The following is a 57,671-nucleotide window of genomic DNA, read 5'->3' on the forward strand; positions in this document are numbered from 1 at the left end:
ATCTCTCGCCGAGCTCGCACTTGCTCCTGTTCGAGATCGAAGCCGGGTCCCACCCTTCCGCTTTTAGGTCGGCCAACACCGCCCTGAGCAGCAGGTTCTCTATCTGGTCCTCGTTGAGCCCGGCGAGCGGGCCGGTCGCCGGCGGGGCGTAGATCGACTTGTCGGGGCCCAAGCTGGCCTCCTTCCGTGGCGGTTTCCTCGCCCCGATTCTACAGCGCGCCCCGGTGTAGCTGTGCGGGAGGTGCCCCGTCGCCCACTTCTTGGCCGCGCCCACCGAGACCCCCGCGAACTTCGCGGCGGCGGTCGGCCCCATGCCGTCCTCCGTCGCCAGGAGGAAGAGCTCGACCTTCTCCCTGCTGTACATGCGAACCTCCAGTCCGGACCGCCCCGCGGTCCAACTTTCTGTCCGCACCCCCTTACCGAACAAAAACTCTCCATTTTCGAACTTGATGCACACCTTGAAGAGTTATCCGACTCGCTTAAGAACAAGCTGCTTCCCGACTTTGCCGCATACGGCCTCTCATTAACGCAAATGCTGGTCACCGCCATCGTCAAACCCGAAGGTGATCCGGTATACGAGAAGTTTAAGGACCTCCATTTCAAGCAATATGCCGACGTACGCGAAGCACAGATAAAACAACAGGTCAGCATTATCGAACAAGAAACTGCGGCGCAGCGCACCGTAATCTCCGCAAAAGCGCGCGCAGAAAAACGGCAAATCGAAGGCTATACCTATCAACAGGAACGCAGCTTCGATGTTGCCGAAAAGATGGCCCAAAACGAAGCGACTGGCGAATACGCAAACATGGGAATTGGTCTGGGCGTAATGGCCGGTGTCGGCGGGACCATGGGGTCAGTTATGACCGATGCACTCTCACAAGCCACCGGCACGTCCGCGACGCAGCCCATCCCTGCGGATACCAATTCGCAGCAAAGTGCTGCAAAGTTCTGTTCCGAATGTGGATATCGCTTCTCTGGAACCGAGAAGTTCTGTCCCGAGTGCGGAGCACGGAGGTCATAATGAAGAACACACAGGCATATATTGCAGCAATCCCCGTAGCCCTCTTCATAGCTATCGAAAGCGTGACAATACTTTTATTTGGACCCTCAACCACTTTTTGGATTGAGAGCGCATTCTCTTTGGTCATGCTCGCCCTGGTGGTTTCAACCTTGTTATTTGGACCCCAAAAGAATCTTAAGATATTTGGTATCTCAAAGATACTTGTTATTGGCGTATCGTTTGCAGTCCAATTGTTGCTAGGCATACTAGGGTCCGCGTTAAAAACAGAGGCGCTTCCAGCAATTCCAATTCTCAGTTTTCTGCTAGCAAGCGCTGCGACAGCCACGCTCTTCGCAACAGGCGCTTCCGAATCTCACGCATCTACCATTGAAAACCAAATTTCAAGCAAATCGCAATCCATGCAGAACCTTGAACTTCAGCTAAGACTGCTTCTAGATGAATCACCTTCAGAGTTGCGCGCATCAATGACCAGCTTCTTGGAAACTTCAAGCCTTGCCGACCCCGCCAGTTGTGAAGCAAGCGCTCAAGTTGAAGACGAAATATCGAGCGCACTTCGTGATCTATCGCAATCAATCGAATCAAACGATATCGAAGGCGCGAACTCGAAAATATTGCGCATGACTTCATTGATAAGGCAAAGAGCAGCACTGGTTAAAGCAAGCAAGGACAGCTAATGATCGATAAGGATAAATTAATCTCGCTTCTTATTTCAAAAGAAATTCCAGTAAAAACGACCCGGAGATACAAAACTATTGGCTATCGAATAAAGCTCGAGAGTGGAACAGCCGTATATGTCTACGACAGCGGCGGCTTCTTTTGTCAAGGAAATAACGCTGATCAGGTCCGAAAAGCCATCGAAGATGAAATCATTGATGAACCAAACAACAAAGTTTTCGTTGTTTACGGCCACGATAAAACCGCACGAAACCAACTCCAACGTCTTCTCGAAGAGTTAAATCTCGAGCCTATTTTTCTCGATAATCAGCCTATAGGGGGCCGAACAGTAATCGAACAACTAATGGAATACATCCCTTGCGCTAATTTCGGGATAGTACTTATGACCCCGGACGACATAGGCTATCCAAAGAATAAACAGGATCGACCGCAGCCAAGAGCTCGCCAGAACGTAGTTTTGGAGCTTGGGATGCTACTGATGAAATTCGGCAGGTCTAGGACCGCGATCCTTCTCAAAGAAGCCGACCCACCAATAGAAAAACCGTCCGATATAAACGGCATCTTATATCTCCCTTACAAGGAAGACGTTTTTGAGATAAAGCAGAAACTAATACGGGAAATGAACAGCAAGGGGTATGAAATGGAGCAATCGAAATGAAAGCGCTACAATGCGAGCTCTGCGGTAGCACAGAGATTATCAAGGATGGAGACTTTTTCGTCTGTCAAAGCTGTGGAATGAAATATACGCTTGAAACCGCAAAGAAAATGATGGTCGAAGGTGTTGTCCAAGTCGAAGGCACAGTGAAAACAGACCGCACTGAAGATGTCGATCGATATCTCGCCTTGGCCAGAACCGCTCAAAAAGCCGGTAACAACGCTGATGCTGAGAAATATGCCTCCATGGCCCTCGAGATTGATCTTAAGAACGCCGAGGCATGGTCAATAAAGGCAAAAGCGATAGACTGGCAGCTCACGTTTGACAACGATCGCTTGTCGGAATCAAATGCAGCATGCATTAATATGCTAAAGCTGCTAAATCGAGCCCCATCAGATTTTGATGAGATAAACACCGCGCTAAACATAGCGATAGGTTTCATTGAGCATTTGCGAGCTATCGCAAACTCTGAGATAGACTATTTCTGCCAGGAACTTGCAAATCTACCGAATGCGAAGAATCTAGAGTTAATTCAATCGGGGCTCATTCGTCACCTACAGTCGCGTGAACTCCAATGGAAAAATATAGAGGCCGTGTGCGAATTACAAACGGCTGCCGTAAAGAGGCTCAGCAAAGAGCAGGGGGAGAGTGCCAAGATACCCGAGAATATCGAAGATCTCCTCGGCGCCCTTACCGAAGACCTTTCCGGTCTTGCAGCGCGCAACATTTCATCAATGTATTACAATGCTGCAATCACGATCCTAAAGTCTGCGGTCAATGGCTGCTCCACATGGTCGGAACGGTGGAACAAGGTCCGTGTATTTGATTACTACGCGACAGATGATTTCGACTATGACAACGAAAAAGAAGCTTTTGATCTATGCATAGATGCGTACGATAGTTGCATAAAAGCGACTCGCTTAGCTATCGACCTCTTTGACAATAAAGTCACTAAACAAGGTACTGCCACAGACGAGATGCTCTTAAGATGCTGGGGCATATTGTGCAGTCTCGAGGAGCTATGTATCAAAGTTCGAACAAATCGCCGATACTACGGATACTACGGACACTCCAGCGAACAAATAACAAACGACGGCTTTTTCCTTAGCGATGAGGCAAAGCAGCTTCGGAGAGAACAGTTAGAAAAGGACATGGCAAAGCGTGACGAATACGACCCCGAGAAGAAGAAGGAACGTGAGCGCGCTGAAAAAGAAGCAGAGCTCCAAGCCAAATATTGGTTAGATAATCCTGTTAAAAAGTCGCAAAAACAAGCGCTCGAAGATGAATTTGACCGTTTGGGGAACGAACTTCGAGAGCTTAAGAGCAGACGTTCTTTCTTCAGTCCATTCGAATTCAAAGCGAAACGAGAATGTGACACAAAAATAGAACAGGCCCGCGCGCGCAGGCGGGAAATCAAAGACTCTTTGAAGGCCTTAGACGATGAACTCATGGCGTACGTGTCGAACGAAATTGAATCATAGCTTTCACCGCTTGCCGCAACAGTCCATTGGCGACCTCAAAGGCGCCTCAATGGGATAAGAGCGATTTCACACCATGGAGGAATGGCGGGCAAACGCTCGGAGTGTTCATTTGTCTGATAACCGATGTTCACTCTAGCCCGAGCAGATTAAGTCCCGCCACCGTCATCTTGCACACGAGCGGCCTTGCGGACACCTTTTCTAAATATCCGGCAGCGATTAGGCTCGACAATGACCTACTCGCTGTCGGCTTTGTCACATCGAGATAGCCCGACACACCATCAAGCGTAGATTCACCAAAGGCACCGAAGATATGCATCTGTGCCGCATAAAACAGAATATCTTTTGCCCTTTCGGTAAACGTATCGTCGAGTTCATCGATCGCCCGCTTGAGATCATCGAGTTGTACGCGCTTTTCGGCCAAATCGCTCAGAACGGCATCTTGCGCTTGCTCGACCAAATCAAGCATCATTGCAACAAACGGAGTAGCCTCGCTACCGTTAAGGGGCCTCTCCACCACGTCAAACGCCTTGTAATATGCGGTTTTATTCTCAGCAATCGTCCTAGAGAGCGACAACACCGTAGGCTGCGACAACGTCTCGTTCAGGCTCAACGCGAGAAGATACCTCCCCGTTCTCCCGTTACCGTCATAGAAGGGGTGAATATACTCAAAGAGAAAATGGCAGATTGAGGCTGCATAGAGGCTTGGGACATCTTCGCGATTGCCCAACTCTATCATCTTGCCAAGGAGGTCAATGATTTCGGGCTCCGAGGAAACACCCTGATGGAGAATCTTGCCCCGACTGTTCTCAATCACAACGGGACCCAAACGGAACATCTTGCCATCCGGACGGTCCTTCGGGTCAAGCACGCCCTTAGTGACGGCATCGAAAATCTCGCGAATATCCTCGGGTTTGCCGGGACGACTTGAACCATCCACCAGCTGAAGGTAGAGGCGAGCGAATTCAATAAAAGGAGTGTGCTCCTTTTCGGCGGCACCGCAAAGTTCGGCCGCAGCATCCTCCGCAGACTCCAGCGCCGCTTCAATCTGGCGCCGCGTGCTGTGCACACCCTCCATCTCGTTGCTGAAAACAACCTCCTCAAGCACCAGCGAACGAATCGAGGCCCCCAAAGCCACATAAGGCAAGCTGTTCCACAGGTTGGAAATCTTTCGCTCTTTTCTGAGGATCCGCTCGCTAGCAACGGACAGGTTCAAAGGAACACAAGCGAACAGTTCACCATGCTCAAGGTGAATTCCAGTCCGCACCGTGCCGTCGGCAGTAAGGCGCTCGCGCAGCAGCTCGTCATGGCAAGCATAACGATCGGAGCTTGGATCTGCATAAAAGAGTTTTTCGAGCGTCTTGTACGCCATCGCTTCATCGCTCCTTTGAAATCAAATAGCTTAATCGTCTTTCATTATTTCGAATATATCCGATATTTGCAATTAAGACTCAAGAAATGCATTGTCTAATTTCAGAATTTGAAGTATTGGGAATTAAGGGTTCTTTTTTACATAGCGAGCTAATTTCAAACCTCAGCAGAGCCTTATGCAAGAAGGCACGCTGTCTGCATCAACCGCAGGCAGCGCACCTCCTTCTATTCGAAAAGGAAACTGCGTCCCATAATTCCGGCTCAGAATGGGATGCGCTTTCCCTAACGAGCCTCTCGCGGAAACTGCATCCCACTCTGAGCGCCCATTCCGGGACACAGCTTCCCAACGGCCCCCGTTTCGGAAACCACATCCCGTTCCGAGCCTTCAAAGCGGGACGCGGCTTCCCCGAGAAAGTATCGACTACTTACCGTCGTCGTCTTCGGCTTCTTCGCGCGCATAGAGCTCCAGCATGCGGCGGCGGTATTCGCGCACAGCGAGCTTGGCGCGCTCTAGGCGGCGACGCTCACGCGGGGTGAGCTCGGACGGATCTATCTCGTCGCCATAGGTCTTATCGGCAAGAAGATGCGCCGCGTCCACGATGCGGGCATCGATGTGGCCGCTCGCCGCCTCGGCGGAAAGACGCTCGGCAATCGTATCGAGCGTAGGCAGGCCCTCGAATACGCGACCATGGCCATGCGAGGTCAGCAGCTCGTGCTCTCGTGCGAGCAGACTCGCCAAATCGTGATGGGCACGCAGGATATCGAGTGCCTCGGCAGGATGCTCGGCAACCTCTGCCACGGCGGCGACCGGCGCGGCATCGACCACGCGGTAGAAGAGCTGCGCGAGCAGCGGCATCAAGAACACCGTGATGGCACCGGCGGCAACCATGACCGACGCAATATCTTGCGACAGCGCGCCCGCGTTGACGGCCACGCTCGTCACGGCAACGATGATCGGCAGCGCCGTGGTGCAGTACAGGGCCACGGTAATGCGACCATACGCCGACACATCGCGCGTCGCAGGACAAATGCTCATAGAAATAAGAATGGGTACGGCACGAATAATCAACAACGCCACGATAAAGCCCACGAGCAGCCCGGGGCGCGACACCACGGCCGTCAGATCGATCTTTGCGCCCGACACGGTAAAGAACACCGGGATCAAAAAGCCGTAGGCCAGGCCGTCGAGCTTGGTCTCAAGCGTATGGTTGCCCTCGGGGATGATATAGCGCAGGACGAAGCCGGCGGCAAAAGCGCCCAACACGATATCGAGGCTAAAGATGGCCGAGAACGCCACGAGCGTGACCAAAATAAGCACCGTCAGGCGCACGAAGGTCTGCGACGTGGTATCGGCGCGCTCCTCGACAAACGCAAAGAAGCGGCTGCCGACGCGTTTGGAGCGGCTGGGGACCACGGCAAGCAGCACGCACACCACGGCGAACAGGCCCAAGATCAGCAGCGTCTCGATACCCGTGCGGGCAGACAGCAGTACCGACATGGCGAGCACGGGGCCGAGCTCGCCCCACGTACCATAGGCGAGAATCGAATCACCGACGCGCGTTCCGGCAAGCAACCGCTCGCGCAAGATGGGCATGAGCGCTCCAAGCGCCGTCGAGGTCAAGGCGAGCGTCACGGCGATACCGTCGAAATGGCTGACCGAGAACCACGGGGTAAAGCGCACGGCAAGCCAGGCGATACAAAATGTGACAACCCACGTGGCCATACCGTAGCGCCCCTCGACGCCCGTGATGTTCTTTGGGTCGATCTCAAAGCCGGCAAGCAGGAACAAAAATGCCAGACCGAGCTCTGACACAAGCGAGACCTCGGCATCCACATGGATGACGCCAAGCATATGAGGTCCCAACACCGCGCCGAACACGAGCAAAAAGACCGTTTCGGGAACGGGTTTTCCAGGAATCGCCGAAGCGATGAAGGGGCTTGCAAAGGCCACGAGTGCGATGATGGCGAGCGAAACGAATGCCATGTGATGCCTTTCTCTTGTTTGCGCTTCACTGTAGCACCCTCGCCGTCCTCTACGCGCCGCGAGCTGTCGTATCATAGTGAGGTTTACAAACATGTGGCTCAAGGCGACCGCAGGGCAGGCCCCGCAAACCGACCGCTGCCGCATACCGTACCGTACGCCCAACCGATCAGGAAGGCAGGAACCAATGGTCTCTCGTATCTACGTGGAGAAGAAACCCGGGTTCGACGTCGAGGCTCAGCAGCTCAAGGGCGAGCTGACCGAGATTCTCGGCATCAAGGGCATCGAGGCCCTGAGGATCATCAACCGCTACGACGTCGAGGGCATCGACGAGGAGCTTTTCCGCTCCTGCGTGCCGACCGTCTTTAGCGAGCCCCAGGTCGATGTGACCTACGACGAGCTCCCCGCAAGCGACGGCGCCGTCTTTGCCGTCGAATTCCTGCCTGGCCAGTTTGACCAGCGTGCCGACTCCGCCAGCGAGTGCGTGCAGCTCATCAGCCAGGGCGAGCGCCCCGCCGTGCGCTCCGCCAAGGTCTATATGATCTCGGGCGCCCTGGACGAAGCCGCCATCGAGGCCATCAAGCACTACGTGGTGAACCCCGTCGAGGCGCGCATCGCCTCGCTCGACCTGCCCGAGACGCTGTACATGGAGACCCCCGAGCCTCAGCCCGTCGAAGTGCTCGACGGCTTCCGCGAGCTCGATGAGGCCGGCCTTGCCGCCTTTATTTCCGAGCGCGGTCTTGCCATGGACGAGGCGGACATCGCCTTCTGCCAGCAGTACTTCCGCGATGAGAATCGCGACCCCACCATCACCGAGATCCGCGTGATCGACACGTACTGGTCCGACCATTGCCGCCACACCACCTTCGGCACCGTCCTGGATGACGTGACGATCGACGACGCCGTGGTGCAGCAGGCCTTCGACCGCTACATGGAGATGCGCCACGAGCTCGGTCGCGACGCCAAGCCCGTCTGCCTCATGGACATGGGCACCATCGGCGCCAAGTACCTTAAGAAGACCGGCGTCATGACTGATGTCGATGAGTCCGAGGAGATCAACGCCTGCACCGTCAAGGTGAAGGTCGATGTCGATGGCGAGGACCAGGACTGGCTGTTCCTCTTTAAGAACGAGACCCACAACCACCCGACCGAGATCGAGCCCTTCGGCGGTGCCGCCACCTGCGTGGGCGGCGCTATCCGCGACCCGCTCTCGGGCCGCAGCTATGTCTATCAGGCCATGCGCGTCACCGGCGCCGGCGACCCCACGGTCCCCGTCTCCGAGACGCTCGAGGGCAAGCTTCCGCAGCGCAAGCTCGTGACCACCGCCGCCGCCGGCTACTCCAGCTACGGCAACCAGATCGGCCTTGCCACCGGTCAGGTCAACGAGCTCTATCACCCCGGCTACGTGGCCAAGCGCATGGAGGTCGGCGCCGTCGTGGGCGCTACCCCGGCAAACCACGTGCGTCGCGAGTGCCCCGCCCCCACCGACAAGATCATCCTTTTGGGTGGCCGCACCGGCCGTGACGGCATCGGCGGCGCCACTGGCTCCTCCAAGACCCAGAACACCGAGTCCATCGAGACCTCGGGTGCCGAGGTCCAGAAGGGCAACGCCCCGGTCGAGCGCAAGCTGCAGCGTCTGTTCCGCCGCGGCGACGCCTGCCGCCTGATCAAGCGCTGCAACGACTTTGGCGCCGGCGGCGTCTCGGTCGCCGTGGGCGAGCTTGCCGACGGCCTGTATGTCGACCTGGACACCGTGACCAAGAAGTACGACGGCCTGGACGGCACCGAGCTCGCCATTTCCGAGTCCCAGGAGCGCATGGCCTGCGCCGTCGCCGACGGTGACGTCGAGGAGTTCATGGGCTACGCCGCCGAGGAGAACCTCGAGGCGACCGTTATCGCCGAGGTTACCGCCGAGCCGCGCATGCGCATGGCCTGGAACGGTGTCGCCATCGTCGACCTGTCCCGTGAGTTCCTCAACTCCAACGGCGCGCCCAAGCACCAGGTCGCCCACGTCTGTGCCCGCAGCGTGTGGCAGCCCAGCTGGGCCGGCGCCACGCTTGCCGAGCGCATGACCTCGCTTGTCACTGACCTCAACGTCGCCTCCAACAAGGGCCTTTCCGAGCGCTTCGACTCCACCATCGGTGCCGCGACCGTGCTCATGCCCTTTGGCGGCAAGACGCAGCTCACTCCGAGCTCTGCCATGGTCGCCAAGTTCCCCGTGGACGGCGAGACCACCACGGCAAGCGCCATGGCATGGGGCTTCAACCCCTACCTGATGGAGGCCGACCAGTTTGCCGGCGCCTACCTATCCGTGGTCGAGTCCATCGCCAAGCTCGTGGCCGCCGGCTTTGAGCACAAGCGCGCCTACCTCTCCTTCCAGGAGTACTTCGAGCGCCTGCGTACCGAGGCCGAGCGTTGGGGCAAGCCCATGGCAGCCGTCCTGGGCGCCCTTATGGCCCAGGTCGACCTGGGTGCCGGCGCCATCGGCGGCAAGGACTCCATGAGCGGCTCTTTTGAGGACGAAGCCGGCGAGCTCAACGTTCCTCCGACCCTGATCAGCTTCGCTGTCGCCGTGGGCAAGGCGGCCCGCGCCGTCTCGCCCGAGTTCAAGGGCCTCACGCACCGCGTCGTCCGCATCACCCCCGCCACCTATGGCGAGGACTACCGCCCCGACGCCCAGCAGCTGCTCGCCGCGTTTGACGCCGTCGAGGCGCTCACCGCCACCGGTGACGCCCTGGCCGTCTCTACGCCCGGCTACGGCTGCGGCGCCGAGAGCCTCTTTAAGATGTGTGTCGGCAACCAGATCGGCATCGAACTTGCCGAGGACGTGGACGTGGAGAGCCTCTTCACCCCGCTCTACGGCAGCTTTATCGTCGAGCTCGCCGAGGACGCCGAGCTGCCCGAGGTCGCCGACGGCGTTGTCGTGGAGCCCCTGGGTACCACCGTCGAGGGCTATGTCATCGACACCGGCTCCGAGGTCATCGAGCTCTCCGAGCTCCAGGAGGCCTGGGAGAGCGGCATCGAGGGCGTCTTCGCCTACCGCAGCGCCGGCGAGACCCCCGAGGTCGAGACCATCGACTTCCGCGCCAAGGACATCCACGTGTACGGCGGCGCCAAAATCGCCCGCCCGCGCGTGGTTATCCCCGTGTTCCCCGGCAACAACTGCGAGTACGATAGCGCCCGTGCCTTCCGCGCAGCCGGTGCCGAGGCCGACACCTTCGTGATCAACAACCTCACGCCCGAGGCCGTCGCCGAGAGCACCCACGAGCTTGCCCGCCGCATCCGTGCAAGCCAGATTGTCATGATCCCCGGCGGCTTCTCGGGCGGTGACGAGCCCGACGGCTCCGCCAAGTTCATCACGGCGTTCTTCCGCGCTCCCGAGGTCACCGAGGCAGTCCGCGACCTGCTCAAGGCCCGTGACGGCCTGATGCTGGGCATCTGCAACGGCTTCCAGGCCCTGATCAAGCTCGGCCTGGTGCCCTACGGTGACATCGTCGACGCCACGCCGGATGCACCCACGCTGACGTTCAACACCATCGGTCGCCATCAGAGCCGCCTGGTGCGCACCCGCATCTCGTCCAACCTGTCCCCGTGGCTGTCGCAGTGCAGCCTCGACGACCCCTACACCGTCGCCATCAGCCACGGCGAGGGCCGCTTTGTCGCCAACGACGAGGTGCTCGCCCAGCTGATCGCCAACGGCCAGGTCGCCACGCAGTACGTGGGCGAGGACGGCAAGCCGAGCATGGACCTTTCCGTCAACCCCAACGGCTCCGCACTCGCCATCGAGGGCATCACGAGCCCCGACGGCCGCGTCTTGGGCAAGATGGGTCATGCCGAGCGCCGCGGCGACAACCTGTACCGCAACGTGCCCGAGCATGTCCCCGGCGATAAGTTCATGCCGATCTTTGAGAGCGGCGTGGCCTACTTCGCTTAAAGCTATCCCATCGGGTACAATCCCCTCGGGTAACAACACCCGCCACCGGCACGCCCGGTGGCGGGTTCTTTTTTGCTTCGCGCATACAGGAAGGACATCATGGAAAGCCGCAAGCCGTATCTCGCCACCCTGCCCGGGCTCATCCTGGGCTGCCTCGTCTGCTGCGCGCTCTGGGGGTCGGCTTTTCCCTGCATCAAGATCGGCTACGGCCTCTTTGGCATTCCCGCGCACGACAGCGCCTCGCAGCTGCTCTTCGCGGGTCTGCGCTTCACCCTTGCCGGCATGCTGGTCATTGTCGGCATGAGCGTGGCCCAGCGCCGCCCGCTCGTTCCGCAAGCGCGCGATATCAAGTCTATCCTCACGTTGTCGCTCTTCCAGACTATCGGGCAGTACTTCTTTTTCTACCTGGGACTCTCGCGCGCCAGCGCCATGTCGAGCTCCATCATCGAGGCCAGCGCCAACTTCTTGGCCATCCTCTTTGCCGCCCTGGCGTTTCACACCGAAAAGCTCGATGCGGCCAAGGTGCTCGGCTGCGTACTGGGCTTTGCCGGCGTCGCGCTCGTCAACCTTTCGGGCGCGGACGGTACCTTTGGCTTTACGCTCGACGGCGAGGGCTTTATCCTGGCCTCCACCGTCGCGGGTGCCCTTTCGACCTGCCTGATCGGCATCTTCTCGCGCGAGCACGACGGCGTCTTGCTTGCCGGGTGGCAGTTCTTGGTCGGCGGCCTGGTCCTCACCGCCATCGGCTTTTTGATGGGCGGCACGCTCTCCCCCACAGCGATTGCCCCCGCCATCGCGCTCATCATCTACATGGCGCTTATCTCCGCGGTCGCGTACTCGCTGTGGTCGCGCCTGCTTGCCGTCAACCCCGTAAGCCGCGTTTCGGTCTTTGGCTTTATGAACCCAGTCTTTGGCGTGCTGCTGAGCGCGCTGCTGCTCGGCGAGGGCGCTGGCACGAGCCCCGTTACCGTCATCGTTGCCCTGCTGTTGGTCTGCGGCGGCATCATCATCGTCAACAAACCCAAAAAGGCCTAGCGAGCTCACTTTTTTGAGAGGTTGTTCGCACACTTTAGCTTATTGGAGTACATCGGTGAGCTGAGGGCCGCCACGCACGCAAGCGTGCGCCCCTTTTTCTAGCGTATCTGAACGCCGGCTTTCTTTTTCTCGGCCTTGACGCGGTAGAGCTCCGCATCGGCAGCGCGAAGTAAGTCTTGCCAGGTATCAACACTATCGCCGACCCGCGCGTAACCAATGGACATCCGCAATGCATACGGCACCTCGGCACGAGCGAGCTCGTCGTTAATCGCCGAACACAGGTCCATGATGTCCTGCTCCGCCGCTGCCTTTTGAAGCACCACGAACTCATCGCCGCCATAACGTGCGATAAAGCCACCAGACGCTGAGCAGACCTCTTTGAGCGTAGCAGATACGACCTGGAGGGCATGGTCGCCCTCCACATGTCCATAGCGATCGTTAATCTGCTTAAAGCCGTCAGCGTCCATCATGAGCAGATACACATCTTCGGCCTGATCCATATTCGAGAAGAGCGACAGCATATAGGTCTCAAAGCGGTTGCGATTGTTGAGACCGGTCAACGGGTCGGTCGAGATCATCTGCTCCTGGCAAACAATGTAGAGCTGCAACATACTTAACATGATGCCGACACTAAGGCAAGGACCCGAATAAAAGACCTGAAAGACACCAGCTACCAGGGCCGGAATGGCGAAAAATGCCAAGGTTTGATAGATGGCCTTCTTTTGTAGGCTCTCGACCTTGCAAGATTGTATAAACGCATGCAGGGACGTATATATAACGTAGCAGTAGCTGACGATGGGCTGGATCATATAGACAAAACCACGACGATACGCGCCCTGCGCATCGATATAGAACAGGGCATGCGTCCAGTAGCTCGAAAACGCCAGTACGACTACCAGCGCCGCAGGCAGCGTTACAAGCGCCACTCTAGAGCGCGCGGTCAAAAGGCGAGAACCCTGCACCGTCTCGGAATAGATAAACCAAATAAGGCACGCGGCGGCAAAGAGCGAAAACGAAACCGCGTTGGAAATCCAGTTGGCAGCAATGCCCAGCGTGCCGCCCACACCGTCCGAAAGCGTCCAGATTATATCGAATAACATGTACGCGGCAGAGGTGTAGCCGAGCGTACTAAACAATAACTGCTGGGTACTCGAGAACAAGGAGTGGCGACTTCGCGCGGCAAGCCCGATAAGAACAATCATGCATAGCAGGAATATCTCGATCTTGAGTGCCTTAACCACTAGACGCCATCCCTTCAATATCCAAGTGGTCAGAATCGCCCGATTCGTGCCTGGGCAATAAACACCCCTACTCCGCAGGGGTATAGGGAATAATAGCAGAGCGCCCGAACGTCACTGCAAGACAGCTCTCGTTCGGGCGCCCATACGGCGCGAATTGCACACGCCGGCTTGATTGACTCGCGTCGACGATTACTCGCCGTCGATGTCGGTCGCGACGGCCTCCTCAATAGCCTCGACGCCTTCGACCGACAGATCCTCTTCGCCGTGGCAGAACTTCTTATCGACCCAGCCGGTCAGAATCGGGGCCATGATGGCCGTGATGATGACGGCGGTGGCGATCTGCGCATACGCGGTGGGCGCAAGCTCGGCATAGCGCGGCGCGACCTCAGCAAGAGCAACCGGCGTGGTCATAGCCGTGCCGGCGATGGTGGAGCAAGCAACGGCGGCCTTGCCGTTGCCGCCGCACAAGCGCTCGAAGGCAAAGGTGATGGGGCCAACGATAAAGAGGGTGATGAGGCCCAACAGAATGCCGGAAATACCGCCGGTGATAAAGCTCGACAGGCTCATGGACGCACCGAGCTGAAATCCGATGACGGCAATCGCGGGATTGGCACCGGGAACCAGCAGGTTCTTGATAAACGGGAACAGGTTGCCCAGAACCATGCCAATAACGAGTGGCAAGATGGAGCCGATAATGGTGCCAATGGGAATGTTGGCGAGGCCGGAAACACCGAGGATGATCATCGTGACGGCGGGGCCAGCCGTAAAGAACAGGATACCGACGGCGCCCTGCTCGGACTCATCGCCGAACTCGCCCATGATGCCCGTATAGAGCGCCATGTTGCAAAACGTGATGCCGCCGATGATAGACACGGAGCTCAGACCCAGGAAGTTGTCGTTAAAGAAATATGCCACGCCCAGGCCGAGAGCCGCTGCGACGACCAGCTTGGGGATCAGCACGACGATACCGGTCTTGATGGCACCCGGCGTGGACTTAAAGCTGATGCCGGCGCCCACAAACAGCAGGATCGCGGCGACAATGGTATTGGAGCCACCGCGGCAGGCAGCCGTAAAGAATCCGCCGATCTCAAAAACCTGCGGGCAGAAGGTGTTGAGCAAAAGACCGACGATCATCGGATAAATCATGATGTCGCCCGGGATGCGCGGGACCTTGAATTTCTTTTGCTCGTTGGTGGTTGCTTCCTGTGCCATGAAACCCCCATTTCCGCTGACGGGATACAAAAGCCCACGTCACGCTTTGCTACAGTAAAGTTTGACCATGGTACCAGAAGAAATAGACCAGCTCGGTGAAAAACTCGACAAGTTGGGATGGAACGAGATTCGGCGCCCGCGACGCCACCCCTATATAAGGCTCAAGACGATATAGAGTACGATGCCCGAGACGCAGCACCACAGCATCGATTTTGTCTTGACCGCCACGACCACGACGCCGGCGGCCGCAATCCAGGGAACCAAGGCAGGCCAGAGCCCCGCGTCGAACGCGCCGGGACTCACCAAGTCGTTGGCGACCAGCGCGGCAAAGGCAGCGGGCGGGATATAGCCCAGGGCCTCGGTAATACGGGGCGACAGGGTCCGCCCGCGCAAGGCGAACGCCGGCGCGATGCGAAAGAACGCGATAGCAGCCCACGACGACAGCCACAGAACCAAGAACTCGTTAACGGGCATCGCGGGCACCTCTTCCGTCAAATACAGCATCGCACGCCAGCGCAATGGCAATGCCGACCACGACGCTTGCCGGCACGGTAATATTCATGAGGCCCAAGAACTTGCATACGGCGACGGACACCGCGCCCGAAACCGCCGCGACAACGTTGCCGCGCGACAACCGCTGCGAAAAGAGTAGACAGATAAAGAGCGACGTGCAGACGAAACTCGCAATAGCGGTGGGAACATCGACAACGGCGCCGACGATGGCGCCCGTCGTACACGATACGCCCCATGTTGCGATAAGGATCACGTTGAGCACAAAGGACTCGCGCGGGCCCCAATCCTCCCCTTCAACCAACTTGGCAAGCGAGATGCCATATGCCTCCTCGGTAAGTGTCGCGGCAACAGCCAGCGTCTGACGCTTCGAGGCGCCCGCCAGATGGGGTGCGATCGATGCCGAGTAAAGCGCAAAGCGCGAGGAGATGGCGGCGACGCTCGCGACGATCGATGCTGCAGGCACGCCCGCCAGCCACAGGTTGCAGATCATAAACTGGCCGCTGCCCGTCACAAACGTGCTGCTCAGAGCAAAGACCATCCAGGGCTCCATTCCCGTCTGCCCCATGATCATTCCGCACGGCGCGCCTATTGCAACATAGGTAAGCATCACTGGCCAGACGATTTTAAAGATCCTAAGGACCATGCCACTCCCATTCTGGTAAGTCGTCTGCAGCGCGCCTTGCAACGCAGCAGAAATATCAACCGGTGGCAATAAAGTTCACCTACAATTGCCACCGGATCGAAAGACACAACTTTTTAGGAAGTCATTATGACAGTTATCGATCGAGACCGGGCGCGCGCGGCCTTCAAAAGCTACACCGATGCCTACGACGCCACCAACCCACGCATCGCGCTCAAAATCGAGCATACGTACCACGTGGCCGAGGCATGCGATGCCGTAGCGCGCGAGCAGGGCTGGTCGTCAGAAGATATTGACCTGGCATGGCTTTGCGGCCTGCTACACGATATGGGCCGCTTTGAGCAGTTGCGGCGCTGGGACACCTTTAAGGACGCCGAGAGCATGAGCCATGCAGCGCTGGGCATCGAGGTCCTCTTTGGCGAGAATCCCGCCGATGCACCCGCCGTAACGAGCATCCGCGACTTTATCGATGACCCGGCAGAGGACGAACTGATCCGCGCGAGCATCGCCCACCACAGTGATTTTCGCCTGCCCACGGAACTCGACACCCGTACACGGAGCTTCTGCGAGATCGTGCGCGATGGCGACAAGATTGACATTATGCGCACCATCGCCGACAGCACCGTCGACACCATCCTCAAGGTGGATGAGGACACGTTTCTCGCCAGCCACTTCTCGACACCGGCGCTTACCGCCTTTGACGAGCATCGCTGCGTCGCGCGTGACGAGCGCAACGAGCCGGCGGACTACCTGGTGGGGCTCATCTGCTTTATGTTTGAGCTCGTCCATCCGGCAAGCCGTGCACTGGCGCGCGAGCAAGGCGATATCTATCGCCTGCTCGACGCGCCCTTTGGCATTACGCGACCCTTTACCGACCCCGCCGCGCAGGCAACCTGGAGCCGCCTTAAGGACGAGCTGCGCCGCTGGCTGGCAAGCGCTTAGCACTCGAGCTGAGCCAGCAGTTCCTCAACGATCTCAACGGCATCGCCGACGACCTTGTACTGGGCGGCACCGAAGATGGGGGCATCCGGGTCCTCATTGATGGCAACAATGCACTCCGCCCCACCGATGCCGGCGAGATGCTGGATAGCACCCGAGACACCGATGCTCACGAGGAGCTTGGGCGAGACCGATACACCCGTCTGGCCAATTTGGTGGCGATACTCCAACCAGCCTGCCTCCACAATGGGACGCGTGCAACCAAGCTCGGCACCCAGGGCATCGGCGAGCTTTCGCATCAGGGGCAGATTCTTCTTGGAGCCGATGCCGCGGCCCACCACGACCAGACGCTCGGCATCGGCAATTGAGGCCTGCTGTCCCCACTCCTCGGCGGGAATCGAGATCTCGACGCGGGCCTTAACGTCATCCGCAAGCACTACCTGGGTAATCGTGCCGGAGCGGCTATAGTCAAACTCGGGCGCCTTAAAGATGCCGGGGCGCACCGTTGCCATCTGAGGACGGTGGTTGGGGCAGATAATGGTGGCCATCAGGTTGCCGCCAAACGCCGGGCGCGTCTGCTGCAGCAGACCCGTCTCCGTATCCACCGAAAGCACCGTGCAATCAGCCGTAAGGCCCGTCTGCAGGCGCACGGCAACGCCGGGTGCCAGTTCGCGGCCAAACGCGGTCGCGCCGTACAGAATGGCCTCGGGCTTGCGCTCGGCCACCAAATCGTAGATCAGGCGAGCATAGACCTCCGCGTCGTTCTGACGCAGGCGCTCGTCACGACAGACCAGAACTTCGTCCGCGCCGGCACAAACCAGGTGTTCGAGGTCCTCGAGCGAGCCCTCGGGGCTCATGCCGACCAGTGCCACCAGGCGACAGCCGCGGGCATCAGCAAGCTCGCGTCCCTTGCCCATGAGCTCGAAGGCCACGGATGCCACGGCATCGTGCTTGTCAGTTTGCACGAAGACCCAAATGTCTCGATATGCGTCAAGGTCTACCGCGCCGGCGGCCTCGTCGCGCTCGATCGAGATGGCGTTGACGGGGCAGGCGTCGACGCACCCGCCGCACAGGATACAGCCGTCGGTTACGCGGGCACAGCGATTGGGGCGCTCGCCCTCCACCACAATGCCGCCCGAGGCGCAGGCGCGAACGCAGCGACCGCAGCCGATACAGGCTTCGCTATCGATAATCAGCCCGCTCATCTATGCCATCCCCTCAATAATCTTGGCAAGTTTTACCGCCTGCCCGGACGCCGTTCCCTCGACGGCCTCGCACGTTTGGTCACGGTCGGGCACAAACGAGCGCACGACCTGCGTCGGTGATCCGGCAAGGCCGCAACGCGAGGGGTCGGCGTTTACGTCGGCAGCGCTGGCCACGCGCACGTCTGCATCCTCGGCCGCGCGAATACCGGCAATACTCGGCATGCGCAGCTGGCCAATCTCCTTGGCAGTCGTCATCGCACACGGCATCTCCAGGTACACCGTCTCCTCGCCGGCATCGCAGCCGTGAACGAGCGCCAGCGAGCCACACGTCGTAAATCCCGCGCTCTGCACACAGCTCACGTCGGTCACGCAGGGGACCCCAAAGGCGCCGGCCAGCTCGGGGCCGATCTGGGCCGTATCGCCGTCCACTGCCATCTTGCCGCAGATGAGCAGGTCAAAATCCTCATCGAGTGCCTCGATGCCGCATTTGAGGGCATAGGTGGTGGCTAGGGTATCGGCGCCCGCAAAGGCTCGGTCGGTCAGCAGCAGCGCGTCGTCGGCACCGCGGGCGATGCAGTCGCGCAGCAGCGATTCGGTCGCGGGGATGCCCATCGACACCACCGTCACACGCACGTCCATGCCAAAGCCGATAAAGTCGTCCTTCAGCGCTAGCGCACATTCGAGGGCACTTGCATCGAAGGGATTAATGACCGCCTGCTTGCCATCACGCACGATAGTATTGGTCTTGGGGTCCATCTTGACCTCGGTGCTTCCGGGCACCGCCTTGACGCACACCACCATATGGAAATCACTCATCTTCACGCGCCCCCTTTCTGAACGAGTTCATCCAAGAGCTTCTCCGTAAACAGGTTGCCGCGACCCAGCTGGCCGGCAGGATCGAGCTGGAGTTTGAGACGCGCCGACTCGACCATGGCCTCGTGGCCGTACATCGTCTCCAAGAAGCCCGCCTTGATCTTGCCGACGCCGTGTTCGGCAGAAACGGCACCGCCCATGGCCGTGACCTCGGAAGCCCACTGGGCAAAGAGTTCTCCACCACGACGGTAGTCTTGCGCATCGCGCGGCAGGATGTTCACATGCAGATGGTTGTTCCCGATGTGTCCCCAGGCAGCAGACTCAAGCCCGCTTTCGGCCAGCGTGCGGCGATAGAGGGCCATGACATCGGCAAGGCATGCATTGGGCACCGACATGTCCGAGCCCAACTTGGTGATAGTGGGATCCGTGCGGCGGCGCTCGTCGATAAGCATGTTGACGCTCTCAGGCACCGCGTGGCGGAAGAACCGCTGGCACTCGCGATCGACTTCGGTGCGGGCGACCCATGTCGCATCGTCGCGGCCGCCCGCAAGCTCCAGCACCCATCCCAGGTGGTACAGCTCCTCGGTCGCCTGCGCCTCGTCGTCGCAGTCGAGCTCCACGTAGACACAGACCTTTGCCTCGTCGTCGAGCGCCGGCAGCGAGGCAAACGCCGTCGACTGCTCGCGCTGGCGACGTAGAATATCCAGGGCGCCAGCATCGAAGTACTCGATGGCAGCCGCATGGGACAGGACAGGGCGCACGGAATCGGTAAAGGACACCGCCTTGTCCTCGCTATCGAAAAAGCAACTCACACCCCATACGACCGAAGGTGCCGCCTGCAGGGCGATCTCGAGCTCGGTAATGACGCCGAGCGTGCCGCACGCGCCGATAAAGAGGTCGATGGCGTCCATATCGTCCGCAACGAAATAGCCTGAGGCATTTTTTGTCTCGGGCATGGTATAGCCGGGAAGATCGAGCTCGAGCGTACGGCCCGCTGCCGTCACGAGCGACAGGTGGCGGTCCTGGGCAAAAGCCTCGCCGCGCTGAAGCTCAAGCAAATCGCCATCAGCCAGCGCGACGTGGAGTCCCGTGATATGCGGGCGCATGGGACCGTAAGCGTAGCTGCGGGCGCCTGAGGCGTTGCATGCCGCCATGCCGCCCAGACAGGCAGATGCCTCGGTGGGATCGGTGGGAAAGAACTGCTCGGGGGACTCTTGGAACTCCTCGTAGGCCTCAAGCGATGCCTGGTCCCAACCAGCGGTCGGCAGTACCTTCTTGCTCAGCTGCTTACGCAGCTCCGAGAGCACAACGCCCGGCTCCACGCGCAGCAGAAATTGGCCTTGTTCATCGCGGCGAAGGCCCAAGTAGCGATTCATACGGGAAGTATTGAGGATATGCCCACCGTGGGGCACGGCACCGGCGGCAAGGCCGGTTCGGGCGCCCTGAACCGTTACCGGGACACGCTCGGCATGGAGCGTTTCCAAAATGGCACGGACCTCGTCTTCCGTTGTCGGAAACGAGATGCTCGATGCTTCGCCCGATGCGCGAGATTCGTCGCGGCCATACTCTTCGAACTCGTCGGTGAAGGGTTTGATGGTTGCAGACACGCGAACTCCCCCTTTATCTAACTACAGTGTTTGCAGGGAGATGTTACCGCATCGTTTCGTCGACGTGTTCGAAACCGTCTCCATAATTGGCGATTTTTACGTTTGCGCAATTCGGCGAGCGGCTGGATTTCCTCGGCAGACGATGCTTTTGACAAATATCGCCCCGCCGTCGCCGACCGCTCGATTGTCGCTCGAAAAAAGTTGAAGTAATTATTTCCATCTTTTACCTGCGGAGATGTCAATCCGTCAAGCATTTGGTCAGAAATTGGTCAAGTAGCGGCTGATACGGTCGGCGTCGACAGCCAAAACCGATAGAAGTTTTGGCCCCAGAAGCAGGGAGGTTCCCATGGCATATTACTGGCCCCAGTACGGCGTCGCCATCGAGGTCGACGACGATCCCTATCTCCTGCCTTTCGACGAAGAGGCGTTCCCCGAAACGGCGGTCTACCACGTCACCACCGATGTTATCTGCGACCCCGAGTCGTTCTCGGCGCTCGCCCACCACATCGCGCGTATCCACGACATCGAGCTCCCTCACGACTTTGACGAGCTCATCTACTCGCGCCGCCTGATGCTTCACATGCTCTTTGGAGCGGACCCGTCCACGTTCGCACGTGTCTACACCACCAAGGACGCCGCATGAGTGCGAAGAAGCCGCCCCGCCTCGCAGGACTGGGGCGTCGCAAGAAACTCGTCGTTGTCTGTCTGGCTATCGTCTGCGCCCTTGTCGCCGTAGGACTATACGCCTGGCAGTCGCAGCCCGTGCCCGAAGCGGGCGCCTCAGTCACGACGGCAGAGGGTAAATCGCGACAAGAAATCCAAGATGAGCTCGATGCCATCGTCCGCGACAACATGATGACGATTTCGGTCGCGCCGGTCGCTCAGCTACAGGAGGACGGCAAGCTGCGCGTCAACGTGCAAAACGTCCAAGACAATAAATTTCCCCAGCGATTCCGCGTCATCCAAAACGACGAGACCATGTACGAATCCGGTGTGGTCGAGACCGGCAAGACAATCGAGACGTGCCCCGCCGGCGACATCAAAGAAGGCGAGGCATACATCGAGATCCAGGCACTCGATGCCAAGACCCTCGACAGCCACGGCAATCCGACACGTGTCAAGGTACGGGTTGAGCAAGCCGAGAACTAGCTTTTTCGACCGACGCGGCACCGCACGCAATTCACCAGCATTCGTCCAATCATCGCGGGGACGGCCCGCGGCGAATAGAAAGGAACGACCATGGACATCACCAGGAACATGAACGGAGCCAGAGCGCTCGTCGTGGGCGCAGGGCTCGCGCTCTCGCTCGCAATGGGCGCCGCCCCGACGCCAGCTCTGGCAGCCGGGCGCGTTGGAACCACAAAAGTAATGGTCAGGACCGAGATCGACAACGTAGAGTTCAAAGTTCCGACGGTTATTCCCTTCGTCGCCAAGGCCGACGGCACGCTTCAGGGCCCCTCAGAAGACGCGACCACCATCGACAATCATTCGGCCTACGGCATCCATGTCACCAACATGAAGATCGACGCCATGAACACCTGGACCATTGCCGCCGACGCCAAGGCCGGAACCGCGCAGAATTCCATCGACTTTAAGGTCGGCCCCAACGGCGCACTCCAGAACGCCAGCGCCGCAATGCAGGAGACGGGCCTCGATCTTTCCAAGAATGCAGCCTTCGACATGGGCTACCAGGGCATTGCCGGCGGCACGGACAAAATTAAGCTCAAGACAAGCGGAAACGTCGCCCGCGTCACGCGCGACATCTTCCGCGTAACCGGCGAAGGCGATCAAGTTGCAACGATCACCTGGACGGTCGAGCCCGGTGCGCACACGGCATAAGGCCGTCGCCCTGGCCACCGCCGTCAGTATCCTAGCGTTTGGGCCAGCCATGGCCTTTGCCCAGCAAGAACAGGCGCAGGCCGCCACGCAGGTGACGGTCGACCTCTCGGAGCTCGACCGCGGCAACTGCAAGGAACCGTTGGCACAGACAGACGACAGACGATGGCTCTTGGCAGCAGGCGCCACGACAGCAGGCGCGGGAACCGCCGGCCTCGGTCTGCACATCAAACGCAGCCAGAAACGAAACACGGACAGGCCGCACTAAATTAGCTAAGGAGACCCCATGGCATCGAAGAACCTTTTGCCCGTCGTCGCACTCTGCGGCGCGCTCGCAACCGGAACGCCTGTCGCCGCTTGGGCGACTCCCGTCATGGCAGACTCCTTACCAGCAGCCCTAAGCTCCGCACCAAATCCGTCGAGCGCCATTGCGTGCAAGCGTTTTTCGTTCGCACAGGCCGCAATCTCAACCTCGGGATGCCTTCGTCGTAATACGGACGGCTCGATAGTCGTGGATATCAATCGTTCGAACAAGGCAAACGGCTCCCAGGCGGGGTGCGCCGTCTGCACGTGGCGCTCGATTGTGCTCGATGCAGATGGCGATCCGTGCGATTTGGGGTTGCGCATCGATATCGCTTCGGTCGATGACTCGGCGAACGGAGCGAAGGTCGCCTTCGACGGTGCGTTTTTCGAGAAAGGAGGCGGTATATGTCTGGGCTGCGCCGCCGCGAATGCAGACGATGTGCAGCCCACCCTCTCATTCACGGCATCGCTGCGGCTGACCAAGGCGGGCACCGATGCCATCGCGGCGGGAGAAGCATCCCTGCTGTTCTACGCCGCCAGCACCGAAGACACAGACATTCATTTCGAGAAGCCAGCCGGATCGCTCAGCCTTACGCGCGGGACGGAGGCAGGCCCTATTGCGATCGATACCCACACGCTAGGCAGGCAACGCATTCTTGCCGACCCGGCGCTTCTCGAGATGGAGTGGAACGGATCCGGAGCCGTCGGGATTGTCCCCTCCGCGCTTGACGCCAAGACGCTCCCCTCAAACGACGAACCCATCAACGCAACCATACAAGAAGAGAGCACGGACAAAGAAGCAGGTGCGGGCGACACGCCGTCGCCGACAAACAGCGTCCCAGCTTCTTTCGAAGCACCGAATGAGCCCGCTACCGGTCCAAACGATCCCGAGCTCGCGGACAGTCTGGGGCTTGCTGATCCTCAGGAGATCGATGAAGGTAACTGCTGCGTGCTTGCCGCCCTCGACCACACAGAGGTCATCGATGCTGCAAACATCGAAGTTGCCGCCGCCAATCAGCCCGTCCGCAAGTCGGCCATCATCGCATTTCCCGAATCCATCGAAGTCGTCTTTTTGCCATCGGGCGAGGTCGTGGCCCCAACACTGCTCACCTTGTTGGGCGCCAAGAATACTCGAAACGAAATTAAAAAGGTCACGGTTGTCGACCCTGCAACCACCGCTAAACTGCGTCTATACGCCGTTGCCCCAGACGGAGGCAAGACCTTGGAATTCGATGGCGACACACTTCTAGCCTGGCGACGTCTGGACATTATGCAAGACGTCTCGTATCAGATCGAACTCGAAGGGTTTGATCGTGCCCGCGATGCCAATATCATCGCCGCGGCTATTGAATCCCCGCAGCGGCTTATGACACTGCGCTTTGACTACTACCCCTATGTCCCGACAACCACCTGAGGCTTAAATGCTGCGCATCATTCCTAATACCACTTATATAACGTATTAGATGAGTCGCGATGTGCCTCGCATTTCGTTCTGCTACGATTGCCACGTTGGCATCAATACAGGAGGGCTCATGCCGGGCTTGGGAACAATCATCAACGTTGCGCTTTTAGTTGCGGGCGGTCTTTTGGGATTAGCGGGCGGCCGCTTCATTACACCGCGCATCCAAGACACGCTCATGAAAGCATCGGGGCTGTGCGTCCTGTTTATCGGCCTGGGCGGCACCATGCAAAAGATGCTCATCATCGATGGAAAGGCGCTAGCGACCACCGGTACCACCATGCTCATCGTCTCATTTGCGCTCGGCTCGCTCATCGGCGAGGCCGTCAACTTGGAAGCCGCCATCGAGAACCTTGGCGAATGGCTCAAGCGCAAGACTGGCAGTGAGGGCGATAACGAGTTCACCAACGCTTTTGTCTCGACTTCACTCACCGTGTGCATTGGCGCCATGGCCATTGTGGGATCGATCCAGGACGGTCTGCTCGGCGACTGGTCAACGCTTGCCCTCAAGGGCGCACTGGACTGCATCATCGTCTGCACCATGACGGCCTCGCTTGGCCGCGGCTGCATCTTCTCGGCCCTGCCCGTCGCCGTGTTCCAGGGGACGATCACGTTGTTTGCCGGCGCGCTCTCCCCCATCATGACCACAGCTGCCCTCAACAGCCTTTCGCTCGTAGGTTCCATGCTCATCTTCTGTGTCGGCGTCAACCTCATCCGTCCTCAGACCTTCCGCACGGCCAATATGCTTCCCTCCGTCGTCATCGCCGTCATCTACGCCCTCCTGTTCTAAATCTATCAACGCAGCGGCATCTCGAACATCTGTTTGATGCTGTGCTATGATATGAGGTCACCGTAGCTGTGTTCGAGAGGAGGAGCGGTGGCCGACCAGGACATCAAGATGCTCATCGAGCGCATCATGGCCGAGGCCCGGACCCATCAGTCCGCCCGCTTCTCAAGCGAAACCTACGCAGACGAGCCGATTCTCAAAACCGGCCGACAGATGCAGAATTTCCTCCCCGACCAGTACCGTAAAATGCGCGAGATATCGCGCTGGCAGGATGACCCCAAGGGCGGTGCGGGCCGCTGGCTTTCGGAAGCCGAGCTTTTTTACCGCCAGGGCCTGCTGATGGCCGACTTTGAGGACGACTGTCCCTACAACGGCACCTTTAAGTCGTACTTTCCCACCTACAACGCCATGAGCGACCGGCAGCTGCGCGGCTACTTTACCTGGCGTGCCCAAGTGCGCCGCGGAACCGTCGAGGAAACGTCTACGTCCTTTGCCTTTCTGTATCTCTATGAGCTGATCTGCGGCATTGGCGTAGATGATCCACTCGATGGTTTTAACAAGATCAGGGCTTTTTGGGATGTCTATCGCGCCTTCGAGCCCGGCATCGACCGGTTTGCGCGCGTGTGGCTGCAAGATTACGCCGTGTTCCACGGGCTCGACCCCAAGCTGCTTCGCGACTCTAAAACCGTCATGTTCGATAACGCCCTTATCGAACTGCGGCGCGCGGCACGAGACCTTGTACCGGCACCGTCCGGCCAGACCCCTAAGCGTCGCAAAACCTCCGAGCCCACGCTCCCCCTTCCGCCCGATGAGGTGCGCGAGGAGCGACTCATGGCCGCCATCAACGCCCTCTCCACGTACAACCTAAGTAGCTCGCGGCTCGACCGCAGCCACCACCGCGATCTGCGCCACGTGGCGTGCGCCGTGTATGTCCGCATGGCGCGCTACTATGACACGCACCGAAAGACCGGCATCGTGGCAAGTTTATTTGGGGAGGAGACGGCAATGCCCTACACCATGTTTGCCTCGGCCGTATTCTTTGCGCCCGAGCGCCACGAGGACTGCGAATACCGTCTGGACCCCATCCATATCTACCGTTGCCAAAACGGCTTTTGGGAATGCATGCGTATCCACGGTAGTAGGCAAAAGAGCAGCAAGCTCGGTGAAATGATGCGCGCCTGCGACCAACGCCTGCGCCTGGCGCTGGACCCTGCCCATCCCCTTAAGGAAGAAAAGGTCCCCAAATATCTGGCCAAGATTATCGATGACGAGATTGTGGCATGGCTTTCGTGGGACGCCGCACACCAGCCCGTCAAGATCGATATCGATCTGAGTCAGCTGGGGCATATTCGGAGCGCCGCCGCACAAACGCGCGAGGCGCTTTTGATCGACGAGGAACGCGAGGACGGCTCGTCCGCAGAAGCCGAGGCAGCGGACTCAGGGCAACCGGAAGCCGAGCCCGTAGCCGACGCGATGGTCGAGGCGGTCGCGGCGGCTGCAGGGCAGGACGAGTCCGACGAGCCGACCATATCCACCGAACAGTTTGGTGTCGTGGCACCGCTTCTCGCGCCGACGCCCACGTTCGCAGCTGCTACGCCCGCTGACGCCACAAACGAACTCGCGCCCGCCGCAAACGCCTATCTCCGCGCTCTGCTCGAGCACAACGCAGTACAGGCGGAATCGGCGGTAGTGCAATCGGAGCAGAGCGAGGACATGCTCGTCGATACCATCAACGAGGCGCTCTTTGACCTGGTGGGCGACACCGTAATTGAATTTAGCGCAGCAGGGCCGCAGATTATCGAGGACTACGAAGCAGACGTGAGAGGATACCTAGACCATGAGTGATACCGCATCCGCAGCACCTCGCGTGCCCAAGCGCGTCGCTGCCGTCATTCTCAACTCGCTCAAGGGCGGCGTGGTCCCGCGCATCGGCCTTCCTTACATCACCGTAGGGCGCGAGGTCGAGATCCGCGCCCTGCTCACCGATCTGAGTCTCATCGCCGACGGTGGCGCGAGCTTCCGCTTTCTGGTCGGTCGTTACGGCGCCGGCAAGAGCTTTTTGCTCCAGACTATCCGCACGCACGCCATGGGCGAGGGGTTCGTCGTCGCTGATGCCGACCTGTCGCCCGAGCGCCGCCTGCAGGGCGGTCAGGGACAGGGCCTTGCCACCTACCGCGAGCTCATCCGCAATATATCGACCAAGACGCGCCCCGAGGGCGGTGCGCTCAACCTTATTCTGGATCGCTGGGTCGCCTCGTGTGCCGACGTCGACGAGTCGGTCGTCAATGCCCAACTGGCCCCGCTCGAGGAGATGGTCCACGGCTTCGACTTCACCCGCATGCTCCGCCGCTATCGCATGGCCGCATCCGGGGGCGACGAAGAGACCATGAGCCGCGTGACCAAATGGATTCGCGGCGAATACCGCACCAAGAGCGAGGCACGCGCCGAGCTGGGCTCCTCGACCATCATCAGCGATGACGACTGGTACGACTACGTTAAGCTCATTGCGCGCTTTTTGGTTTGCAGTGGCTACAAGGGCATGCTGGTGCTCATCGACGAGCTCGTGAATCTGTATAAGATTCCCAACGCCATCACGCGCCAATACAACTACGAGAAGATCCTGACTATGTACAACGACACGCTCCAGGGCAAGGCGCAGTACCTGGGCATGATCATGGGCGGCACGCCAACCTCCATCGAAGACCGCCGCCGCGGCGTGTTCTCCTACGAGGCCCTGCGCAGCCGACTCGCTCAGGGCCGCTTTGCGCGCGAAGACCTTAAGGACATGCTCGCGCCCATCATCCGCCTGCAGCCACTCACCTACGAGGAGCTACTGGTGCTCATCGAAAAACTCATGCAGATCCATGCCGGCTACTTTGGCTGGACGCCCACGCTTGCCGAAAACGACTTGGTGGACTTTCTCAAGATTGAGTTCGGCCGCGTGGGAACCGATACGCACTTGACGCCGCGTGAGGTTATCCGTGACTTTATCGAGCTGCTCGATATCCTGTGTCAGAACCCCGATGCAAATGTGGCCGAGCTGCTGCAAAGCGTCGGCGGCGACGCGCTGGCGCCGGCAGCCGCAACAGGCGACACCGGCACCGCAGGCGGCGACCGTAACTTCGCCGAGTTCACCATCTAACCTACCAAAAAGGGACAGGTTTATTTTGGCAGGTTTTATCTGGGCAAACGTTGAAGCAGTAATGCAGCAAGCCGTTGCCAGCCGCGTTGAGAGATTCGTTGTTGAAAGGAGGCCCCGTGAACGCCTTTGACCGCTACGCCCCGTTTATCCAAGACTTCATCTACTCCCACGATTGGGAGAGCCTACGCTCTATCCAGGTTGCAGCAGCTGATGCCATCTTTAACACGCAAGATAATGTGCTCCTGACGGCATCCACGGCTTCCGGCAAAACCGAGGCAGCCTTCTTTCCCATCCTGACCGAGTTTTGGGAGAACCCGCCCGCAAGCGTGGGCGCCCTCTACATTGGCCCCCTCAAGGCGCTCATCAACGACCAATTCGTCCGCCTCAACGACCTGTGCGAAGAAGCCGATATCCCCGTCTGGCACTGGCATGGCGATGTCTCGCAATCACACAAGGCCAAACTCATCAAAAAACCGAGCGGCATCCTACAGATTACGCCCGAGTCGCTCGAGGCGCTCCTGATCCATAAGCACATGGCGATCCCGCGCATGTTTTGCGACCTGCGCTATGTGGTTATCGACGAAGTCCATTCGCTCATGCGCGGCGACCGCGGCGGGCAGACGCTCTGTCTTATCGAGCGCCTCTCGCGCATGGCAGGCGTGCAGCCCCGCCGCATTGGCCTTTCGGCCACCATCGGCGACCCCGAGCGCACGGGCGCCTTTCTCTCGCAGGGAACGGGGCGCGACTGCGTTATCCCCCGCTTTGAGGAACCGCACCGCGTGTGGCGCATCTCCATGGAGCACTTCTACAACTCGGGCCCCCAGGCTCAGCAACGAGGATTCGTAGGCACAGGTCCACAAGAAGCCGAGGTGCTTGCTTGCGAGCGTATTGAGACGGCGGCGCCCGCGGCGCTGCCCGCATCCGGACAAGACATGTGCCACAGCGGACAGCTTACACAGGAAGAACACCGTCAACGTCGTGAGCAGGCGCGGGGCAAGGCCGCTCCCAAAGACCGTCGCACTTCCTCGGCCCCCGAGGGCGAAGTCGACATCCCACGAGCGACCGAGCAGGCGCTTCTCAACCCCACCGACACGGCGCCCGACAACGCCGACCCCGGCATGGGCTATATCTTTGAGCATACGCGCGGCCGCAAATGCCTGGTCTTTGCCAACTCGCGCGAGGAGGCAGAGGCCGTGTGCTCCATGCTGCGCAGCTACTGCGAGAGCCGGCACGAGCCCGACCGTTTTCTCATCCATCACGGCAATCTTTCGGCATCGCTACGCGAGACGGCCGAGGAGCTCATGCGCGACGAGGAGCAGACGCAGACAACCGTCACCACCTCTACGTTGGAGCTCGGTATCGATATCGGCCGCCTGGAGCGCGCCTTCCAGATTGACGCGCCGTTTACCGTTAGCTCCTTTTTGCAGCGCATGGGGCGCACGGGCCGTCGCGATCTTCCGCCCGAGATGTGGTTTGTCATGCGCGAGGAAGAGCCCGAGCCGCGCACGATGATGCCCGAAACCATTCCCTGGAAGCTCCTGCAGGGTATCGCGCTCGTACAACTCTATCGCGAGGAAAAGTGGGTCGAGCCACCCAAGCTCGATCGTCTCCCCTACAGCCTGCTCTATCACCAGACTATGTCGACCCTCACCAGCACCGGCGAGCTCACGCCGGCCGAACTTGCCCAGCGCGTGCTCACGCTCAGCTATTTCCACCGTGTCTCGGCAGACGATTACCGCGTGCTGCTACGTCACCTCATTAAGATCGACCATATCCAGGTCACCGAAGGTGGCGGGCTCATCGTGGGTCTCGCGGGCGAGCGCATCATCAACAACTTTAAGTTCTACGCCGTGTTCCAGGAAAACGAGGAGTTTACCGTCCGGAGCGAATCGGCCGAGCTGGGCACGATCGTTAATCCGCCCCCGCCCGGTGAGCGCATCGCCATCGCCGGACACTGTTGGATTGTCGAGGAAGTGGACTGGAAGCGCCACACTGTCTTTGCCACGCAGGTCAAGGGCCGGGTGCCGGCCTACTTTGGCGACTGCCCCGGCGACATTAACACGCATGTGCTCGAGCGCATGCGCAAGGCGCTCAACGAGCACGCGACATATCCGTACCTTATGGGTAACGCACGGGCCCGCTTGGCGCAGGCTCGTCATACCGCCGAGATTTCGGGGGCGGGAACCAAGCCGCTCATTAACCTGGGCGGCGATACCTGGGTGCTCTTCCCCTGGCTGGGCAGCTACGCCTTTTTGGCGCTCGAGCGCATGCTCAAGATTAAATGTGCCGCGGAGCTGGGCCTTCGCGGGCTCGATCCGTCACGCCCGTACTTTATGCAGTTTAAGATGAAGGCCGACGAGGAGACGTTCTTTGAGGTGCTCGCCGCCGAGGCCGAAAAGGACTTCGATCCCATCGAGCTCGTCTATCCTGGCGAGGTGCCTTACTTTGACCGCTACGACGAGTTTGTTCCCGAAGAGCTCGTGCGCAAGGGCTTTGCCGAAGGCGTGCTCGACATCGAGGGTATGAAGCAGCGCGTTCTCGGCTGGCGCGACCACGCCTAAGACCAGTCTTTTTTGGGACGGGGAGACTTACTTGTCGTGAAGGACGGTGCCGAGGAAGTCGGTGTCGAAGGGCACGGCTTCGGCAAAGGCGTAGTCGCCGTCGCTGGCGATGAGCAGGTAGTTCTCCTCGCCGCCGAACTCCGTATCGCCACAAGGCGCCACCCAAGCGCGGTTGAACACCTCAAGTGCCGTGGCAACGCAATCGCGCAGGAACGTCACATCGCTCCCCTCGTTTGCGCTCACGATATTGGCAACGTAGATGCCGCCGGCATTCAGGCTGCCCCGCACCAGGCGCAGCGCCTCAACGGTCGCCAGCTCGCGCACAGGCTCGGCACCGCCAAAGCAGTCGCTCACAACGACGTCGTAGCGACGATGGCCCACGCTCGTCACACCCAGATACGAGCGAGCCTCGGCGGTAATCACCCGCAGGCGATCGCCCACCGTGTGCTCCAGTTCATCCAGATAGAACCAACGGCGCGCCAAGCGCGTTATCTCTCCGTCATACTCGATGACGTCCATACGCAAGCCCTCATGCGACAACAGTGCAAACTTGGGATAGGAAAACCCACCGCCGCCGAGCATAAGCATGCGGTCGATGCCGTGACCATAAGCGTCGCGCATTGCATCCTCGGCCTCAAACACATCGTCAAATGCACGATAGTACGCAAAGGCCGGCTCCGCCCAACGATCGCCAACATAGCTCGCGCTTTGGTAGACGCCGCCCTGCACGAGCACACGGACCTCGTCACCGCCCTCATTGTGCATGCGCTTCACCCGCGCCAGCCCGTTGCGGGTCCTCGCGACCTGCAAACAGGCAGCGCGAACAGCGACGGCGGCCGCACCAAGCGCCGCGGCTCCCAGGGCAACGCCGGCAATGACGCCGGCAGAAACACTTGGCTTGTTCATCTAGAGCTCCTTCTGCAGATAGAGTCCATGGTCATAAAACCCAAGATGGCGATAGTACTCGCGCGTACCAATCGCGCTGATCACGTTGATGTGCGTATAACCGGCATCCCGAGCTATCTGGCACGCACGCTCCACGAGCAAACGTCCCAATCCATGGTGCTGCGCCGCCTGACCCTGGTCGCCCACGCGCGCCGCCATACCGTACACGTGCACCTCGCGAATCATCGCCTCGTCCGGCGTCGTCGGCAGCTCGTCCACATGCGCGGCAACAAAAGCGCGATCGGGCAGCGACAACCGCAAAAAGCCCGCGATCTTGCCCCGCGGCGTCACCCATTGCAAAAAGTGCTCGTAAGTCACCGGCGTCTCGTACGCCACTTCCTCATCAAGGGTCAACTCGTCCAGGTCGGCACCCGCCGTGCTGATCTCGCGATAGCGAATCTCACGCACCGTCGCACCGTCACCCCGAGCAGCCAGGCGGTTCTCGACGAGCTGACGTAGGTTGGGCTTCTTGTTGCCCACCATGATGTCGTCGGAGCTAAAGTCGCGAATCATACGGCTGATGCGGCAGAACGCCGGCGTCACCACGATGTCGTCGGCCAGCACATCGAGCAGCTCTTCCTCGGTATAGGGGCGCCACTCGCCACGCTCATAGCAGCCCACCAGACGCGAGCCCTCGATGAGCGCACACGGGTAAACCTTGACCTCGTCGGGCATAAAGGCCCCTTCGGTCATAAAGCGCTCGTAGTCGCGCTTGTCCCCCTCGGGCGTGGCGCCCAGCAAGTTGAGCATAAAATGCGCGTGGATCTTAAAGCCAAACAGGCGCGCAAGCGAAAACGCCCGCTCGATCTGCGCCACCGAAATGCGACGCTCGTTGATATCGAGCAAATGCTGGTCGAGGCTCTGGATACCCATCTGAATCTTGGTGCAGCCCAGACGGCGGATAAGCGTGAGGGCCTGCGGCGTTACGGCATCGGGGCGCGTCTCGATAACGAGTCCCACCACGCGATGCTTCGCCGTCTCGTTGATGCGCTGCTGACGCTCGAGCTCCTCCATCGTTGCCGTCTGCCACTCGGTGACCTCGCCCCACGGCGTACCGGGGCCGTACAGACGACGCACCGCGCGGTTATAGCCGCCCACGGCAACATCCACACGCTCCTGCTCGTCGGCAACGCCGGCAGCGAGCTTGGCCTCGTCTGTCGCAATGCCGGCAGCCCGATAGCGCTCGCGGCGCTCTGTTACCACCGGCGGCAGGGCATCGGCGGGAGCGTCATCGAGCAGGCGCCCCGCCTCGGCACGGCTGATGCCCGGACGCGCCAACATGGGGTTTGCCGCCACGCCCGCCACCGCATCATCATTGAGCGCACGGAAGAGCTCCGACATAAACCATGCCTGATACCCTTGCGAATAGTCGCTCCAGGTACCGCCGAGCACGATGAGCTCGATCTTGTCGGTCGCATGCCCCATCTGCGAAAGCGCCGTCAAACGGGCGCTCACCTGCAGATACGGATCGAAGCAGTTTTGCTCCGCACGGGCGCACGCCGGCTCGGCGTGCAGGTAGCTTTTGGGCATGCGCAGATCGTTGGGGCAAAACAGGCAATCGCCCGAGCATGGCCAGGGCTTGGTGATGACGGTAATGGTCGCCACGCCCGAGGCCGTTCGGCGCGGCTTCATACGCAGCACCTGCAGCAGTTGGCGTTCCAGATCGGCATCGACATTCCATCCAGCCCAACGAGCCGGCTCCTCGCGCTTCACCCGCTGGTAAAACGGCAGCAGGCGGCGCTTGGCCAAATCGCGTTTGTCGGCGCCCTCACGGCGCGCCTCGGCATGTATCAGCTTGACGAGTGCCTTGTCGTCCACGGTCTCGCCGCGACGCAGAGCCTCGAGTATGTTCAAAATAATCTGTTCCATGCCCCCATTGTAAAGGCAAAGGCGCCGGAGCCAGTCACGGCCCCGGCGCCTCCATCAAAGAGCATGCCTATATGCACCGATCTCCGAAAACCGCATGTCACACCGATTCGAACGACATGTCGCCCGAACCGACCTTAAAACGATACGTTGCAGACTTGTCACCGTTGTCGAATTCAGCATTCAATATGGTCTCGCCATCGTAGCCAAGCGGAAGGAAATCGCTCTCAAAGTCACCGCTGCCCACGGTGAGGCTCGCCTTAAAGCCCGTAGAGTTCGGAACCGATATCTCCACATCGCCCGAGCCCACGCTTACGTCCATCGACTTCGCGGGGGCCTGGTAGAGCTCGAACGCCACATCGCCCGAACCGACCTCGGCATCCAAGGTGTCGGTTACGGTGCCCGCAAACTCGATGTCTCCCGAGTCCAAAGTCAAGTTGAGGTCATGACACGCAATGTCCGTGACCGTCAGATCGCCCGATCCTACATTCGCTGTAATGCCCACCATGTTATCGGCAACTTCGCGCGGCAGTTCGACGGTAACCGTGCGGTCAATGGCGCGCTCGTCATCGCAATCGAACTGGCGAATCTTGAGCGCAGAACCCTTAACCTCGGCCAGATTCTGAGTGGCAGCATCGTAGGTAGCTACCCCCTTTGCAACACGACCGCTCTCGATGACACGCACCTGCCCGCCGGAAACGCACTTGATCTCAACCTCACCCGATGTCACATCCAGGTCAAGGGACTGGAATGAGTCGGCATCAAACGTTTCGCTCGAAAGCTGCCGAGACTGAGCGGAATAGTTACCGCCATCCAAAGAATCGTCCCCGTCAACCACATCGTCCATACCGGACAAACCGGATGCAATATCGCCGAGATCCCACGGGCCATCAAAATGAAACAATATCCGCGAAGTGCCAAAGATAAGCCCGATGATGAGCACGAACGCTCCGATACCGACGCCCAGGCGGACCTTGGACTCATGCGAGAGCTTCATCATTCATCACCTTCTTTGGCGCTCGGCTCAGCGGCGGTCGAGGAAGCCACGTCAGTATCAACCGCAGCGGAAACATCCTGAGCCTTAGCCGCCTCCGGCGCCGGACCAACCTGAATATCCCCGCGTGCCCAATCGCCATCGAGCGCACGCGCCACCCAGTGATAGATGGGGATTGTAAAGAAGATCAGCGCGGCAAAGGAGCCACCAAACAGGAACATCAGCAAAAAGAACAGCAGCCAGCACACGGCCCAATACGGAAACGACTGGAACGGACCTTTCACCGGAGTCGAGCCAGCTGCGCCGCCACTCGTCACCTGCGCCGTAGCGGCATTGGCGGCCTGCGCGCTCCAGCTTGCCGCTTGCGCCGCCTTGGCGGCGGCATCACTCGCCTGTGTTGCCGCCTCGGTAGCACGTGCCGCTGCCTCATGGGTACGGGCGCGCTCCGCTGCCTCGGCCTCGCGCTGACGGGCGCGGTCCTCGTTCTCAAACTCGATATCGTCCTCGATCTCATCGCTCGGATTAAGGAGCTCATCCAAACTCACGCCATAGAGTTTTGCGAGCGAGATCAGGTTCTCGGTATCGGGCGAGCTCTCCGCACGCTCCCATTTACTGACCGCCTGGCGCGACAGCCCCAGCTTTCGCGCCAGCCCTTCTTGGCTAAAACCCTTGCTGCGACGAAGGTCGGCGAGCCGCTGCGCAGTTTCTACATTCATGGTTCCTCCTATGCGATGCCAGCCGTGCCGCCGGACCGTTTTTGTTCTTAAGGCGCCTTGCACAGTTAAAAATCTATCCGCCACCGCCAAAAGCATGCCACCTATTCTAGTGAGATTTTTGACAACCGGCGGTTGCGGGCATATATGAGCTGCGGAAATGTGTCCAAACAAAGCAATGACCCGCAGCTCGGTTGTCCCCGTTGCGGCGTTAACGGTAGTATGGTCGTACTGTTTATTCCGCACCGCCAACGGAGGGAGTTCCGCGCCGTGAACCGCGATTTCGCCTCATCGCTCATTCAGCTCAACAATACGTTCTATCGCGAGCACTCCGCCTCCTTCTCCGATACGCGCCAGGCACCGTGGCCCGGCTGGGTACGCACCATGGACATAGCGCTCGAGCAGCTCGACGTCGCCACGATCGAGCATCCCGTCCGCGTCTTCGATCTTGCCTGCGGCAACATGCGATTCGAGAACTTTGCCGCCGGCGGCGCACTTTCCGCCAAGGGCGTCGACGGCGCAAACCCCTCGGCAGACGCCAGTTGCCCGTTTGAGTTCTATGGTGTTGACTCGTGTCAGGATTTGGCTATCGATGCGCACGGTCACGCCCTGCGCATTCCCAACCTGCACTTCCAGGAACTCGACGTACTCGATGCCCTCATGAAGCTCAACCCCGCCGAGACACCCGACGTGCTTTTCGACGCCCCGCTCGCCGACATCTCGGTCTGCTTTGGCTTTATGCACCACGTGCCGTCGTGCGAGTACCGCGTACGCGTGCTCGACGCCCTGGTGCGCCAGACGCGCCCAGGCGGCATCATCGCCATCAGCTTTTGGGAGTTTATGAACGACGAGCGCATGGCGCGCAAGGCCGTTCGCGCCGAAGCCCGCGCCGAGCTCACCCCGCCGTTTGAAAGTTACGATTCCGCGCAGTTTGAAGCCGGCGACCACCTCATTGGCTGGCAAAACGACCGCCACGCCTACCGCTATTGCCATCACTTTGACGATCAGCAGATCACCGACCTGGTGCGCGGCGTGCGCACATTCTACAAGAGCGGCGAGGTCCCCGTGCGCGAGCTTGAGCGCTTCCATGCCGACGGTCGCAGCGGCGAGCTCAACCGTTACGTGATTCTCAAGCGCCTGTAGGCATCGGCGACTTGCCGCCGAGCCGCACCGCAACTTTCGGGCAAGCTATGCCCCACCCTTTTCAACCCATTGATGGAACGTGCTGCCATGCGTTCCATACTCATGATCAAGGAGCCTCATGGGAGCCGTCCACGTTCGCACGCCTAAGAACTTTGTGCTCGAGGAGCGCCTGGAGCGCTACGCCGATGCGATTGAGACGAACCCCGAGGCCTATGCCGGAGATTGGCGCGAGGCTTGCGCGCCAGTTGGCAGCAAGCCCTTCGAACACCTTCACCTGGATCTTGGCTGTGGCAAGGGAACGTACCTTGTAGAGCGCGCGGCCCACGAGCCAAACACCCTCTTTATCGGTATGGACCAGGAGCCCATCTGCATCGCCTATGCCGCACAGAAAATCTGCGAGCAGGAGCTGTCCAACGCACTCGTCCTGCCCCGAGGCGCCGCATCGCTGCCGCAGCTGTTTGCCGCAGGCGAGCTCGATGCCATTACCATTAACTTTCCCACGCCGCAGCCCAAGGCCAAGTACGCCAAAAAACGACTCGTCCATGTCGACCATCTGATGCTCTACCGCCCGCTCTTTTCAGCCGGCGCCACCGTCACACTGCGAACCGACAGTAAGCCATTGCGCGACTACGCCCTGGGGCAGTTTGCCGCGGCCGGCTACGACACGCTTTGGGTAAGCGACGACGTCCGCCGCGACCATCCCGAGCATCCCGAGACCGAGTACGAATGCCGCACGCGCGAGATGGGTGCCGTCGTCTATGGCATTTGCGCCACACCCGGCGCGCAGCCCAGCAATGAACAGCTCGCGGCGGGCCGCGCGCAGGAGCAAAGCCTTGCCTGCTACCTGCCCGAAAACCTCGATGAGCTCACCTATGTACCTCTGGGCATGGAAGAGGCCGTCGAGAACTTTAGAAACCGCGCCCGCAAAGGCAAGAAGCGCCTGCCGCAAGAGTCCTAGGGGCTTCTGATGGTCGCGGCGTCGGCAAACAAGCGCAAATTGGCGCCAGCGAACGGCCCTCAAACCTAAGTGAGTAGACTTTTTTGCAATAGCCAGGCACAGCCCGCATAGCGAAACATAAAACCGCAGGTAGAACCCTTGCGCAAAAGTCATGTGCTCGCAATATCGCAAAAAGTCTACTCACTTGGCTAGCGACTACACTAAACGGCTGGGCAGAACGCCCATTTCCTGCATTTTCTTGCCTGCGAACGCATCGATGCGACGCTACGCCATAATAGTTGGCGGACAATCGCGAGAGAAAGCAAACACATGGCACAGACCACGACAGATATCGCCGCCAGCACCGTCCCCGGTGCCGGAGCCGCCAGTTCATTCTCGGGCGGCACGGGAACCGAAGCCGAATTCGGCTCACTCGGTGCGCTCTCCCCCACCTGGTGGGAGCCCGAGGACGGCAGCGAGCCCGAACCGTGGCTCACGCCCGACCAGGCCTTCGAGCGCTTCTTTGAATGGACGAGCGATCGCGGTATTGAGCTGTGGGACCACCAGGAAGAGGCCCTCATGGATCTAGCCGCCGGCGATCACGTCATTCTGGGCACGCCGACCGGATCGGGCAAGTCGCTTGTCGCGCTGGGCATGCTCTTTATGGGCATGGCACAGGGCAAACGCTGCTATTACACGGCCCCCATCAAGGCTCTGGTCAGCGAGAAGTTTTTCGACCTTGTGCAGGTGCTCGGCCGCGATAACGTCGGTATGATCACCGGCGACACGCATATCAACACCAAGGCGCCCGTCATCTGCTGTACGGCAGAAATCCTCGCCAACGACGCACTACGCGAGGGCGAAGATGCCGATGTTGGCTGCGTCGCCATGGACGAGTTCCACTACTTTGCCGACCCCGATCGCGGTTGGGCCTGGCAGGTGCCGCTGCTCACCCTGCCTCACACGCAATTCATGCTCATGAGCGCCACGCTCGGCGATGTCACTGCCATCGCCGCCTCACTCGAGGAGCACACCGGCGCTGCTTGCGACTTGGTCGTCGACGCCCCGCGTCCTGTTCCGCTGAGTTACGACTATGTGACGACCTCCCTCGAGGGCACGGTCGAGCTCGCCATGCGCCGCGACGAGGCCCCACTCTATATCGTGCACTTTAGCCAGGATGCCGCACTTGCGACGGCACAGTCGCTCGCCAATTTTGGCATTGCCAACAAGGAGCAGCGCGAGGCCATCAAGGAGGCGGCCAAGGGCACGAGCTTCTCGACGGCCTTCGGCAAAATCCTCAAGCGCTTGCTCGGATGCGGCGTCGGCGTGCACCATGCTGGCATGTTGCCGCGCTACCGCCTGCTGGTCGAGCGCTTGGCGCAGCAGGGCCTGCTACCCGTCATCTGCGGCACCGATACGCTCGGCGTCGGTATCAACGTGCCCATCCACACCGTGGTGCTCACCGCGCTCACCAAGTTCGATGGCTATAAGATGCGTCGTCTGCGCGCCCGCGAGTTCCATCAGATTGCCGGTCGTGCCGGCCGCTCGGGCTTCGATACCGAGGGCATGGTCATCGCCGAGGCACCCGAGCACGAGATCGAGAATGCCAAGCTTATGGCCAAGGCGGGCGACGACCCCAAAAAGCTCCGCAAGATTAAAAAAAAGAAGGCCCCCGAGGGCTTTGTCACCTGGAACAAGCAGACGTTCGAGCGCCTGATCGAGACGCAGCCCGAGACACTCAAGCCGCGCCTGCGCATCACGCACTCCATGGTGATTAGCGTGGTCGAGCAGGGTGGCGATGCCCGAGCCCGCGTACACGACCTCATCGAGACGAGCCTGCAGACCCCCGAGGAAAAGGCTAAGCTCGAGGTTCGTGCCGACGAGATCTTCGCCACGCTCATCGATTCCGGCGTCGTCGTGCGCACCGAGGTGCCGCCCGCACCCGACGCTCCGGCTGACGCCGCGCCGGACATCGACTACGCACTGACGGTCGACCTGCCCGAGGACTTTGCGCTCGACCAGCCGCTCTCGCCGTTTTTGCTTGCCGCGTTGGAGCTGCTCGATCCCGAGAGCGAGACCTATACCATGGACCTGATCTCGATGGTCGAGGCAACGCTCGAGGATCCCAAGCAGGTGCTGCGCGCTCAGGAGCGCGCAGCGCGCGACCGCGCGATGGCCGAAATGAAGGCTGACGGCGTCGAATATGAGGAACGCCTGGAGCGCATCCAGGATGTCACCTACGAAAAACCGCTCGAGGACTTGCTCGACGCCGCCTTCGACAAGTACTGCCAGGAAGTGCCCTGGGCAAACGACTACCAGCTCTCTCCCAAAAGCGTCCTGCGCGATATGCTGGAAAGCGCGAGCGATTTTAAGGGTTACATTCAAAAGCTCGGCATCGCCCGTTCCGAGGGCATTTTGCTGCGTTACCTGGCAGAGGCCTACCGTTCGCTCGACCGCACCGTGCCCATCGAGAAGCGCGACGAGCGTCTGCGCGACATTATCTCGTGGCTCGGCTTTGTGGTGCGCTCGGTGGACTCGAGCCTGGTGGACGAGTGGGAGAACGCCGGCAACCCGGCAGCCCTCGATGCTGCGCCGCCGCAGGGCATCGACGAGGTCGTGGCGGACCGCCGCGGCTGCACGCTGTTGGTGCGCAACGCGCTCTTCCGCCGCGTGACCCTTGCCGCCCGCGAGCACGTTCGCGACCTGGGCGAGCTCGACGACGACTGGGGCATGAGCGAGATCCGCTGGCAAAAAGCACTCGACGCTTACCACGAGCAGCACGAGGAAATCCTCACCGACGGAGATGCCCGCAGCGCCGCGATGTTTTCCATCGACGAGTCCGACGAGAAGACCGCGCACGTATGGCACGTGCACCAGATCTTTGCTGACGAGGATGGCGACCACGATTTTGGCATCATGGGCGATGTCGATCTGGACGCCACGCAAGACGGCGGCGAGGTAATCTTCAAGAACTACCGTGTCGGCTTTATCGAGGACCTGCTCGAGGACTAGCCGGGCGCAATGGGACGAAACAAAGCGGGGTCGCTGGCAACATCGCCAGCGGCCCCGCTTTTTGCGCGATACGCTATCCCCTACTCGGCATCCTCGACCTCATACGAATCCGCCTCGGCTGGCTCATCGTTCGTCTCTGTCGCGGCCCCGCGCGCCTCGTCAAACGCTGCTTTCATGGTCTTGTTGCCCCACGTGAGCTTGCGAATGGTAAGATCGTCGGCTTTCTTGTTGGCAAGGCGCAGATTGTTCTCGGAGGACAGCAACGCCTCCTTGGTTTTCTGCAGATGGCTAATCGTCTTGTCGATCTCATCGATTGCCGTTTGGAACTTGCGGCTCGCGATCTCGTAGTTGCGGCCGAAATCGTTCTTGAACTTCTCCATCTTGGCTTCGAAGTTCGTGACATCGATATTCTGCTGCTTGTACTCCGCCAGCTCCTGCTTATAGCGAAGCGAACCCATGGCGGCATTGCGTAGCAGCGTAATGATGGGAATGAAGAACTGCGGGCGGATCACATACATCTTCTCGTAGCGATAGCTCACGTCCACGATTCCCGCGTTGTAAAGCTCGCTCTCGGGCTCGAGCAGCGTGCAGAGCACCGCGTACTCACAGCCTTTCTGGCGACGATCGTGATCGAGTTTCTTAAAGAAGTCCTCGTTTTTATGCTTGGTCGCGGTCTCGTCGTTCTCGTTTTTCATCTCGAACATAATCGAAATGACCTCGTTGCCGCTCGCGTCGCGCTCACGGAAAATGAAGTCTCCCTTGGTGCCCTCGGATGCATCGTTATCTTTCTCGAAGTACGCATTGGGAAACGCCGTCATGCGCAGACGGTTAAACTCGGTCTCGCAGTGCTGCTCGAGCGACTCGCCCACCATCTTGGTGGACAGGCGAACCTTCATGTCCTTAAGGCGCTCAATCTCTTCATCCTTGTAGCGAATCAGGTCATCGCTCGCGCGCTTGGCCTGCGCAAGCTCGAGCTCGTGTGCCGCCTTGGCTTGCTCCTCGCGAGAATCGCGCACCGCCAGCTCGCTCGTCAGTTTGGCACGTGCCTCATCGCGCTCTCGCTCCGCCGCGGCGACCGCCTCTGACAGGTTCATTTTTGCCATCAGTTCCTGCTCGCGCAGCTGGGCACGCAGGCCCTCGGCCTCTTGCTCGGACTGAGCCTTTGCGGCGGAAAACTTCTCTTGCACCTTCGCGCGATAGTCAGTAAGCGCGCGCTCGGCCTCGCTGCGAGCGGCATCGAGCTCACGCTGCGACTCTGCCGCGGCAGCGGCAAGCGCCATCTCCTGGGCCTTGTCCGCCGCGGCGATCCTGGCCTGCAGCTCGGCAATCTGAGCGTCGCGCGCGGACAGGTCGTTTTGAGCAGCATTGCGTGCCGCCGCCTCGGCAAGCCTGGCTTCATCATCTTTGCGCTCCAACTGCGCACGTAAATTGTCGATCTCGCGCTGAAGCTCGGCATTCTCCTTTTGAGCATCGGAACGAGCCTCAACCGCCGCGCGCTGACTTGCACTCTCGCGCTCTGCGGCAGCGCCTTCGAGCTTGGCGCGCAGCTCGGCAAGCTCAGCGTCGCGCTTGGCAACCTCTTGTGCCAGCTGCTGAGCTGCAGCGTTCTTCTGCTCGACAAGCTGAGCGTCGCGCTGAGACTCTGCCTTTTGCAAAGCAGCCGTCGAGCGCGAGCGCTCAAGCTCCAGTGCCTGCTCGCCCTCGCGCTGGACCGCCTTCACGCGCTCATCCAGGTCGCGCGAGAACTCGGCATCGCGCACCTGCTTGACGATATCCGCATAGCCGGACGCATCGACCTTAAAAACTTCGCCACAATGCGGGCACTTGATCTCGTTCATAGCAGCTCCTCGATGGACGCAAATTTCAACCGCCTACACTCTACCGCGCCGCACGGACAAAAAAGGCGCCGCTGCCATAATGGCAACGGCGCCAGAACCACCACAAAGGCGACTGTCCCCTTTGTGGTGACTTGGGTCCTTACAGGTCGCGGTAGTCGATCAGGCGAAGATCGGATTGAGACTCGAGCCAAGCGCGAAGCTCGGGGTCGATCAGTGCATCGACTTCCTTGGTACGATCGGTCGTGAGCGAGCTGTTCTCCAGGATAAAACGATCGAGATAACCCGGATGGCACACAAAGACGACCGTCTCGCCGTCCACCATCCCGCGAACCGTCTGCATGATTGCCTCTTTGGGCTCGTAGCCCGGCTCCATCGAGCGCATCACCATGCGCAGATCAGTATCTCCGCAATGCACCACAGCCGCGGGGTCGAAGCTCGCCTTTTGCTCCTTAAGGCCCAGCTCCTGAGCAACCGCCGAGATCGCTCGGTTAAGGTTTTTGCTCATGACGGCATGGGCCTCAAAGTAATCGGGCTCGCGGCCCACGATCTCGACAAAGCGGTCATGCTGCGCGCGGATCTCGATGCAGGCCTCGTCGAAGTCTATCAACTCCTCGCCGCGCTTAAAATGATCGCGGAAGGTACGGCTGCTATGGAACTCATCATTCTCGTTGAGCATGCTCGGAATGAGCGCCGGGTCGGCACACGGCTTGCCCAGGCACACGTTGGTATGCTGACCCACCGCAATGCCGGCATCCGCCACGAGCGACCAGCCACGCTCGGCCTCGGGCATATTGGGCATAAGTCCCGCCGAGCGCACCAGGCCCTCATTGATACTGCGGGCAATCCCCAGGTTAACGGCATACGAATAACCGATATCATCGGCACGAATGAGCAATTGCTTCATATTGACCCCCATCTACGGAAAGGGACACTTGAAGCGCAGCCAAGTGCCCCAGATAATTGTCCTACCGAACGGATGCTTTAGGCTTTGGCGGCAGCAGCGTCTTCGTCGAGCTGCTCCTTGGTAAAGCCAAAGAAGTAGGCGATGGCAGCGGCGGCAACAAATGCAGTGCCCGATGCAACGCAGCCCCATACGAGATTAGCAGTTCCGCCTGCAACATAACCTGTAATACCAAGGATATTAGTTGCGCCCAAAACATACGTGGTCACATTAGTGAGAGCCGCGATCAGGCCGCCGATAGCGCCGCCCGCGACCATGGCACCCAGGCAGCGAGTATACTTAAAGCCGCAGCCATACAGCGCGGGCTCCGTCACGCCACCGACAATGCCGGAGAGCGAGAAACCAAGCATAGCGCCCTTTTCGTCGACCTCCTTAAGGCGCAGGAAGGCACCGAAGGCCATGCCCCACGTGGCGAACTGAGCGATAGCACCCGCGACCATAACGCAGGAGTCAGACCCTGAGGTGAGCACCTGCACAATGCCGAGGGCAATCAGAACCTGGTGCATACCGGTCATAACCAGGAACTCCCAAAGCGCGGCAATGGCGACGAGGGAGAGGATTGTGACGATGCCGCCAGCGTTTCCGAGGCCGAACATAAAGTTGCCGACCAGGTCGCCCAGAATGGAACCAATCGGAGCTAGGGCGCACAGGGAAACGGGGGTCATCACAGCCATGGTGCACACGGGCACAAACACCGTGGAGAGCATGTCGGGGATGATCTTCTTCATGAACTTCTCGACGACCATCAGCACCGGCATAGACAGCAGCATGGGGAGCACGGTCGCAGAATAGTTGTTCAGCTGAGCCGGGAGCACGCCGTAAACCATCGTGGTCGTAGCACCAGAATCCGCAGCGGCGTTGACCAACGTCATGAACTCGGGGGCAATGAGCACGCCGCCGAGCATCATGCCGAGCGGCTGGCTGCAGCCGAGCTGCTTTGCGGCAGCCCAACCCAGATAGACAGGGAGGAAATAATAGCCGGCGTTGTAAATCCAGTTGTAGAAGAAGTTGTAGATGTCAGAATCGGCAGACCAGATACCGAGCATGCCGTCGCCGCAAAGTACGGCAAGTGTGCGGAACATGGCGGCGCCCATGATAATGGGGATCGTCATGCACATTGTCTTGGACAGGTAGTTAAGGGCCTTCTTGCCCGCAGTCTTGACCGTCAGTGGCTCCTTGGTGCCGTCATCGAGGTTCTCGTCAATGGAGCCTTCGCCCTTGACGCCCAGCGCAATGGCGGCGTCATAGACCTTCGGCACGTTCTGGCCAATGATGACCTGATACTGGCCGCCAGACCACTGTGCGCCCAGCACACCCTTGATCTTCTTAACTTCATTATCATTGGGAATGGACTGATCTTTGAGGTTCAGACGCAAGCGGGTCATGCAGTGCGTCGCGTTCGTCACATTGGAGGCGCCGCCGACGGCAGCGAGCACGTCCTCGGCAATCTTCTTGTTATCGACAGCCATGTCGAATCCCTTCTCTTCCAACTAAAGGCCGTGGGACTTCACGGCACCAAGACGCACGATTCCGCTCGCGCCTGCGCAGCGCGCGATACCAGTTGGCAAGAGATTGATTTGCATGTGATTCCCGGGTGGATCGACATGAAAAAAGCCCCGCGCACAACCGACAGAGACCCAATTATGGTCTTGGCAGAATCGGTAGTGCCTCTCGGAGCTGCGCCGTGAGTAACACCCAACACACGGCGAGTATATGCGGCAGATGCGTTCGTTGCGGCTCAGATTACCGACGAACGGTAGCAAACGACCCGCGAACGGTCGCCATGACGGAAAGGAAATACCAGAGAGCCTATTTATCCGAGTGGACAGAAGCCACGCGATTCACATGCATGATCAGATAGACGAGCTCCTCTTGGGCCAATGGCTCGCCAAAGGTCTCTTGAATCAGATCGTCGACACGGTGAGCGCAACGCGATGCCGCCGGATACTGCTCCACGAGCACGTCGTAAAGACCGGAGTTCTCGGTATCGATCGGCTCTTTCTTTGCCACGCGGTCGAGCAGATAGCGCACATGAGTGGCAAAGCGGGCAAAGGCGAACGACGAGCGATCGACCGTCACACCCAACTCTTCTTGAATAATCGCGACCGTCATATCGAGCAGTCGCTCCTCGTGCTGCTCGGCAAGCACGCGCCGCTCGCTCGGCTTAACCGATGCGTTGACAATCGACATGGCAATGCCCGCGGCCTCGCTTCGGGGCATACGCACACGGAAGCTTTTCTGGATGCCGCGAACAGCCAGCTCGCCCAAGCGGTATTCGATGGGATGCAGCTGCTCCAGATCGCGCTCGAGCGGCAACGACACCACCATGTGTTCGCGGGCGCGCTTAATGGCAAACTGGATATGGTCCGCCAGTGTAATGGGGAGGTTAGGGCTCAATTCGTACGAAAGCTGTCCGGTTGCGATATCAGCCAGCTGAGCAGAAAACTCCAGCACCTCGGGGTCGACCTCATCAATAAACGCCAGGTACTTTGAATCAATGCCGTAAAAGGTACGCGTGATGACATCCAGGTCGACCTCATGCGGCATATCGCCAAAGCCGATACCGCGACCCAGCGCGATAAGCTGACACCCCGCGCCGTCTTCGCAGATGGCAGCGTTATGGTTAATGCGCTGGATAGCCCTCATGGATTCATCGCTCCTACTGAAACGCGCCGCACAGACCATCCGCGCGGCGCGTTCATTCTACCTGCACTTACAGCTACAGTCCAAAGAAGCCTAGGATTTGGTCACGGCTTACGGGCTTGTAGTTGTTGGCATCGAGGCCAACGTCGTAGCGCAGAACCGGGCGCTCGCGATCGCGGTTGCGCGCGTTGGTGCGGTCTCCCCTGCTGTGGATATGCCCGTGCAACATGATGGCGCCACGCGCCTTGCCGTTCCAGCTGAGCATGGGGTAATGGCTCATTACCAGGCGATGGCCCTTCGCGTAACCGGGGGCGACCTCCAGATAATCGCGCACCTCATCCCAAATGTGCGGCGCGTCTGGATCTTCCCAGTCGCCGTCATGGTTACCGCGGATGAGCGTTACGTTCTGACATTCGATGCGCTCGCGCAGGCGCACCGCCTCCGCCAGGGGCAAACGATAGGTAAAGTCTCCCAAGATATAGAGGCGGTCGTCCACAGCCACGCACTCATTGATGGCATCGATGACCTTGCGGTTCATCTCCTCGACCGAATCAAACGGTCGATCCATGTCGTGCAAGATATTCGTATCGCCCAGGTGCAGGTCGGCGGTAAACCACATCATCGTCTCTGTCCTCATTTCGCAACGCGTATAAGACCTGTTTAGTATACAGACGCGGCGATGAGACAGTCACCCAAAGAGCCCGCCGAACAGACCTCGGCGACGCTTGTCCTGCTTTTTCGAAGCGTCATCCCGCGTCTTCTTGCCCTGCCGCTTCTTACGGTCCTGCTCCAACTCATCGTCATCGAGTAGCATATCCCACTCAAACGGATCGTCTGTCAGATCGAACAGGTCATCGTCATCAAACACGTGCGCCTCCATTACCGATTAGCGAGCATCCACAACGTAGTTGAGAAGTCTACGGGCCCGTGCGGACACAAATTCATCCTGTCTGCGTCTTTCAATCGTTTGCCGCAACGCTTGCGCAACGGAACGCCTGCAGATAAGATGGGAACACGGATGGCACCCGTGGCAGCGGGTCTTGCCAACTCCGATACACGTTTTCATCGTGAGAAATGGCCGTCTTCGCTTACGCGGGGGCGGCCACTTTGTTTATCCCTATGTCATCTGATTCTAATGCACAAACATGCGCACGAACTTGCGCTTCCAGCTTGCGTAAGGGGCATAGCGGAACGGCACGTCCAGCCACGTTGCCTTGTTCACGATGCTCTTCTTGTGGCTAAACGTATCGAAGCTCTCGCGTCCATGGTACTGTCCCATACCGCTCGCCCCCATGCCGCCAAAGCCCATATGGCTCGTGGCCAAATGCATAATGGTGTCATTAACACAGCCACCACCAAAGGGCACGTAACGCACAAAGCGCTGCTGAACCTCACGGTCTTGGCTAAAGATATACAGGGCCAGCGGCGTCGGACGATCCGTAATAAACGTCTCGGCCTCGTCTAGGCTCTCAAACGACAGCACCGGCAAGATGGGGCCGAAAATCTCCTCCTGCATTACGGCGTCCTCAGGCGCCACGCCGTCCAAAATCGTCGGTTCAATCTTGAGCGACGACTCGCGCGCGGTACCTCCCAGCACAACCTTGTCGGGGTCGATCAGCCCGCGTACGCGCGCGAAATGCTTGGCGTTGACAATATGACCGTAATTCTCATTGTCGAGCGGATGCTCGCCAAACATGCGGCGGGCCTCCTCCTTGATGAGGTCCAGCAGCTCGTCGTGCACGCGCGCATCGACCAGCAGGTAGTCGGGCGCCACGCAGGTCTGCCCCACGTTGAGCCATTTACCAAAGGCGATACGGCGTGCCGCGACCTTCAAGTTAGCCGTCGCATCCACGATGCAGGGACTCTTTCCGCCCAGCTCAAGCGTCACGGGTGTGAGGTTTTTACTTGCACGCTCCATGACGAGCTTGCCGACCGGAACGCTACCGGTAAAGAAGATCTTGTCCCAGCACTCATCGAGCAACGCTTCGTTTTCGGCACGCCCGCCTTCGACGACCGTCACCAAGCGCGGATCAAATGCCTCTTCACAGATTTGCTTGAGCACCGCGCTCGATGCCGGAGCATAGGCGCTCGGCTTGATGACCACGGTATTGCCCGCGGCAAGGGCGCCGGCGAGTGGCTCGAGCGTCAGTAAAAACGGGTAGTTCCACGGAGCCATGATGAGTGTGACGCCATAGGGCACGGACTGCGTCTTGCACACACTCACGGCGTTGGCGAGGTCACACGGACGCAGGCGCGAGCGACTCCATCGAGCCACATGCGCAATCTGATAACGAATCTCGGAAAGCGAGGTGCCGATCTCGCACATATACGCCTCGTCATGCGACTTTCCCAAATCGGTCTTGAGCGCATGGGCAATATCGGCCTCGTGGGCCCGCACCGCATCGCGTAAACTCACGAGCGCACGACGTCGAGCATCGACATCAAACGTGGCGTGCGTCTTAAAATAGGCGCGCTGATCGGCAACGATGCGCGCGATTTCCTCGGTGTTCATGGGCCCTCCTAGTTCTCGTCTTCAAACATACCACCCGCAACGACCTCGTACATATGCTCGAGCTCCAAACGGTCCATTAAAAGCGGAACGGGGTACAGGGGATTGGCCTCGGCATCGGCATGCGCCGCCATCTCAGGAATGTCGGAGCGGCGAATGCCCGTCACATATTTGGGTATGCCCAAGGCGGCGTTCATGCGGTCGACCCAATCGATAAAGGCCTCAGCAGCCACGTTGTCCAGCGCATTAGCCGGCGCAATGCCGGCCATGCGGGCGAGATCGGCGAGCTTGGGAGCAGCAGCTTCGCCATAGGCGCGAAGCATGTGCGGCAGGATGATGGCGTTGGCCAAGCCGTGGGGAATCCCGTAACGCCCGCCCAGGCTGTGCGCGATGGCATGGACGTATCCAACATAAGAGCGCGTAAAGGCAACGCCCGCTTTATACGCCGCCGAAAGCATATTGCGGCGCGCACGCATGTTGCCACCGCACTCATAGGCCTCGAGCAAATTGTCGTGGATGAGCTGCACCGCCTGGCGCGCCATCTTGCGCGTATAGGGCGTGGTGCTGCGCCCGATAAAGGCCTCGACGGCATGTGTCAGGGCGTCCATGCCCGTTTGCCCCGTAATGGAGGCGGGCAGGCCGCGCGTAAACTCGGGGTCGTGCACCGCAAAGCGCGGGATCAGCACAAAGTCGTTAATGGGATACTTGTAGTGCGTCTCGTCGTCGGTAATTACCGCTGCAAGCGTGACCTCGCTTCCCGTGCCCGCCGTGGTGGGAACGGCGATGAGCAGCGGCAGGCGACGATGGATACGCAACAGGCCGCGCATCTTGTTGATGGGCTTCTTTGGCTGCGCGATGCGCGCGCCCACGCCCTTGGCGCAGTCCATGGCCGAACCGCCGCCAAAGCCGATAATGGCCTGGCAGGCGCTCTCTCGATACAGAGATGCCGCTTCCTCCACGTTTGAGACCGTGGGGTTCGCACATGTTTCGGCATAGACCGCAGCGCTAATTCCCTTGGACGCGAGCGCTGTCTCGAGCGGTGCCGTGAGCCCCAGACGGGCAATGCCGGGATCTGTCACGATAAGAACATGGTGTATTGAACGCTTTTGAAGCACTGCGGGCACTTCCTCAGCGTGCTCTAAAATGCGTGGCTCGGTATAGGGCAGCACCGGCAATGCGATGCGAAAAACCGTTTGATACGTTCGGCACCAGGCGCGGCGGGCTAGATGCATAAAGGAAGCTCCTTCATTTGTTGATTGGTCAACATTTGCTCGACCGATTGTACTCATCGGAGGTCGCACGAGGTCTAGCAATCGTTAATCAATCAACATCTACACATGCTTAAATTGTTTTATTAAAAATCATTCCTAATAGGCTTCACATTCGGTCTCATTTATGGATAATAGAACTCGTCAAGACGCACGTCCGGAGAGGGCCCTTACGGGACCGGACGAGCGCACCATCGCCATCGATCGAAAGGATCGAATCATGAAGTTTGTTTGCCCCGTTTGCGGTTATGTGGAAGAGTTCGACGGCGACCAGCTGCCCGAGGATTTCAAGTGCCCCCAGTGCGGCGTTCCCGGCTCTCGCTTCCTGAAGCAGGAGGAGGGCCAGCTCGAGTGGGCTGCCGAGCACGTCGTGGGCGTCGCCAAGATGGAGGGCGTCTCCGAGGACATCGTTGCCGATCTGCGCGCCAACTTTGAGGGCGAGTGCTCCGAGGTCGGTATGTACCTGGCCATGGCTCGCGTTGCTCATCGCGAGGGTTATCCCGAGATCGGCCTGTACTGGGAGAAGGCTGCCCACGAGGAGGCCGAGCATGCCGCCAAGTTCGCCGAGCTCCTGGGCGAGGTCGTGACCGATTCCACCAAGAAGAACCTCGAGATGCGCGTTGAGGCCGAGAATGGCGCCACCGCCGGCAAGACCGATCTTGCCAAGCGCGCCAAGGCCGCTGGCCTCGATGCCATCCACGACACCGTGCACGAGATGGCTCGCGACGAGGCCCGCCACGGCAAGGCTTTCGCTGGCCTGCTCAAGCGCTACTTTGGCTAAGCCAACTGCCTGAGACATAACCTCTAGCTCGAAGAAGGCCCGGACCGTATTGGTTCGGGCCTTTTTGTGTCTCGAGGACTCGTTAACGCCCTGAAATAGAGCTATCTTCGGCATCGGTCTCTCGTCAAAAACTAAGTGAGTAGACTTTTCGAAACTTGCCGAGCAGACCATCCGTATTGCTTTATAAAGTCGCAGGTAAATGACTTGTTTCAAAACGGCCTGGTCGCCAAAGTGCCAAAAGCCTACTCACTTAGAACCGCAGCCGTCCACGATCGAGCTGTTTTGCGTCTAACGGGCATCTTTCCGTCGATTACTCCCAATTTTGTCCAGTCAACGAATAGTTCAGACCGGAGTAATGTCTCAGCCCTTTGCTCATCTGAGCTTTTATCACGATATTCAGCATCGAGCATCCTGCATATGGCCTTAACGATCGCGCGGAATCTATCCTCATCGGATATCTGTCTGTGTGTCAGGAGAAGTACATCGTAGCCCATGGCCTGAAGGGCCGTCATGCGGTCAGCGTCACGCAAGCCATCCCCTGCGCGTCCGTGCGAGGCCTTTCCCTGACATTCAATGGCCACCTGTCGCCTGCCGTCCGGCGAAGAAAGAAGTAGGTCGATATATACACGGGACTTTCCCACAATCGCTCGAGCACTTGTGCTTAGCATCACTTCAACATTAAGCTCTATGCCGCAAAAACCTTCGCCTCCCAGGGATCGCGGCAGTGCAAGTAGCAAATACGCCTCGACCTCAAAAGGCGACGCGGCGCCCAATGGAACGAGTTGCGATACCGCTATAAATCTATTGCCGTAACGCATCCCGCAAACATCTGAACAAAAACGGTCAAGGTCTCCGCCCAAAACCAAAGCGTCTCGACGCCATAAATTTGAGGCGGTGCCGTCCTCGGACGGGCAGCGCACCCAACCGAACGTTGTCGAAATCGCGCCCGAATCAATTGCACGCGAAAGCTCCGCCTCAAGTGCCGCCGGCAGGGCACACACCGCAAACAAGCCACACATCTCCGCCAATACCAAAAGAAGCTGAAGATCCGTCAGATGCCGCAACATGATGAATGCCGTCAGTAGAGGAGACGTAATCAAAACCCCATGCTCCGTTCCCAGCACGGATTCCCTGGGAAGCTCACCAAGAAACAGCCGCTGCCTAATGCTGGCAGGACAAGTCCGTTTGTTTCTCGACCGAACCAATGTATACAACGGAAAACCGAGCGCGACCGCAGCCGTCGGGTTGCGGGCGAGATCATATCGCTGCCGGTCTTCTTCCGGTCGTGGAAGCGGCGGACACAAAGCGCGGACTTGAGGAGGCAAACGCCAGTACCTAAAAGCTGATATGTCACAAAGTAGATCCTTCATAGGCACAGGAAAACACGAATTTCAACCCAGTCAGTCACGCATTGGCGCGAACGCACCAAAAATGGCGCCGAACGGACTGCCAAGTTTTCAACAGCCCTCCCCAACTGGCCAAAAGCTTGCCGAGAGCTGGACGAAGCCCTGTTGAAAACCCCATTTTTTCTCATGCAGGAGCTTTGCGCGGCAAGTGAGTAGACTTTTTTGAACATCCCGAGCAGGCCGGTCATCCTGCTTTTCAAAACCGCAGGTAGATAGCTTGTTACAAAACTGCCTGGTCGCCAAAGTGCTAAAAGTCTACTCACTTAGGTTGCAGAGTGCCCCCCCCATTAGCTGCAATTCCAAGGTAGTTAGTACTTTTGGACTCAGATCGTCATACTGAACAAGAATTTGAGTTGAGTTTTCAGGGACAGATGCGCCATCGGCACACCAAAAACAGTCACCGATATCGATAAAAGGGATGCTCGAGCGCGTGAGGGCCCGTGCAAAAGAGCTTCCGCCCGCGTCACACTCCACGGCCACGACGCAGTAAAGGCCGGCGTCCGCGTACTCGATCGAGACTTCCCCTGCCGGAAACGTTTTCCGTACAAGCGCCGCCAGGCCATCACGCGCCCCACGAGCACGAACGCGCACGCGGTTCACATGTCGCTCGTAATCACCCGATTCCAGCAAACGCGCCAAGGCAACCTGATCAACAGAACTTACCGACGAGGCGTAGAAACCAAGGTTGCGTTTAAACCTCTCCATTAGTTCATCGGGCAGCACCATGTACGCCAAACGCAACGCCGATGAAAGGCTCTTCGAAAACGTGTTGGTGTAGATAACCGACTGGGCGGCATCGATCGACGCGAGCGCGGGAATCGGCTTGCCGGCAAGGCGAAACTCACAATCAAAGTCGTCTTCGATGAGATACCGACCTGGCCGCTCGGCGGCCCAGCTCAGCAACGCATAGCGACGTGCAATGCTCGTCACAAGACCGGTCGGATACTGATGAGACGGCATCAGGTGAAGGACATCGGTCCCGGTTTTCTGCAGCGCGCTCAAGTCCACGCCCTCAGCATCCAACGGGATATGCCGCACTTCGCAACCCATGGCCTGATAGATGCGCGTCAAGCGCAAATAGCCTGGATCCTCGACGGCATACACCTTGTCCGCGCCAAGCAACTGAACCAACATGGTATCGAGCAGCTGGGCGCCCGCACCGATAACGATGTTGTCGGGGTCGACATTCATGCCCCTTGTCCCGCGCAGATGGTGCGCAATCGCACGTCGCAGTCGAGCGGTGCCCTGCGCCGGTGCGGGCGAAAAGATTTCACGTTCGTCTTCGGACGTCAGCGTCGCCCGTAGCGCACTTTGCCAAAGCCGCGCCGCCTCCAAAGCGGAAGGAGAAAGTGCGTCGAATCGCTCTGCCTGCCCCATGGCATCATGCGCGCTGGGACCAACAGGGACAGCATCTCGGTCGATATCCCCCGCAGCAAAAGCCAAAACCGGCGCATCCGGAAGCTCGCACGCGTAGTAGCCACGACGCGGCATCGAGCAAATATAGCCCTCGGCAAGCAACTGGCTATATGCATTCTCGATGGTAATGACACTGATACCCAAATGACTCGCAAAGGCGCGCTTAGACGGCAGATGCTCCCCCGCCGCAATACGGCCAGCAACAATATCATCGCGAATTTGCTGGTAAACATACTCATAAAGCGATGCTTCGCCGCGATTTTCCAAATTGTAGTCAAGCATGGGTCTATCACCTGACCTTATCGAATCATTCAATCTGGCATTAGTCTGACCTTGTTATTATCTCGAAAACTGAGTATTTCGCCATACCCAGCTCCCCGATAGGATGTTCCGTCAAGCAATGTACATGCCAACCAAGGGAGCAACCATGGCAGAACAGACCAGCAAGGCCGATCGCGTCAAACTCAATCGCGAACTCGCGCAGATGCTCAAGGGCGGCGTCATCATGGACGTCACCACGCCCGAGCAAGCACGCATCGCCGAGGAGGCGGGCGCCTGCGCCGTCATGGCGCTCGAGCGTATCCCGGCCGACATCCGCGCCGCAGGCGGCGTCTCGCGCATGAGTGATCCCAAGATGATCAAGGGCATCCAGGAGGCCGTCTCCATCCCCGTTATGGCCAAGTGTCGCATCGGTCACATTGTCGAGGCGCAGGTCCTGCAGGCCATCGAGATCGATTACATCGATGAGTCCGAGGTCCTCTCCCCCGCCGATGATGTCTATCACATCGACAAGACCCAGTTTGACGTGCCGTTTGTCTGCGGCGCCCGCGATCTGGGCGAGGCGTTGCGCCGTGTTGCTGAGGGCGCCACGATGATTCGTACCAAGGGCGAGCCGGGCACGGGCGACGTCGTTCAGGCCGTGCGTCACATGCGCAAGATCCAAAAGCAGATCCGCGACGTTGTTGCTCTGCGCGACGACGAGCTCTTTGAGGCAGCCAAGCAGCTGCAGGTTCCGGTCGAGCTGGTGCGCGAGGTCCATGCCACGGGCAAGCTCCCCGTCGTAAACTTTGCCGCCGGCGGAGTCGCGACCCCCGCCGACGCCGCGCTGATGATGCAGCTGGGCGCCGAGGGCGTCTTTGTCGGCTCGGGCATCTTTAAGAGCGGCGACCCCGCCAAGCGCGCCGCCGCCATCGTCAAGGCCGTGGCAAACTTCACCGACGCCAAGCTCATCGCCGAGCTTTCGGAGGACCTGGGCGAGGCCATGGTGGGCATCAACGCCGACGAAATCGAGATCATCATGGAGGAGCGCGGGCGCTAGTCCAGCAGAAAGGATCGCACATGAGCGATTATGCAGACCAAACGGTCGCCGTGCTGGCGGTCCAGGGCGCTTTTGCCGAGCACGAGGCAAGACTGTCCGAGCTGGGCGCACGCTGTATTGAGCTGAGGCAGGCGGCTGATTTGAAGCAGAACTTTGACCGTCTGGTACTTCCCGGCGGCGAGTCTACCGTTCAAGGGAAACTGCTTGATGAGTTGGGCATGCTCGAGGAGCTTCGTACCCGTATCGCTGAAGGCATGCCCGTCCTGGGCACCTGCGCCGGCCTGATTCTGCTGGCTCACGACCTTGCCGCTCATGACGATAAGGGCACGTCGCGTTTGGCAACCATGGATGTACTCGTCGAGCGCAATGCCTACGGCAGGCAACTCGGCAGCTTTCGAGCCAAGGGGCAGGTAGCCGGCATCGACGGTGAAGTGCCGCTGACGTTTATCCGCGCGCCCCGCATCGTCGAAGTGCACGGCGACACTGAGGCCCTAGCCGAAGTCGACGGTCGCATCGTCGCCGCCCGCCAGGGCAACCAGCTCGGCGTAACCTTCCACCCCGAACTCGACGAAGACACCCGCCTCCACGAACTGTTCCTGCAAATGTAGGCAGAGTAGAAACGAGCGTGGATTTCCGGACACAGAACAAATGAGAGTGGATAATCTCCCACTTTGAGCTTGAATGCAGGCTCAAACCGGGAGATTATCCACTCTCATGCCATGTAGTCGTTGGGGACGTTCTTAAACGACTAGTCAAACAAGAACGTCCCCAACGACTACATCGCGATAGACGGCCACGTTTGCCCAGATAATACCGACCAAAATAAACCTGTCCCTTTTTGGCAGGTTTGAATCAAGGCAACGCCGATGTTTTGGCACCGACAGCGAAAACCCGCCAGAGCGAGCAAGGTGCCTTGAAACGAGGCGGCATTGACCTTCTGGTCATGCCGCCGAAGTTGAAAGGCAGATTGCCGCTCTCGCGGGTTTGCAGCGTCAACTAGTTACGCGGTTCGTAGAACCGCGTAACCCCTAGAAACGGTTGCCGCGGAAGCCGCCACCGTTGCGGCCGCCACGGTCGCCACCGCGACCGCCGCGGTCGTTACCACGGTTGCCGCCGAAGCCACCACGGTTGCCACCGCGATCGCCATAGCCACCACGGTTGCCACCAAAGCCGCCGCGACCGCCACGGTCGCCGCCACGGTCACCAAAGCCGCCACGGCCACCGCGATCGCCACCGCGACCGCCGCGGTCACCGCCACGGCCACCGCGATCGCCAAAGCCGCCGCGACCGCCACGGTCGCCGCCACGGCCACCGCGCTCGTCACGGCCGCCGCGAGGACCGCGGTCCTCGTCCAGGCCCATGGCGACGAGCGGAGCGATGACCTTATCGAGAGCGGCCATCAGCTCGGTGGCCTCCTCGTAAGAAAGCTCGGGCAGGAGCTTCTCCTTCTTGTTGGCAAGCTCGACCAGGCCCTCAGCGGCATCCTCGGCAGCGAAGACAACGATCTTGCGCATATCGCCCTCGGCGTCGTCGATGCGGCCGACCAGATCGGCAGCCTCGGCCTCGGCCATCAGACCATCGAGCTCACGAAGGCGCATGCCCAGCAGGTCGGACATTTCCTTCTGCTCCATCTTGGGCTTGAGGTCAAGGAGCTTAATGGCGCGCTCGATGTTCGCCATGCGCTCGGCCTTGGCCTCCTCCTCCTTGGAAATAGCAAAGCGACGGCTACGCAGCAGGCGAGCGGCCTTCTGCATCTTGTCCATCAGCTCTTCGTCATCGTAATCAGCGGCGGCCTCGACAACCTCGGCCTCCTCCTCGGCGGAAACCTCGTCAGCAGCCTCAACCTCAGCAGCTTCGGTCTCCACGGTCTCGACTGCCTCAACCTCGGCAGCCATGGTCTCGTTCTCGGTCTCGTTCATGATCTCTTCGTTCTCAGACATGAGACTCCTTCTTGGCCCTCTCGGGCATCATCGCCCCATTCGCGGGGCCCGTCGCGCACTCTTTGCGCTTTATACATTCATGCCTCTCGGCAAAACGTCCATTAGTTTATGGTGTCGCCATCCAATCTAGCTGCAGAATCTATGTGCACACATTAATGCGACATGTGCGACTCGCGGCGAGCGTACACCAGCGACACCGCGAACCCGACAACGGCAATCACGGCCGCCACGCGCACGGCGGCTGCAAATCCTATCGCCTGGGCAACGTCCGACGCAACGCCCGCGGCGCCAGCAGCCACCGCAGAACTCGAGAGCAGACCGATAAACAGCGACGGGCCAAACGATGCGGCAATCATGTTCCACGTGTTAAGCAATGCCGTTCCGTGAGGATGTTCAGCGGCAGGCAGCGTCTCCAAGCCGGCCGTTTGCGAGGGGCTCAGCACCAAACCGACTCCGGCATACACCACAACGGTCAGCGCCACGACGACGCCGATGTTCATGCTTGCCGCCGTCATCGAGATGGCAGTCTGCCCCACGGCAATCAGGGCAAAGCCGACCGGCAGCAGGGGCCATGCGCCACGGGCGTCCATCACACGTCCGCCCACAATCGAGGTCACGGCGTTGCAGGCAATCGCCGGCAAAATGAGCAAGCCCGCAACAAGTGCGGTCATGCCGTATGCGCCCTCAAAATAGAGCGGCAACAAAACACTCATCGAGAACGTTGTCATCATCGACACCACCACAAGCAGGCACGCAGGCCAAAAACGAACGCTCGCCACGGGACGCACGTTAAGCACCGGATGCTCGAGCTTGAGCTGACGGGCCGCAAACAAGCCGAGCAGCACAAGGGCGGCGAAGAGTGTCACGATGCCGGAAATCAGATTGGTCGAGAACTCGCCTACGGAATACACAAATGCCGTAATGCTGGCAGCGAGCAAAACAACCGACAGAATATCAAGCGTGGTGTTCGAGCGCTCTCCGACATTCTGAACAAGCTTTACGCCCGCCGCAGCGACCGCAATGCCGCCCACCAACGGCACTACGAACACCGCTCTCCAGCCAAACAACGTGCACATAAGACCGCTGATCACAGGTCCAAACGCCGGCCCTAGCGTAATGCAGGCACCGCCCAGACTCAGGTACAGACCGAGCTTCTCACGCGGGGCGCAAGACAGCACCACGTTCATCATGAGCGGAAACAAGATGCCCGATCCCGCAGCCTGCAAAATACGACTTGGCAGCAAAACAGTAAACGACGGGGCGACCAGGCACAGGACTTCTCCGGCGACCGTGCATCCGCATGCGAAAAACAGCAGCTTGCGCGTCGAGAAACGACCGGAAAGAAAGGCCATGACGGCCGTAAAGATCGACGTCACGATCATGTAGCCCGAAACAAGCCACTGCGCCGTGGTGGCACTCACCGAAAAGGCCGCCATAATGTCGTGCAACGCCACGTTAATGATGTTCTCGTTAAAGGCGGCAACAAAGGCTGCGATATACATTACGGCGAGAAACGCCGAAGTGGCCGATGGCGTTGTCTGAACTTGTTGCTGAGATTTGCTTCCCATGCATT

Annotated in this window: 48 protein-coding genes; 22 read left to right on the forward strand and 26 right to left on the reverse strand. The window is 59.5% G+C overall.

What is annotated here, in order from left to right; all coding sequences use genetic code 11:
• A partial coding sequence (locus ACRX4W_RS04625) for a hypothetical protein (protein ID WP_432299409.1) occupies nt 1–364 on the reverse strand: 364 nt, incomplete at its 3' end.
• Between the two features lie 168 nt (nt 365–532).
• Between ACRX4W_RS04625 and ACRX4W_RS04630 the strand changes: the two genes are divergently transcribed.
• The 4 genes from ACRX4W_RS04630 (at nt 533) to ACRX4W_RS04645 (ending at nt 3,832) form a co-directional block, all read left to right on the forward strand.
• On the forward strand, nt 533–1,021 hold the full coding sequence (locus tag ACRX4W_RS04630) for a hypothetical protein (RefSeq protein ID WP_432299411.1): 489 nt from the start codon (nt 533–535) through the stop codon (nt 1,019–1,021).
• Nucleotides 1,021–1,695, forward strand: coding sequence for a hypothetical protein (locus tag ACRX4W_RS04635; protein ID WP_117840154.1), 675 nt, complete (start codon nt 1,021–1,023; stop codon nt 1,693–1,695). The genes ACRX4W_RS04630 and ACRX4W_RS04635 overlap by 1 nt, the downstream gene beginning before the upstream one ends.
• Entirely contained in the window at nt 1,695–2,354 is a 660-nt protein-coding gene (locus ACRX4W_RS04640; protein ID WP_117774097.1) for a TIR domain-containing protein, read from the forward strand. Before ACRX4W_RS04635 ends, ACRX4W_RS04640 begins: the two co-directional genes overlap by 1 nt.
• A 77-nt stretch (nt 2,355–2,431) precedes the next feature.
• A complete protein-coding gene (locus tag ACRX4W_RS04645) occupies nt 2,432–3,832 on the forward strand; it encodes a hypothetical protein (RefSeq protein ID WP_432299413.1) in 1,401 nt (466 codons plus the stop codon).
• A gap of 127 nt (nt 3,833–3,959) precedes the next feature.
• On the opposite strand, the gene ACRX4W_RS04650 is transcribed toward ACRX4W_RS04645, so the two are convergent.
• Both ACRX4W_RS04650 and ACRX4W_RS04655 read right to left on the reverse strand, forming a co-directional pair.
• Nucleotides 3,960–5,201, reverse strand: coding sequence for a Fic family protein (locus tag ACRX4W_RS04650; RefSeq protein WP_117774095.1), 1,242 nt, complete (start codon nt 5,199–5,201; stop codon nt 3,960–3,962).
• A gap of 420 nt (nt 5,202–5,621) precedes the next feature.
• A complete protein-coding gene (locus ACRX4W_RS04655) occupies nt 5,622–7,184 on the reverse strand; it encodes a cation:proton antiporter domain-containing protein (protein WP_117840157.1) in 1,563 nt (520 codons plus the stop codon).
• Between the two features lie 184 nt (nt 7,185–7,368).
• Between ACRX4W_RS04655 and ACRX4W_RS04660 the strand changes: the two genes are divergently transcribed.
• On the forward strand, nt 7,369–11,115 hold the full coding sequence (locus ACRX4W_RS04660; protein WP_117840158.1) for a phosphoribosylformylglycinamidine synthase: 3,747 nt from the start codon (nt 7,369–7,371) through the stop codon (nt 11,113–11,115).
• 99 nt (nt 11,116–11,214) lie between these two features.
• On the forward strand, nt 11,215–12,150 hold the full coding sequence (locus tag ACRX4W_RS04665; protein WP_117840159.1) for a DMT family transporter: 936 nt from the start codon (nt 11,215–11,217) through the stop codon (nt 12,148–12,150).
• Nucleotides 12,151–12,248: 98 nt separating this feature from the next.
• Here ACRX4W_RS04665 and ACRX4W_RS04670 read toward each other — a convergent pair whose 3' ends face one another.
• The 4 genes from ACRX4W_RS04670 to ACRX4W_RS04685 form a co-directional block, all read right to left on the reverse strand.
• On the reverse strand, nt 12,249–13,391 hold the full coding sequence (locus ACRX4W_RS04670) for a GGDEF domain-containing protein (RefSeq protein WP_117774092.1): 1,143 nt from the start codon (nt 13,389–13,391) through the stop codon (nt 12,249–12,251).
• Between the two features lie 189 nt (nt 13,392–13,580).
• On the reverse strand, nt 13,581–14,603 hold the full coding sequence (locus ACRX4W_RS04675; RefSeq protein WP_117840160.1) for a 2-keto-3-deoxygluconate permease: 1,023 nt from the start codon (nt 14,601–14,603) through the stop codon (nt 13,581–13,583).
• 150 nt (nt 14,604–14,753) lie between these two features.
• On the reverse strand, nt 14,754–15,077 hold the full coding sequence (locus ACRX4W_RS04680; RefSeq protein WP_035137063.1) for an AzlD domain-containing protein: 324 nt from the start codon (nt 15,075–15,077) through the stop codon (nt 14,754–14,756).
• On the reverse strand, nt 15,067–15,759 hold the full coding sequence (locus ACRX4W_RS04685; protein WP_117840161.1) for an AzlC family ABC transporter permease: 693 nt from the start codon (nt 15,757–15,759) through the stop codon (nt 15,067–15,069). The genes ACRX4W_RS04680 and ACRX4W_RS04685 overlap by 11 nt, the downstream gene beginning before the upstream one ends.
• A gap of 126 nt (nt 15,760–15,885) precedes the next feature.
• On the opposite strand from ACRX4W_RS04685, the gene ACRX4W_RS04690 reads away from it, so the two are divergent.
• A complete protein-coding gene (locus tag ACRX4W_RS04690; RefSeq protein ID WP_117840162.1) occupies nt 15,886–16,698 on the forward strand; it encodes an HD domain-containing protein in 813 nt (270 codons plus the stop codon).
• Here the strand turns inward: ACRX4W_RS04690 and ACRX4W_RS04695 are convergent.
• From ACRX4W_RS04695 to ACRX4W_RS04705, 3 genes are read right to left on the reverse strand one after another with little or no spacing between them, the layout of a single operon-like run.
• Nucleotides 16,695–17,900 carry an electron transfer flavoprotein subunit alpha gene (locus tag ACRX4W_RS04695; protein WP_117840163.1) on the reverse strand — a complete coding sequence of 402 codons (1,206 nt, stop codon included), beginning with the start codon at nt 17,898–17,900 and terminating at the stop codon, nt 16,695–16,697. The two genes, ACRX4W_RS04690 and ACRX4W_RS04695, sit on opposite strands and share 4 nt — an antisense overlap.
• Complete coding sequence (locus tag ACRX4W_RS04700; protein WP_117840164.1) at nt 17,901–18,716, reverse strand: electron transfer flavoprotein subunit beta/FixA family protein; 816 nt, start codon at nt 18,714–18,716, stop codon at nt 17,901–17,903.
• A gap of 2 nt (nt 18,717–18,718) precedes the next feature.
• Entirely contained in the window at nt 18,719–20,320 is a 1,602-nt protein-coding gene (locus tag ACRX4W_RS04705; RefSeq protein WP_117840165.1) for an FAD-binding oxidoreductase, read from the reverse strand.
• 346 nt (nt 20,321–20,666) lie between these two features.
• Here ACRX4W_RS04705 and ACRX4W_RS04710 point away from each other — a divergent pair, with 346 nt between their 5' ends.
• The 9 genes from ACRX4W_RS04710 (at nt 20,667) to ACRX4W_RS04750 (ending at nt 30,408) form a co-directional block, all read left to right on the forward strand.
• A complete protein-coding gene (locus ACRX4W_RS04710) occupies nt 20,667–20,963 on the forward strand; it encodes a hypothetical protein (RefSeq protein WP_117563502.1) in 297 nt (98 codons plus the stop codon).
• Nucleotides 20,960–21,469: a cell division protein FtsQ/DivIB gene (locus tag ACRX4W_RS04715; RefSeq protein WP_117647479.1), complete on the forward strand. Its 510-nt coding sequence runs from the start codon at nt 20,960–20,962 to the stop codon at nt 21,467–21,469. Before ACRX4W_RS04710 ends, ACRX4W_RS04715 begins: the two co-directional genes overlap by 4 nt.
• Nucleotides 21,470–21,559: 90 nt before the next feature.
• The gene (locus ACRX4W_RS04720; RefSeq protein WP_117563504.1) at nt 21,560–22,159 is read left to right on the forward strand and encodes a hypothetical protein; all 600 of its coding nucleotides are present in this window, start codon (nt 21,560–21,562) and stop codon (nt 22,157–22,159) included.
• Nucleotides 22,160–22,208: 49 nt separating this feature from the next.
• Nucleotides 22,209–22,424 carry a hypothetical protein gene (locus tag ACRX4W_RS04725; protein ID WP_147325407.1) on the forward strand — a complete coding sequence of 72 codons (216 nt, stop codon included), beginning with the start codon at nt 22,209–22,211 and terminating at the stop codon, nt 22,422–22,424.
• 18 nt (nt 22,425–22,442) lie between these two features.
• Nucleotides 22,443–23,873 (forward strand): hypothetical protein, encoded by a 1,431-nt coding sequence (locus tag ACRX4W_RS04730; RefSeq protein ID WP_117563506.1) that lies wholly within the window; start codon nt 22,443–22,445, stop codon nt 23,871–23,873.
• Between the two features lie 118 nt (nt 23,874–23,991).
• Nucleotides 23,992–24,708 (forward strand): DUF554 domain-containing protein, encoded by a 717-nt coding sequence (locus tag ACRX4W_RS04735; RefSeq protein WP_197032801.1) that lies wholly within the window; start codon nt 23,992–23,994, stop codon nt 24,706–24,708.
• Between the two features lie 87 nt (nt 24,709–24,795).
• Complete coding sequence (locus tag ACRX4W_RS04740; RefSeq protein WP_432299421.1) at nt 24,796–26,550, forward strand: TerB N-terminal domain-containing protein; 1,755 nt, start codon at nt 24,796–24,798, stop codon at nt 26,548–26,550.
• Entirely contained in the window at nt 26,543–27,847 is a 1,305-nt protein-coding gene (locus ACRX4W_RS04745) for an ATP-binding protein (RefSeq protein ID WP_117582895.1), read from the forward strand. Before ACRX4W_RS04740 ends, ACRX4W_RS04745 begins: the two co-directional genes overlap by 8 nt.
• 116 nt (nt 27,848–27,963) lie before the next feature.
• Nucleotides 27,964–30,408 carry a DEAD/DEAH box helicase gene (locus ACRX4W_RS04750; RefSeq protein ID WP_117563508.1) on the forward strand — a complete coding sequence of 815 codons (2,445 nt, stop codon included), beginning with the start codon at nt 27,964–27,966 and terminating at the stop codon, nt 30,406–30,408.
• Nucleotides 30,409–30,435: 27 nt separating this feature from the next.
• On the opposite strand, the gene ACRX4W_RS04755 is transcribed toward ACRX4W_RS04750, so the two are convergent.
• From ACRX4W_RS04755 to ACRX4W_RS04770, 4 genes are all read right to left on the reverse strand, one after another.
• A complete protein-coding gene (locus tag ACRX4W_RS04755; protein ID WP_432299423.1) occupies nt 30,436–31,314 on the reverse strand; it encodes a spermidine synthase in 879 nt (292 codons plus the stop codon).
• Nucleotides 31,315–33,222, reverse strand: coding sequence for an elongator complex protein 3 (locus ACRX4W_RS04760; RefSeq protein ID WP_117840168.1), 1,908 nt, complete (start codon nt 33,220–33,222; stop codon nt 31,315–31,317).
• A gap of 97 nt (nt 33,223–33,319) precedes the next feature.
• Nucleotides 33,320–34,216, reverse strand: a complete 897-nt coding sequence (locus ACRX4W_RS04765) for a DUF4097 family beta strand repeat-containing protein (RefSeq protein ID WP_158549067.1) — start codon at nt 34,214–34,216, stop codon at nt 33,320–33,322.
• On the reverse strand, nt 34,216–34,929 hold the full coding sequence (locus ACRX4W_RS04770; RefSeq protein WP_117640543.1) for a helix-turn-helix domain-containing protein: 714 nt from the start codon (nt 34,927–34,929) through the stop codon (nt 34,216–34,218). The genes ACRX4W_RS04765 and ACRX4W_RS04770 overlap by 1 nt, the downstream gene beginning before the upstream one ends.
• Before the next feature lie 267 nt (nt 34,930–35,196).
• Between ACRX4W_RS04770 and ACRX4W_RS04775 the strand changes: the two genes are divergently transcribed.
• From ACRX4W_RS04775 to ACRX4W_RS04785, 3 genes are all read left to right on the forward strand, one after another.
• The gene (locus tag ACRX4W_RS04775; RefSeq protein ID WP_117563514.1) at nt 35,197–36,069 is read left to right on the forward strand and encodes a class I SAM-dependent methyltransferase; all 873 of its coding nucleotides are present in this window, start codon (nt 35,197–35,199) and stop codon (nt 36,067–36,069) included.
• 118 nt (nt 36,070–36,187) lie between these two features.
• A complete protein-coding gene (trmB, locus tag ACRX4W_RS04780) occupies nt 36,188–37,027 on the forward strand; it encodes a tRNA (guanine(46)-N(7))-methyltransferase TrmB (RefSeq protein ID WP_117647468.1) in 840 nt (279 codons plus the stop codon).
• Between the two features lie 309 nt (nt 37,028–37,336).
• A complete protein-coding gene (locus ACRX4W_RS04785) occupies nt 37,337–40,018 on the forward strand; it encodes a DEAD/DEAH box helicase (protein WP_117647466.1) in 2,682 nt (893 codons plus the stop codon).
• Between the two features lie 80 nt (nt 40,019–40,098).
• Here ACRX4W_RS04785 and ACRX4W_RS04790 read toward each other — a convergent pair whose 3' ends face one another.
• The 8 genes from ACRX4W_RS04790 to ACRX4W_RS04825 all read right to left on the reverse strand — a co-directional run bounded on the left by ACRX4W_RS04790 (nt 40,099) and on the right by ACRX4W_RS04825 (nt 49,201).
• Nucleotides 40,099–41,856, reverse strand: coding sequence for a DUF2130 domain-containing protein (locus tag ACRX4W_RS04790; protein WP_117563516.1), 1,758 nt, complete (start codon nt 41,854–41,856; stop codon nt 40,099–40,101).
• Between the two features lie 139 nt (nt 41,857–41,995).
• Entirely contained in the window at nt 41,996–42,760 is a 765-nt protein-coding gene (locus tag ACRX4W_RS04795; RefSeq protein WP_117563517.1) for a ChbG/HpnK family deacetylase, read from the reverse strand.
• 77 nt (nt 42,761–42,837) lie between these two features.
• Nucleotides 42,838–44,286 (reverse strand): PTS transporter subunit EIIC, encoded by a 1,449-nt coding sequence (locus ACRX4W_RS04800; protein WP_117563518.1) that lies wholly within the window; start codon nt 44,284–44,286, stop codon nt 42,838–42,840.
• A 340-nt stretch (nt 44,287–44,626) separates the two neighbouring features.
• Nucleotides 44,627–45,463 (reverse strand): PRD domain-containing protein, encoded by an 837-nt coding sequence (locus ACRX4W_RS04805; protein WP_432299427.1) that lies wholly within the window; start codon nt 45,461–45,463, stop codon nt 44,627–44,629.
• Between the two features lie 73 nt (nt 45,464–45,536).
• Entirely contained in the window at nt 45,537–46,082 is a 546-nt protein-coding gene (locus ACRX4W_RS04810) for a metallophosphoesterase (RefSeq protein WP_231500841.1), read from the reverse strand.
• Nucleotides 46,083–46,148: 66 nt separating this feature from the next.
• The gene (locus ACRX4W_RS04815) at nt 46,149–46,328 is read right to left on the reverse strand and encodes a hypothetical protein (RefSeq protein WP_117563521.1); all 180 of its coding nucleotides are present in this window, start codon (nt 46,326–46,328) and stop codon (nt 46,149–46,151) included.
• A gap of 264 nt (nt 46,329–46,592) precedes the next feature.
• Nucleotides 46,593–47,972, reverse strand: a complete 1,380-nt coding sequence (locus ACRX4W_RS04820; RefSeq protein ID WP_117645756.1) for an aldehyde dehydrogenase — start codon at nt 47,970–47,972, stop codon at nt 46,593–46,595.
• Between the two features lie 8 nt (nt 47,973–47,980).
• On the reverse strand, nt 47,981–49,201 hold the full coding sequence (locus tag ACRX4W_RS04825) for an iron-containing alcohol dehydrogenase (RefSeq protein WP_117563523.1): 1,221 nt from the start codon (nt 49,199–49,201) through the stop codon (nt 47,981–47,983).
• 256 nt (nt 49,202–49,457) lie between these two features.
• Here ACRX4W_RS04825 and ACRX4W_RS04830 point away from each other — a divergent pair, with 256 nt between their 5' ends.
• On the forward strand, nt 49,458–50,018 hold the full coding sequence (locus ACRX4W_RS04830) for a ferritin family protein (RefSeq protein WP_022094328.1): 561 nt from the start codon (nt 49,458–49,460) through the stop codon (nt 50,016–50,018).
• Nucleotides 50,019–50,260: 242 nt separating this feature from the next.
• Here the strand turns inward: ACRX4W_RS04830 and ACRX4W_RS04835 are convergent, their stop codons facing one another.
• A complete protein-coding gene (locus tag ACRX4W_RS04835; RefSeq protein WP_124786405.1) occupies nt 50,261–51,118 on the reverse strand; it encodes a hypothetical protein in 858 nt (285 codons plus the stop codon).
• A 561-nt stretch (nt 51,119–51,679) separates the two neighbouring features.
• Nucleotides 51,680–53,122: a MocR-like pyridoxine biosynthesis transcription factor PdxR gene (gene pdxR, locus ACRX4W_RS04840; RefSeq protein ID WP_432299430.1), complete on the reverse strand. Its 1,443-nt coding sequence runs from the start codon at nt 53,120–53,122 to the stop codon at nt 51,680–51,682.
• A 145-nt stretch (nt 53,123–53,267) separates the two neighbouring features.
• Between pdxR and pdxS the strand changes: the two genes are divergently transcribed.
• Both pdxS and pdxT read left to right on the forward strand, forming a co-directional pair.
• On the forward strand, nt 53,268–54,158 hold the full coding sequence (pdxS, locus tag ACRX4W_RS04845) for a pyridoxal 5'-phosphate synthase lyase subunit PdxS (protein WP_022094325.1): 891 nt from the start codon (nt 53,268–53,270) through the stop codon (nt 54,156–54,158).
• A 20-nt stretch (nt 54,159–54,178) separates the two neighbouring features.
• A complete protein-coding gene (pdxT, locus tag ACRX4W_RS04850; protein ID WP_432299432.1) occupies nt 54,179–54,766 on the forward strand; it encodes a pyridoxal 5'-phosphate synthase glutaminase subunit PdxT in 588 nt (195 codons plus the stop codon).
• A 420-nt stretch (nt 54,767–55,186) separates the two neighbouring features.
• On the opposite strand, the gene ACRX4W_RS04855 is transcribed toward pdxT, so the two are convergent.
• Together ACRX4W_RS04855 and ACRX4W_RS04860 are read right to left on the reverse strand one after the other, a co-directional pair.
• Nucleotides 55,187–56,098 carry a hypothetical protein gene (locus tag ACRX4W_RS04855; RefSeq protein WP_117774394.1) on the reverse strand — a complete coding sequence of 304 codons (912 nt, stop codon included), beginning with the start codon at nt 56,096–56,098 and terminating at the stop codon, nt 55,187–55,189.
• Between the two features lie 152 nt (nt 56,099–56,250).
• Nucleotides 56,251–57,666, reverse strand: coding sequence for an MFS transporter (locus ACRX4W_RS04860; RefSeq protein ID WP_432299434.1), 1,416 nt, complete (start codon nt 57,664–57,666; stop codon nt 56,251–56,253).
• Nucleotides 57,667–57,671 lie beyond the last annotated feature (5 nt).

Origin of the sequence: Collinsella aerofaciens, assembly GCF_964283865.1 — a bacterium.
Taxonomy (GTDB): Bacteria; Actinomycetota; Coriobacteriia; order Coriobacteriales; family Coriobacteriaceae; genus Collinsella.

Bases quoted from the DNA above. Each gene is read 5' to 3' on its own strand.
- ACRX4W_RS04630 (WP_432299411.1), top strand. From the start codon at position 533: ATGCTGGTCACCGCCATCGTCAAACCCGAAGGTGATCCGGTATACGAG.
- ACRX4W_RS04635 (WP_117840154.1), top strand. From the start codon at position 1,021: ATGAAGAACACACAGGCATATATTGCAGCAATCCCCGTAGCCCTCTTC.
- ACRX4W_RS04640 (WP_117774097.1), top strand. From the start codon at position 1,695: ATGATCGATAAGGATAAATTAATCTCGCTTCTTATTTCAAAAGAAATT.
- ACRX4W_RS04645 (WP_432299413.1), top strand. From the start codon at position 2,432: ATGAAATATACGCTTGAAACCGCAAAGAAAATGATGGTCGAAGGTGTT.
- ACRX4W_RS04650 (WP_117774095.1), bottom strand. From the start codon at position 5,201: ATGGCGTACAAGACGCTCGAAAAACTCTTTTATGCAGATCCAAGCTCC.
- ACRX4W_RS04655 (WP_117840157.1), bottom strand. From the start codon at position 7,184: ATGGCATTCGTTTCGCTCGCCATCATCGCACTCGTGGCCTTTGCAAGC.
- ACRX4W_RS04660 (WP_117840158.1), top strand. From the start codon at position 7,369: ATGGTCTCTCGTATCTACGTGGAGAAGAAACCCGGGTTCGACGTCGAG.
- ACRX4W_RS04665 (WP_117840159.1), top strand. From the start codon at position 11,215: ATGGAAAGCCGCAAGCCGTATCTCGCCACCCTGCCCGGGCTCATCCTG.
- ACRX4W_RS04675 (WP_117840160.1), bottom strand. From the start codon at position 14,603: ATGGCACAGGAAGCAACCACCAACGAGCAAAAGAAATTCAAGGTCCCG.
- ACRX4W_RS04680 (WP_035137063.1), bottom strand. From the start codon at position 15,077: ATGCCCGTTAACGAGTTCTTGGTTCTGTGGCTGTCGTCGTGGGCTGCT.
- ACRX4W_RS04685 (WP_117840161.1), bottom strand. From the start codon at position 15,759: ATGGTCCTTAGGATCTTTAAAATCGTCTGGCCAGTGATGCTTACCTAT.
- ACRX4W_RS04690 (WP_117840162.1), top strand. From the start codon at position 15,886: ATGACAGTTATCGATCGAGACCGGGCGCGCGCGGCCTTCAAAAGCTAC.
- ACRX4W_RS04695 (WP_117840163.1), bottom strand. From the start codon at position 17,900: ATGAGCGGGCTGATTATCGATAGCGAAGCCTGTATCGGCTGCGGTCGC.
- ACRX4W_RS04700 (WP_117840164.1), bottom strand. From the start codon at position 18,716: ATGAGTGATTTCCATATGGTGGTGTGCGTCAAGGCGGTGCCCGGAAGC.
- ACRX4W_RS04710 (WP_117563502.1), top strand. From the start codon at position 20,667: ATGGCATATTACTGGCCCCAGTACGGCGTCGCCATCGAGGTCGACGAC.
- ACRX4W_RS04715 (WP_117647479.1), top strand. From the start codon at position 20,960: ATGAGTGCGAAGAAGCCGCCCCGCCTCGCAGGACTGGGGCGTCGCAAG.
- ACRX4W_RS04720 (WP_117563504.1), top strand. From the start codon at position 21,560: ATGGACATCACCAGGAACATGAACGGAGCCAGAGCGCTCGTCGTGGGC.
- ACRX4W_RS04725 (WP_147325407.1), top strand. From the start codon at position 22,209: ATGGCCTTTGCCCAGCAAGAACAGGCGCAGGCCGCCACGCAGGTGACG.
- ACRX4W_RS04730 (WP_117563506.1), top strand. From the start codon at position 22,443: ATGGCATCGAAGAACCTTTTGCCCGTCGTCGCACTCTGCGGCGCGCTC.
- ACRX4W_RS04735 (WP_197032801.1), top strand. From the start codon at position 23,992: ATGCCGGGCTTGGGAACAATCATCAACGTTGCGCTTTTAGTTGCGGGC.
- ACRX4W_RS04745 (WP_117582895.1), top strand. From the start codon at position 26,543: ATGAGTGATACCGCATCCGCAGCACCTCGCGTGCCCAAGCGCGTCGCT.
- ACRX4W_RS04755 (WP_432299423.1), bottom strand. From the start codon at position 31,314: ATGAACAAGCCAAGTGTTTCTGCCGGCGTCATTGCCGGCGTTGCCCTG.
- ACRX4W_RS04760 (WP_117840168.1), bottom strand. From the start codon at position 33,222: ATGGAACAGATTATTTTGAACATACTCGAGGCTCTGCGTCGCGGCGAG.
- ACRX4W_RS04765 (WP_158549067.1), bottom strand. From the start codon at position 34,216: ATGAAGCTCTCGCATGAGTCCAAGGTCCGCCTGGGCGTCGGTATCGGA.
- ACRX4W_RS04770 (WP_117640543.1), bottom strand. From the start codon at position 34,929: ATGAATGTAGAAACTGCGCAGCGGCTCGCCGACCTTCGTCGCAGCAAG.
- trmB (WP_117647468.1), top strand. From the start codon at position 36,188: ATGGGAGCCGTCCACGTTCGCACGCCTAAGAACTTTGTGCTCGAGGAG.
- ACRX4W_RS04785 (WP_117647466.1), top strand. From the start codon at position 37,337: ATGGCACAGACCACGACAGATATCGCCGCCAGCACCGTCCCCGGTGCC.
- ACRX4W_RS04790 (WP_117563516.1), bottom strand. From the start codon at position 41,856: ATGAACGAGATCAAGTGCCCGCATTGTGGCGAAGTTTTTAAGGTCGAT.
- ACRX4W_RS04795 (WP_117563517.1), bottom strand. From the start codon at position 42,760: ATGAAGCAATTGCTCATTCGTGCCGATGATATCGGTTATTCGTATGCC.
- ACRX4W_RS04800 (WP_117563518.1), bottom strand. From the start codon at position 44,286: ATGGCTGTCGATAACAAGAAGATTGCCGAGGACGTGCTCGCTGCCGTC.
- ACRX4W_RS04805 (WP_432299427.1), bottom strand. From the start codon at position 45,463: ATGAGGGCTATCCAGCGCATTAACCATAACGCTGCCATCTGCGAAGAC.
- ACRX4W_RS04810 (WP_231500841.1), bottom strand. From the start codon at position 46,082: ATGATGTGGTTTACCGCCGACCTGCACCTGGGCGATACGAATATCTTG.
- ACRX4W_RS04820 (WP_117645756.1), bottom strand. From the start codon at position 47,972: ATGAACACCGAGGAAATCGCGCGCATCGTTGCCGATCAGCGCGCCTAT.
- ACRX4W_RS04825 (WP_117563523.1), bottom strand. From the start codon at position 49,201: ATGCATCTAGCCCGCCGCGCCTGGTGCCGAACGTATCAAACGGTTTTT.
- ACRX4W_RS04830 (WP_022094328.1), top strand. From the start codon at position 49,458: ATGAAGTTTGTTTGCCCCGTTTGCGGTTATGTGGAAGAGTTCGACGGC.
- pdxR (WP_432299430.1), bottom strand. From the start codon at position 53,122: ATGCTTGACTACAATTTGGAAAATCGCGGCGAAGCATCGCTTTATGAG.
- pdxS (WP_022094325.1), top strand. From the start codon at position 53,268: ATGGCAGAACAGACCAGCAAGGCCGATCGCGTCAAACTCAATCGCGAA.
- pdxT (WP_432299432.1), top strand. From the start codon at position 54,179: ATGAGCGATTATGCAGACCAAACGGTCGCCGTGCTGGCGGTCCAGGGC.
- ACRX4W_RS04855 (WP_117774394.1), bottom strand. From the start codon at position 56,098: ATGTCTGAGAACGAAGAGATCATGAACGAGACCGAGAACGAGACCATG.
- ACRX4W_RS04860 (WP_432299434.1), bottom strand. From the start codon at position 57,666: ATGGGAAGCAAATCTCAGCAACAAGTTCAGACAACGCCATCGGCCACT.